Origin of the sequence: Mycolicibacterium vaccae NBRC 14118 = CIP 105934 (genome assembly GCF_001552715.1) — a bacterium.
Taxonomy (GTDB): Bacteria; Actinomycetota; Actinomycetes; order Mycobacteriales; family Mycobacteriaceae; genus Mycobacterium; species Mycobacterium vaccae.
Map to the genome: position 1 here is coordinate 1 of NZ_BCRS01000020.1, position 50,794 is coordinate 50,794.

Genomic DNA, 50,794 nt, shown 5'->3' on the forward strand with positions numbered 1-50,794 from the left:
GGCCGAGTGGCTGCAGTCGCCCGCCGGCTCCGCGGTGAGCCTGGCCGACGTCGCGGCCACACTGAACCACCGGCGCGCCCAGCACACCAGGTTCGCGACCGTCGCCGCGGCAGACCGCGACCAGGCCGTCGCCGGGCTGCGGGCACTGGCCGAGGGCTACCCGGCCCCCGGTGTGGTGCCGGCCCACGACGGCGCGTGCGGTTCGGGCACGGTGTTCCTGTACTCCGGGCAGGGTTCGCAGTGGGCGGGCATGGGCCGCCGGCTGCTGGCCGACGAGCCGGCGTTCGCCGCCGCCGTCGACGAGCTCGAGCCCGACTTCGTCGCTCAGGCCGGTTTCTCGCTGCGCGACGTGCTGACCTCCGGCGAGACCGTGGTCGGCATCGACCGCATCCAGCCGGTGCTGGTCGGCGTGCAGCTGGCGCTGACCAAGCTGTGGCAGTCCTACGGCGTGCAGCCGGACGCGGTGATCGGCCACTCGATGGGCGAGGTGACCGCCGCGGTCGTCTCCGGTGCGCTCAGCCCGGCCGACGGCCTGAAGGTGATCGCGACCCGGTCACGGCTGATGAAGCGGCTGTCCGGCCAGGGCGCGATGGGCCTGCTGGAGCTCGACGCCGAGGCCGCCGAGAAGCTGATCGCCGGCTACTCCGGTCTCACGGTGGCGGTGTACGCGTCGCCGCACCAGACGGTGATCGCCGGCCCGCCGGACCAGGTGGACGCCGCGATCGCCGAGGTCGACAAGCTCGACAAGCTGGCCCGCCGGGTGGACGTCGACGTCGCGTCGCACCATCCGATCATCGACCCGATCCTCGACGACCTGCGCGCGGAGCTGGCCGATCTGCAGCCGCGCCGGCCCGCCATCCCGCTGATCGTCACCACCGACGGCCGACCGACCGACGGTTCCTGCGTGTTCGACGCCGACCACTGGGTGGCCAACCTGCGCAACCCGGTGCGCTTCGCCCGCGCGGTCGCCACCGCCGGGGCGGACAAGGCGATCTTCGTCGAGGTCAGCCCGCACCCGCTGCTCAGTCACGCGGTCAAGGACACGCTGTCGACCCCCGCCGGGGACGGGAGTTCGGCCCGGCATTTCCACAGCATCGCCACGCTGCACCGCGACGCGAACGACACGGTCAGCTTCCACACCAACCTCAACGCCACGCACACGGTGCGCCCGCCGAAGACGCCGCAGCGCGGCACCCGGGTGCAGCTGCCCATCACGCCGTGGCATCACGCCCACCACTGGCTCGACACCGCTGCTACGCAGACCAGCTCAAAACGCGTGCCGCACAACGGGACCGATGTGGCGGTCGCCGAAGGCGAGATACACGAGTGGTTCCACCGGCTGAGCTGGCCGGTGCGCGAGCTGCCCGCTGGGACCGCTGCCGACGTGCCGTGGCTGGTGCTGGCCGACGAGGCGGGCGCAGACCTGGCCGAGCTGCTCGGTGCGGGCTCGCGCGCGCTGCCGCTGTCGGTGCTCGACGACGACGCCGGCGCCGACACGGTGCGCTCCGCGCTGCCCGGTGTCGCGCACGTCGTCTACGTCCCGGAGGTCTCCGCGCGGCGCTTCGACGCCGCACCCAGCTATGCGGCGTTCCACCAGCTGCGTCGGCTGGTGGTCGCACTGGCCGGAAGTGGCGATGCACCAAGGCTTTTCATCGTCACCCGGAATGCGCAGGCCGTTGCCGACGGGGAGCGGGCCAACCCGGCGCACGCAGTGCTGTGGGGTCAGGGCCGCACGCTGGCCCTGGAGCACCCGGAGTTCTGGGGCGGCCTCGTCGACGTCGACGAGACGCTGCCCCCGGAACTGCTGGCGCAGTACCTGCACGCCGAGGTTTCCTCGTTGACCGGGACCGACACCGGCCGCGACGACCAGGCCGTCTACCGCGGCGCCGAGCGTCGCGTCCCGCGGCTGGTCCCGCACCCGCTTCCGGCTGTGCCGCTGACCCGATTCGACGCAGGCACAAGCCATCTGGTGATCGGCGCGACCGGTAACGTCGGGCCGTACCTGATCCGCCAGCTCGCCGACATGGGCGCAGGCACGGTGGTCGCGGTGTCACGCCGCGGCGGCGCGCAACTGGCCGAGCTGGCCGAGGAACTGTCGGGCCGCGGCACCACGCTGGTCGAGGTCGCCGCCGACGCGGCCGACGAGACCGCGATGGCGGCGGTGTTCGCCCGCTTCGGCGCCGACCTGCCGCCGCTGGACGGGATCTACCTGGCGTCGCTGGCCGGCGGCGAGGCGCTCCTTACCGACATGACCGAGGACGACCTGGCCCCGATGTTCCGGGCGAAGGTCGACGCCACCACGGTGCTGCACAAGCTGTCGCTGCGCACCCCGGTGCGCCGCTTCGTGCTGTTCTCGTCGATCACCGGGCTGCTGGGTTCCCGCGCCGTCGCCCACTACACGGCGGCCAACGCGTTCGCCGACGCGTTCGCCCACGCGCGGCGCGCGCTCGGCCTGCCCGCGACGGTCGTCGACTGGGGTCTGTGGAAGTCGTGGGCCGACGCCCAGCCGCAGATGAAGGCCGCAGGCCTGGAACCGATGCCCAACGACGTCGCGATCAGGATGCTGCCCGCGGTGCTCAGCCCGGACGCCGCGGTGCAGACCGTGGTGGCCGGGGCCGACTGGGCCCGGCTGGCCGACGCGTACCGGATGCGCGCGTCGGTGAAGGTTCTCGACCACCTGGTCTCCGGCTTCGGCGACGATGCCGATCTGGCCGCCGTGCCCGCCCCCGCCTGGGGCACGGTGCTCGGCGCGCCGGTCGACGGCACCGCGCACGACCGCGTGTGGCGCGCCCGCGTGCTGCCCGGCGAGCGTTCCTACCCGGTCGCGCACCGGGTCCGCGGTGTCGAGGTGGTGCCGGTTTCGGTGCTGCTGCAGACACTGTCGTCGGCAGCTGCGCAGCTCCCGGGCGACGGCGGGTCACCCGCCACCGTCGGCGACGTGCGGTTCGAGTACCCGATCGTGGCCGACCAGCCCAAAGTCGTGCACGTGGTGGCCGACGGTGACGCGTTGACCGTGTGGTCCAGTGCGTCACCGGACAGCCCCGAACAACGCTGGACCCGGCATGCGAGCGCGCAGCTGGCCGCCGCCCCCGGCGGCAGGCCCGACGGCGACCAGAGCACCGGTGGCCGCGTCTTCGACGGTGCGGCGATCTCTGAGATGCAGCGTGCACTCGGTGTCGAGGGCCAGCCGTTCGAGTGGACGGTCACCGACTGCACGACCACGGCCGCCGGCGCTCGCGCCGGCGTCGCGGTACCCACCTCGGCGGAGTCACCCGGCGCCGCACTGGTGGATGCCGCGGTGCACGTGGCCCGGCTCGCCGACGCCGACAACGCGCAGCTGCTGCTGCCCGCGGGCGCCGAGAGCCTGACGGTCGCCGCGGCCGCGGGCGCCGACGGTGTCGTCGAGGCCTACCGGCGGGCCGGCGAGGGCGACAACCTGGTCGTCGACGTCCTGGTCACCGGCGCCGACGGCTCGGTGTGGGTCGACATCCGCGGACTCACCTACGCCCCGGTGGAGTCCGCACCCGCCCCCGTCGCCGACGAAAGCGCGGCCGCGGCAACCGAGTTCGTCGACTGGTCGACGATGACCCGGGCGGAGACGGTGGCCGAACTGCGTAACCGGCTGCGGACCATCCTGGCCCGCGAGCTCGGAATGCCGGACAGCGCCGTCGATTTCGACATGCCGTTCCCGGAGCTCGGCCTGGACTCGATGATGGCGATGAACCTCCTGCGCGACGCCAAGGCGCTGGTGCGCGTCGACCTTTCGGCCACGATGCTGTGGAACCATCCGTCGATCTCGCAGATGTCGGATTTCGTCGCCGACCTGCTGGCGCCGCAACAGAATGCGGTCGACGAGCCCGAACCCGAATCAACCGAGGATGACTCAGACTCCTTCAGCGTGCTGGACGAGCTGTTCTCTTCCGTCGAGTCGGCGAACGCCGGCAGTGAAGGATCCATCTGATGAAGACCACCTTCGACCGGATCTCGGCCATGTCGGCCGAGCAACGCGGCAAGCTGGCCGAGCAGTTCGAGAAGGCCTCCCGGGTCGCAGGCGCCGAGCCCATCGCGGTGGTCGGCATCGGCTGCCGGTTCCCCGGCGGGGTGACCGGCCCGGACAGCTACTGGCACCTGCTGGAGAACGGGGTCGACGCGGTCACCGAGGTGCCCGCCGACCGCTGGGACGGCGACGCGTTCTACGACCCTGACCCGATGGCGCCCGGGCGCATGCCCACCAAGTGGGGCGCCTACCTCGACGACGTCGCCGGCTTCGACGCCGACTTCTTCGGCATCACCCCACGCGAGGCCACCGCGATGGACCCGCAGCAGCGGGTGCTGCTCGAAGTCGCCTGGGAGGCACTGGAGAACGCCGGCCTGGCGCCGGACAACCTCGGCGAGACGCGCACCGCGGTGATGATGGGTGTGTACTACACCGAGTACCAGAACGCGTCCGCGGGCAACCCCGACACCATCGACGCGTACTCGGCGACGGGCAACGCGCACAGCGTGACCGTCGGCCGGATCGCCTACCTGCTCGGGCTCAAGGGCCCGGCCGTCGCGGTCGACACCGCGTGCTCGTCGTCGCTGGTGTCGATCCACCTGGCCTGCCAGAGCCTGCGGATGCGCGAGAGCGACCTCGCGCTGGCCGGCGGGGTCAGCCTCAACCTGCGCCCGGAAACCCAGCTGGCGCTGGCCAAGTGGGGCATGCTGTCGCCGCACGGCAAGTGCCACGCGTTCGACTCGCGCGCCGACGGCTTCGTCCGCGGCGAAGGTGCGGGCGTGGTCGTGCTCAAGCGCCTCACCGACGCGGTGCGCGACGGCGACCGCGTCGTCGGCGTGGTGCGCGGCTCGGCGGTCAACCAGGACGGCCGCTCCAACGGGCTGACCGCGCCCAACGCGCCGTCGCAGCGCGACGTGATCACCCGGGCGCTGCGCTCGGCCGACGTCGCCGCGTCCACGGTCAACTACATCGAAACCCACGGCACCGGAACAGGTCTGGGCGATCCGATCGAGTTCGACGCGCTCGCCGCGGTCTACGGCAAGGGCGACGTGCCGTGCGCGCTCGGCGCGGTCAAGACCAACATGGGCCACCTTGAGGCCGCGGCCGGCGTCGCCGGCTTCATCAAGACCGTGCTGACGCTGCAGCGCGGCAAGATCGCGCCGAACCTGAACTTCGAGAAGTGGAACCCGCAGATCGACCCGAAGCCGACGCGGCTGTTCGTGCCGACGGCGGCGGGGGAGTGGCCCAAGAGCGAGCATCCGCGCCGCGGCGCGGTGTCGTCGTTCGGCATGGGCGGCACCAACGCCCACATCGTGCTGGAGCAGGGCCCCGAGCCCGTGCCCGCGGCGGCCGACACCGGCGGGGTCGTCACCCTCGTGGTGTCGGGCAGGACGCCGGCCCGGCTGGCCGCCTCGGCCGCCTCGCTGGCCGACTGGCTGGAGGGCGACGGCGCGGCCGCGCCGCTGGCCGACGTCGCCTACACCGTCAACCACCACCGCAGCCGCCACCAGACCATCGCCACGGTGTGCGCCCGCACCCACGCCGAGGCTGTCACGGGCCTGCGGGCCCTGGCCGACGGCCGTCCCGCGCCGGGTGTGGCGGGTGCCCGCGACGCGAAGGTCGGACCCGGGACGGTGTTCCTGTACTCCGGTCAGGGCGCGCAGTGGGCGGGTATGGGCAAGGCGCTGCTGGCCGAGGAGCCCGCGTTCGCCGCGGCCGTCGACGAGCTCGAACCCGCGTTCCTCGACAAGGTCGGGTTCTCGCTGCGCCAGACACTGGAGGCCGGCGAACCCGTCGTCGGCATCGACCGCATCCAGCCGGTGCTGGTCGGCATGCAGCTGGCGCTGACCGAGCTGTGGCGCTCCTACGGCGTGGAGCCCGACGCGGTGATCGGTCACTCGATGGGCGAGACGACCGCCGCGGTGGTCGCCGGCGTGCTGACCCCGGCGGAGGGCCTGGACGTCATCGCCACCCGGACCCGGCTGATGAAACGGCTGTCCGGGCAGGGCGCGATGGCGCTGCTGGAGCTCGACGCCCAGGCCACCGAGAAGCTGATCGCCGACCGGCCCGACGTCACGGTCGCGGTGTACGCGTCGCCGAAGCAGTCGGTGATCGCCGGCCCGCCGGATCAGGTCGACGAACTCGTCGCCATGGTCGACGCGCAGGGCAAGCTGGCCCGCCGCGTCGAGGTGGACGTCGCGTCGCACCACCCGACCATCGACCCGGTGCTGCCCGAGCTGCGGGAGGCACTGGCCTATCTGGCCCCGGCCGCGCCGAAGATCCCGCTGATCTCGACGGTCGCCTACGCCGGTGACGCCCCGATGTACTCGGCCGACTACTGGGCGGCGAATCTGCGCAACCCGGTGCGGTTCTCGCAGGCGGTGCACGAGGCGGGCGCCGAGCACAGCAACTTCATCGAGATCAGCCCGCATCCGCTGCTGGCGCATGCGATCTCGGACACGCTGGCCGCGCAGTCCACCAACCGCAGGTACCACGTGGGCGCGACGGTGAACCGGGACCAGCCGGAGACGCTGGCGTTCCACGCGCAGCTGTCCGCGGTGCGTCCGCCCGCGGTCAAGGAGCCCGAGGACGCGTCGGGCCGGCTCGTGTCCGCGCCGCCCACGGCGTGGCAGCACGCATCCTTCTGGATGGCGGATCGATCTGCGGCCCAGGGCTTCTCGGGTGCGCACCCGTTGCTGGGCCTGCATGTGGAGCTGCCGTCGGGCAACGGCCACGTGTGGCAGTCCGACGTGGGTCTGCAGGCCCATCCGTGGCTGGCCGACCACATCGTGCACGGCCTGCCGGTGATGCCGGGCGCCGGTTTCGCCGAGATCGCGCTGGCCGCCGGAGCCGAGGCACTCGGCCTGCCCGCCACGGGCGTCGAGGTCAGTGTCGAGGTCGAGCAGATGCTCCCGCTCGACGAGCACACCAAGCTGACCACCCAGCTGACCCGCGACGAGGACGGCACGCTGCGCGTCGAGATCCACTCCCGCTCCGATGCGGGCAGCTGGACCCGGCACGCGACGGGCACCGTGCGCGCCGCCGAGGACACCGCGGCACCGGCCAAGGTGGTGCCCACCGCCGACGGGACGCCGGTGTCCCCGTCGGAGTTCTACACCGCACTGCGCCGCACCGGCGCTCACCACGCGCACGCGTTCGCGGCGCTGACCCGCATCGTGCGGTCGTCCGGCACGGCCGACACCGAGATCGTGCTGCCCGACGAGGCGACCCCGCACCGCGGCATCACGCTGCACCCGGTGCTGCTGGACGCCGCCCTGCAGGGTCTGGCCGCGGCGATGACCGACGAGACGCTCGCCGATTCCACCGATGTCACCTATCTGCCGGTCGGGTTCGGCTCGCTGCGGGTCTTCGGCGCCCCCGGCCGGCGGGCCAAGTGCCGCGCCGAGCTGGTCAGCGTCGTCGAGGACAGCGGCGACGCGGTCGGCCGGGTCACCCTGACCGACGACACCGGCGCCGTGCTGGCCCGGGTCGACGACGTGCACCTCAAGCGCATCCAGCGCCGGACCGTGCCGCTTCCGTTGTCGCAGAAGATCTTCGACTCGCGCTGGGTCGAGTCCGCGGTACCGGCCGGCGGCCCGGCCACCGGCAGTTGGCTGGCGTTGGCCGACGGTGCGGACGGCCTGGCCCGCGCGCAGGAGTTCGCGACGCGGTTCGGCGGCGACACCCGCCGGGTGGTCACCGCCGACCTCGCCGACGAGGCGGCCGTGCGCGAGGCGTTCGCCACCGCGACCGCCGATCCCGACCTGCCGCCCGCAGGCGTGGTCGTGTTCGTGAGCAACCCGGACTTCGACGGCACCGACGCCGCGAACGGTCTGGAGCACGCCCGCGACGTGATCTGGCGGGTGGCGGGCACCGTGCGCGCGATCGTCGGCAGCTGGCACGGCAGAGCACCGCGGCTGTGGCTGGTCACCGAAAGTGGTCTGGTCGTCAAACCTGAGGACGCTCATGGGAACCCGGGCGCCAACAGCCTCAAGGGCCTGGCGCGGGTGCTCGCCTACGAGCACCCGGACCTGAAGACCACGCTGCTCGACGCCGGCACCGGCGACCCGGCCGCAGCGCTGATCGCCGAGATCGAAGCCGCAGGCGACGACGACGTCATCGCGTGGCGCGACGGCACCCGGTTCGTCGAGCGGCTGTCCCGCGCCACCCTGCCCGCGACGCCGGGTCAGCTCGTGGTGCGCAAGGACGGGTCCTACGTCGTCACCGGTGCGCTCGGCGGTGTCGGCATGTCGGTGGTCCGCTGGCTGGTCGACAACGGCGCAGGCCGGCTCGTGCTCAACGGCCGCAGCGGCCCCTCCGACGAGGTGCAGTCGGTGCTCGACGAACTGTCGGCCCGCGCCGAGATCTCCGTCGTCACCGGCGATGTCGCGCAGCCCGGGGTGGCCGAGCGACTGGTCGCGGCCGCAGAGGAGACCGGCAAGCCGCTGCGCGGCCTGATCCATTCGGCCGCCGTGCTCGAAGACGAGATCTTCGTCGGCCTGACCCGCGAGAGCCTGGACAAGATCTGGGCGCCGAAGGCCGCGGGCGCGCTGCGCCTGCACGAGGTCACCGCTGCCAAGGACCTGGACTGGTGGGTCGGCTTCTCGTCGATCGTGTCGCTGCTGGGTTCGCCCGGCCAGGCCGCCTACGCCTGCGCGAACGCGTGGCTGGACGGGCTGGTCGCCTGGCGTCGTGCCGCGGGACTGCCCGCGATCGCGATCAACTGGGGCCAGTGGGCCGAGGTGGGTCTGGCCAGCACACTGCGCTTCTCGGTGCTGGACCCGATCACCCCGGCCGAGGGCGTGGACGCGCTCGGCGGCGTGCTGGCCGCCGGCTTCTCCCGGGTCGGCATCGCCCGGCTGCGGCTGGACCGCGCCGCGGCGGCGTTCCCGGAGATCCACCAGATCGGCTTCTTCGCCGACCTGGTCGGTGAGCTGGAGACCGACGACGTCGACGAAGACTGGGGCGGTGCCGAGGCGCTCAAGACCATGGACGCCGCGGAGGTCAACCGGGTCGTGGTGGCGCGGCTGCGCCGCCGCATCTCGGCGATCATGGGTTACTCCGACGACAGCGCGGTCGACATCGCCCAGCCGCTGACCGAGCTGGGCCTGGATTCGCTGATGGCGGTGCGGATGCGCAACACCATCCGCGGTGACTTCGGGGTGGAGCCTCCGGTGGCACTGCTTCTGCAGGGCGCTACGCTGTCCGATCTCGCGCTCGATCTGATCCGTCAGCTCGGGCTCGAGGAGCAGGAGTCCGCCGAGCGCCCGAACGCGCTGCGCGAGCGGGCACAGCAACGTGCCGCAGCGCGTCAACGAGCCGCATCGCGGCGGAAAGTGGGACCACGATCGTGACGAGCGGTGCCTTGAACAACGCCGACGAACTTCCCGACAACGCCATCGCCGTCATCGGCATGGCAGGCAAATTCCCGGGTGCGGGGTCGGTGTCCGAGTTCTGGCGCAACCTGCGCGGCGGCGTCGAGTCGATCGTCGACCTGTCCGAGGAGGACCTGCTCGCCAACGGTGTCACCGAGAAGGCGCTGGCCCACCGCGGCTACGTGCGCCGGGCCGGGCTGATGCCGGGCATCGAGGAGTTCGACGCGGACTTCTTCGGCTTCACCCCGTACGCGGCCCGCATGCTCGACCCGCAGCACCGGTTGTTCCTGCAGGCGGTGTTCCATGCCCTGGAGGACGCCGGCTACGACCCGAAGGGGCTGGAGTCCACCGTCGGCGTGTTCGGCACCAGCAGCTCGAGCGGCTACCTGCTGCACAACCTGATGTCGAACTTCGACCCGATGATGGTGATCGGGCAGGGCGCCAGCTTCGAGATGGTCAACCTGTCGCTGCAGAACGACAAGGACCACCTGGCCACCCGGGTGGCCCACCAGTTCGACTTCCGCGGGCCCGCACTGTCGGTGGCGACGGCCTGCTCGTCGTCGCTGGTCGCGGTGCATCTGGCCTGCCAGTCGATCCTCAACGGGGAGTGCGACATCGCACTGGCCGGCGGCTCGTCGCTGCGCATCCCGCACCACGTCGGCTACTGGTACGAGCAGGGCGCGATGGTCTCGCCCACCGGCCGGTGCCGCCCGTTCGACGTGCGCTCCGACGGCACGATCTTCGCCAGCGGCGTCGGCGTCATCGCGCTCAAGGCGCTGGCCGACGCCGTCGAGGACGGCGACCACATCCACGCGGTGATCCGCGGCTCGGCGCTGAACAACGACGGCGCCACCAAGATGACCTACGCCGCGCCGAACGCGCTGGGCCAGGCCGAGGTGATCGCCGAGGCGCACGCGATCGCCGGGGTGGACGCGTCGTCGATCACCTACGTCGAGACCCACGGCACCGGCACCCCGCTCGGCGACCCGATCGAGATCGAGGGGCTGCGCCAGGCATTCGAGCTGGCCGAGGAAACCCGCAGTGCGCCCTGCTATCTCGGGTCGGTCAAGTCCAACATCGGCCACCTGGAGACCGCTGCGGGCATCGCCGGGCTGATCAAGGCCATCCTGTGCCTGGAGCACAAGGCCATCCCGGCCACGCTGCACTACACCAGCCCGAACCCCGAGCTGCACATCGACCGCGGGCCGTTCCGCATCCGCGGCCAGGACGGGCCGTGGGAATCCGACGGCATCCGCCGTGCAGGCGTCAGCTCCTTCGGCGTGGGCGGCACCAACGCCCACATCGTGCTGGAGGAGGCGCCGGCGGTGGCCGCCGCGCCGGCGTCGTCACCGGCCCGGCCGCAGGTTCTCGTGCTGTCTGCGAGAACCGAAGAGGCGCTTGGCCAGTCGCGGGCGGCGCTGGCCAACGAGCTGGCTGAGGCGGACGAGATCAGCCTGCCCGACGCCGCGTACACGCTGACCCGGCGCCGCAAGGAGCCGGTCCGGCTGGCCGCGGTCGTGCACGACCAGGCCAACGCCGCGACCGTGCTCTCAGCCGCTCAGATCGACGGGGCGACCGACAACGTGTTCGTCGGACAGGCCGTCCCCGGTCTGACGGACTCGGCCGAGCGGGTCGCATTCCTGTTCCCGGGCCAGGGCGCCCAGCACGTCGGCATGGCCCGCGGCCTGTACGACAGCGAGCCGGTGTTCGCCCGGCACTTCGACGAGTGTGTCGCGGCATTCAACGACGAGATGGGTTACGACCTGCGCGCCGAGATCTTCGACGGCGTGGGACGCAACCTGGAGCACACCGACCGGGCCCAGCCGGCACTGTTCACCGTCGAGTACGCGCTGGCCAGACTGGTCCAGTCCTACGGCGTCGAACCGGCGATCATGGCCGGGCACAGCATCGGGGAGTACCCCGCGGCGACCATCGCCGGCGTCTTCGACCTCGATACCGCGGTCAAGGTGGTGTCCAAGCGCGCCAAGCTGATGCACGCCGCCCCGCGCGGCGTGATGGTCGCGGTGCCGTTGAGCCCCGCGGCGATCGCCGAACACCTGACCCCGGACGTCGACGTCGCGACGATCAACGACCCGGGCAGCTGCGTGGTGGCCGGCAGCGAGGACGCGATCCGCACCTTCCAGGCCGCGTTGGCCGAGAAGGGCGTCGCGGCCAGGCGGGTGCGCACCTCGCACGCGTTCCACTCCCGGCTGATGGACCCGGTGGTCGCCGAGTTCGGCGCGTTCCTGTCCGGTGTGACGCTGCGGGAACCGCAGATCCCGTTGCTGTCCAACATCACCGGGACCACGATGACCGCGGCCGAGGCCACCAACCCGGCGACGTGGGCCCGGCAGATCCGGGCCACCGTCCGCTTCGCCGACGAACTCGACGCGCTGCTGGCCGCACCGGACCGGGTGTTGGTCGAGGTGGGTCCCGGCGGCACGCTGACCTCGTCGGCGGGCAGGCACCCGAAATGGGCCGAACGGCACCGCGCGGTGCGGCTGATGCGGCACCAGGCGCAGAACCGCAACGACCACGACACGTTCCTGCTGGCGCTGGGCCAGCTGTGGGCCGCCGACGTCGAGGTGGACTTCGACCAGGGCGCCGAGCAGCAGCACACGCTGGTCACGCTGCCCGGCTATCCGTTCGCCAAGCAGCGGCACTGGGTCGAGCACAACGCCAACGCCGCCTGGCTGGCCGGCGGCGCGGGCACCAACGGCATGACGGCGGCGACCGACTCCGCCGGGGCCGCGCCCGCCGCGGCCGGGGGCGCCTCCACGGTGGAGGCCAAGCTGCAGCGCATCTGGTGCCAGTGCCTCGGCCTGTCGAACATCGACCGCAACGCCAACTTCTTCGAGATCGGCGGTGACTCGCTGATCGCGATCAGCGTGGCGATGACCGCGGGGCACGAAGGTCTGGACCTGACCCCGCAGGACCTGTACGAGAACCAGACCGTGGCCTCGCTGGCCAAGGTGCTGTCGGCGCGCTACGCCGAAGGCGGCCTGGCCCGTCAGACACTCGACGACGCGGTCCATCCGCCGGTTCCGCCGAACGTGGCGTACTTCCTCGAGCACGGACTGCGCGACATCGGTCGCTGGCGCATCCCGGTGATCCTGGGGCTGCGTCCCGACGTCGGCGAGGACGACGTGCGGGCGGTGCTGACCGCGGTGACCGACGCGCACGACGCACTGCGCGTGCACCTGGTGGAACGGGCGGGCACCTGGGATCAACGGATCGCCGAGCCGGGGGAGTTCACCGAGCTGGTGACCCGGCAGCTGCCCGACGGGCTGGCCGCGGGCAGCCCGCAGGAACGCGCGGCGGTGCTGGAGTTCCTCGACGAGCAGGTCCGCGAGCATCAGATGGTGGTGCCGCTGACCGCGACGTTCATCCGCGGCGCGGCCGGCGGCCCGTCGCACCTGGCGCTGAGCCTGCACGGCATCATCGGCGGCTCGGGTGAGGACGGGGTGTCGCGTGATGTGCTGCTCACCGACATCTTCACCGCGTTCAGCCAGCGGATGGCCGGCGAGGAGATCGCACTGGCGCCGGTCCCGGCGTCGTGGCGGGAATGGTCGCAGCGGTGCGCGGGGCTGGCCAGTCACCCGGCCGTGCTCGACAGCCGGGACCACTGGTTCGAGACGGCGCAGCGGTCCACGCTGAGCGTCGCCGGCCCGGACCCCAGCGAGCGTCCCGGCGCCGACGAAGTGGTCCGGTTGTCGACCGCGCTGTCGGCCGCCGAAACCGGTGAGATCGACGACGCCCGGCGACGGCTGCGCCTGCCGGTCGAGGAGATCCTGCTGGCCGCGCTGGCCCGTGCCGTGGCCGCCACGGCAGGCGAGGGTGCGGTGGCCGTCGACCTGGCCGGCCGCGGCCGCTCGGTGCTCAAGCCCGACGTCGACCTGCAACGCACCGTGGGCTGGTTCAGCACCATCCACCCGGTGGTGCTGACCGCGAGCGGACAGGGTTCGGCCCGGCAGTCCCTCGAAGAGGTGCGCGACACGCTCAAAGCGGTCCCGCACTACGGCATCGGATATGGGCTGCTGCGCTACCTGTACGCGCCGACCGCGCGCGTGCTCGGTGCGACGCGGCCCGCCGACATCCTGTTCTCCCACGTCGGCACCATCCCCGAGGTGCCCGCCGAGCAGCCCGAGGACGCGCCGGTGCGGTTCGACGCCGACACGGCCATGCCGATCCGCGATGCGCTGCCCGGCCTCGGGCACGCGATCGAGCTGCGGGTTTACCGCACCGGAGGGGTGCTGCACCTGGACTGGTGGTACGACACCCGCCGGCTCGGGCCCACCGATGTGGAATCCTTTGCCCGGCAGTACTCGACGGCGCTCCTGGACATCACCCGGGACGCGCTGGCCGAGGAGGACAGCGACGCCGGCGACGAGCTGGCGCTGGTCGATCTGTCGTGAGCGGTTAGAGGAGAGCGAATGACCAGGTCCGACAAGGCGGTGGTCGTCGCCGGCATCAAGAAGTCCTTCGGCTCCGTCGAGGCGCTGCGCGACGTGAGTTTCGAGGTCGAGCGCGGCGAGGTGCTCGGTCTGCTCGGCCCCAACGGGGCCGGCAAGACCACCACCGTGAATATCCTGTCCACGCTGATCAAGCCGGACAGCGGCCGCGCCCTGATCGCCGGGCACGACGTCGTCAGCGATCCCGCCGGGGTGCGCCGGGCGCTGATGCTGACGGGTCAGCACGCGGCGCTCGACGATCTGCTCACCGGCCGCGAGAACCTGCTGATGTTCGGACGGCTGCAGGGGCTGACCAAGAAGGTCGCCAAGCAGCGGGCCCAGGAACTGCTGGAGCAGTTCGATCTGGTGCAGGCGGGCGACCGCGCGGTGGGCAATTACTCCGGTGGCATGAAGCGCCGCATCGACATCGCCTGCGGTCTGGTGGTGCGCCCCGAGGTGGTGTTCCTCGACGAACCGACCACCGGACTGGATCCCCGGAGCCGCCAGGCGATCTGGGAACTGGTCACCGACTTCAAAGAGGCGGGCATCGCCACGCTGCTGACCACGCAGTACCTGGAGGAGGCCGACCTCCTCAGCGACCGGATCATCGTCATCGACAAGGGCACGGTGATCGCCGAAGGTACCGCCGACCAACTCAAGGAACGCACCGGCGGCACCTACTGCGAGATCGTGCCCCGCCATATCGCCGACATCCCCGCGGTGGTGCGCATCCTCGGTCCGCTGCTGCCCGAGGCCAACCGCGCCGTGGTCGACGACGCGTCGGACCGGATCTCGATGCCGGCGCCGGACGGAGCCAACACCCTGATGCAGGCGCTGCACCTGCTCAGCGAGCACCGCATCGAGCTGATGGACATCGCGCTGCGCCGGCCGTCCCTCGACGAGGTGTTCCTCGCGCTGACCGGGGACAGCACCCGGGGCAGGGGCGACCAGTCCGACGACCTCGTGGCTGCGGACTCGTACGCGTGATCACCCAGTCCGCCATCCCGACAGCCGCCCGGCCGCCGGTCTCCGCGGTTCAGCAGTGGTGGGTGCTCACCGTCCGGATGATCACCCCGACCCTGCGTAACGGGGAGCTGGCCACCCAGATCGTCGGGTCGATCGTGTTCACCATCGGCTACTACCTGCCGCTCAAGCAGATGATGGGCGCGGTCCAGCCGTTGAGCAGCTACGCCCAGTACCTGACGCCGTTGATCGTGCTGCAGGCCATCTGGTTCGCCGCCATCTCGGCGGCGTTCCGGTCGGCGACCGACTCCGTGCAGGGCATCAACCGCCGGTTCCGCGCGATGCCGATCCCGGTGCTGACCCCGCTGGCGTCGCGGATGACCGCCAGCATGTACCGCTGCTGCATCGCGCTGGCCGTGTCGGTGGCCTGCGGGCACGTGATCGGGTTCCGGTTCCACAACGGTGTCCTCAGCGTCATCGGGTTCGTCGCGCTGGTGCTGCTGATCGGCGCCGCGCTGGCCCTGATCGGCGACCTGATCGGCATCGCGACCCAGAATCCGGAGGCGACCGCGCCGATGATGCTCATCCCGCAGCTGACGCTGGGCCTGGCGTCGGTGGGGCTGCAGCCGGTGGAACGCTTCCCGGAGTGGATTCAGGGCTTCGTGCGCAACCAGCCGCTGTCGCAGTGGGTGTATGCCCTGCAGGCGCTCGCCGGTGACAGCTCCGGCGCCGCGCCGGAGACGACCTGGGCGGTGATGTTCCCCGCGGTGGCGTGGGCGGTCGGCAGCATCGTGGTGGCGCTGGCCCTGCACGCGTGGGTGACGCGGAAGCGACGGTCGGAATGACCCTGGAGCACTCTGAGCCCGTGGTGGGCGCGCCGTACCGGCCCGGGGGCAGGCACCGCCGCGAGAAGATCTGGGAGAACTCGCCCAAGCGGCTGCTGCCGCAGGTGGGGGTGCTGACCTGGCGCATCCTGCGGCGCTGGAGCCGCGACCCGGCGACGCTGGTGCAGTCGTTCGTGATGCCGGCGGCCTTCCTGGTGGCACTCGACATCGTGCTGGGCGACGTCCTCCAGGAGGTCACCGGACACAGCGGTCTCTACGGACAGGTGCCGCTGGTCGCACTGGTCGGCGGGATGACCGGCGCGATCATCGGCGCGGTCGGGATCATGCGGGAACGCGAAACGGGGCTGCTGGCCCGGTTCTGGGTGGTGCCCGTGCACCGCGCCGCGGGCCTGCTGTCCCGGCTGGCCGCCGACTTCGTCCGCATCGTGGTGATCACGCTGGTGGTGATGTGTGTCGGGCTCGCCCTCGGGTTCCGGTTCGAGCAGGGCATTCTCGCGGCCGTCCTGTGGGTGTTCATGCCCGCGCTGTTCGGCGTCGCGTTGTCGGCCGCGGTGCTGACGCTGGCGTTGTTCTCGTCCAACACGATCGTGCCGCAGGCCACCGAGATCGTCATCGCGATGCTGATGTTCTTCTCCATCGGCTTCGTGCCGCTGGACCAGTACCCGGAATGGCTGCAACCGATCGTCGAGCACCAACCGGTCAGCTATACGATCGAGGCCATGCGGGGGCTGTCCCTCGAGGGCCCCATCGCCGAGCCCGTGATGTTCTCGGTGTTGTGGGCGGTCGGGATCGCCGCGGTGTGCGCGGTCCCGCTGGCGATCGGATACCGCAAGGCCAGCAAGCGTGGGTGACGGGACCGCCCGAACCACCGACACCTCTACCGAGACACCGGGAGTCTGACACTGATGTTTCCTTCATCGGGCATCCGCAAGCTCGCGCGCAGCGAAGAGATGTTCGCCGAGACGCACAACTTCATCGGCCTGGCCGCGCATGTCGAGGGCCCGATGGACGCCGACGCGCTGTCGGACGCGTTCGACCTGCTGCTGCAGGCACATCCGGTGCTCGGCGGACACCTGGAGCAGCTGCCGGACGGCAAGTGGGAGATCGTGCTCGACGACCTGATGCACCCCGGTATCGAGGTGGTGGAACTGGCCGGGGACGCGCCCGCCCCGCCGCTGATCTTCGACCAGACCCAGTCGCTGGTGCACCTGCGACTTACCGTCCGGGACGGCGTCGCGCAGCCCACGCTGTACATCCATCACAGCCTGGCCGACGGGCACCACCAGTTCAGCCTGGTCGAGGAGCTGTTCTCCACCTACACCGACCTGGTGACCACCGGCACCACCAAACCGGTTCAGGTGCACCCGGCGCCCGAACCGCTGGAGGTGATCCTGTCGGATCGGGGCGTGGAGAAGCGGACCCGTTCGGGCCTGGAGCGGCTGCTCGCGGCGATGTTCGCCTACGACCTGCCGCCGTCGCGGCGCGCCCCGGCGGAGGTCAACCCCGTTCTGCCGCAGCTCGTCCCGATGGCGTACTGCACGCTGTCGGAACAGGACACCGAGAAGATCATCGCGTTCTGCCGGGCCAACAAGCTCGGCCTGAACAGTCTGCTGTCGGCGGCGGTGCTGATGGCCGAGTGGACTGTGCGCAACACCCCGAACATCCCGGTGCCTTACGTGTATCCCGTGGATCTGCGGTATCTGCTGTCCCCACCGGTGTCGGCCACCGAGAGCACCAATCCCGTCGGCATCGCCACCTACCTGGCCGAGATCGAGTCGGGCACCGACATCGCCGAGCTGGCCCGCGACATCAACGACACGTACAAGAAGGACATCGCCGAAGGCGTGATCCAGCAGAGCTTCCTGCACTTCAGCCCGCAGTACGTGGGCAACCCGCCCGGCCTGCCCGACGTGGTGATGTTCACCGACAACGGCATCGTGCCGCCGCTGCGTACGCCGCCGGACATGCAGGTGGCCGCCAGCCACGGCGAGTTCTACTTCGCAGTGGGCGCGGGCATCGAGATCTACACCAGCAAGATCTTCAACGGTCAGCTGATGATCGAGTACCACTCGCACGGGCCGGACCGCGAGAAGTCCGTCGCGGCGATCGAGGACCAGCTCCGCCGCGTCGTGGCCAAGCAGTCCGGTGTCGGCTGACCGCTCAGCGTTGCGCGGCGGGGGAACCGAACGCGAAGCGGTGGTACTGCAGCGCCTTGCGCAGCGGCGGCACCAGCCGCACCGCGCGCTTGAGCGCCTGCATGGCCGGGCCCGTCCCGGCATACGTGCTCGCATCGAAAAACGTTGTCGCGGCGAGCAATCGGATGTCGGGCAGTTTGTCGAGGATCTGCTGCGGATCGTTGACCGCCCAGTACAGCACCGAGCCGGAGGTACGCACCAGCGACTGCGTCTTCTGGGACTTGATCGCCAGCCAGTTGAAGAAGTCGATCTGCAGCTCCCCGACGCCGAAGCGGTCGACGAAGCGGCGCAGCAGCGCGATGCCCTCTTCCTCGGTGAGGTACATGCTGATGCCCTCGGCGATCAGCAGTGTGGGCCGGTCGGCGGGGATCTCGTCGAGCCAGTTCGGCTCGGTGGCCGGGGTGGCGATGAGCTGATAGTTGCTGCGGGACGGGTAGATCTGCTCGCGCAGCGCAATGACCTCGGGGAAATCCACGTCGTACCAACGGACGTCGGGTCCGGGATCGACCCGGAACACGCGGCAGTCCAGGCCGCAACCCAGGTGCACGACGGTGCACTCGGGGTTGGCGGCGATGAACTCGCGGACCCAGCCGTCGTAGAGCGCGGTGCGAACGGTGAACAGCGGCGCCCACTTCGGCGTGATCTCGAGTTCGCGCCAGTCGAAGTCGAGCTTGTCGATCGCGGCCTTGGCGAACCGGTCGCCGAGGATCGGTCGGTCGAAGTCAGCGTCGAGGGCCTTCAGGTACAGAGTCGACAGCATGGTCTTCGCCGGGCCAGTGAGGTCGACCGGAACTTTGTTGCTCACGTGTGTGAGGCTATTCGCAAAGGGCCCGGCGTGGCACGTCGGGTCGACGATGACGAGAGGATGTGCCGACCGTGACTCCATCGGGTCCGCCGCGCGTGCTGTTGCTCTACTACAGCTACACCGGACAGGCGAAGAAGGTTCTCGACGCCGCGGGGGAGGTGTTCAGGTCCCGCGGATACGACGTGACGGAGGCGCCGATCGAGTTCACCGATCCGCGGTATGCGGAGCGGTTCTCCCGCTTCCCGATGCGCCGGGTGTGGCCGGAGTTCCTCGGGATGTTGCCGGCGCAGACGCTGCAGCGCACCGGCGACATCCGCACCCCCGACGCGGTCCGCACCGGCGACTACGACCTGATCTGCATCGGGTCACCCACCTGGTGGGACACCGTGTCGATGCCGCTGCGCACCTTCCTGACCTCGCACGAGGCGCGGAATCTGCTCGACGGCAAGCGGTTTGCGGTCTTCGTGGTGTGCCGGCGCAAGTGGCGCAAGAACCTCGCCGGAGTGCGCAAGCTCGCCGAGAAGAAGGGCGGGCGTTACGTCGACGGCATCCACTTCACCTACCCGGGCGGCGAACTGTCCTCGATGCTGTCGCTGACCAGCTATCTGGGGTCGGGGGAGTACAAGGAGCGCTCGCTCGGGATCAAACTGCCACCCACGAACATCAGTGACGAGCAGTGCGAGGAGTCGCGGCGCTTCGCGGCCCGCGTCGCCGACAAGGTGTTCGGCAAGCAACCGCGGGGGAACTGAGGCCGTGCCACGCTCTTTCGACGTGACGACCGAGGCGCCGGCCGGGGTCGCCGAGGTACTGGCGGCGTTCGGCCTGCGTGAGTACTGGCTGGACCGGCTCGCTGCGTACGGCGGTGACTCGATGCGGCTGGATTCGCTGGATGTCGCCACGGACGACACGGTGGTGGTGCGCACCACCCAGGATCTGCGTGCGGACATGCTGCCCGGGGCGATTGCCCGGCTGCTGCCCGGGGACACCAAGATCGTCCGGACCGAGACGTGGCGGCCGGCGGTCGACGGGCGGGCACGCGGCGACTTCAGCATCGCCGCGCACGGAGTGCCCAGTTCCGGTTCGGGCACGATGCTGCTCACCGCGGCCGGGTCCGGTTCCAGCCTGCGGGTCAACGGGAGCCTCGAGGTCCGTATCCCGGTGGTAGGAGGGCGGATCGAACGCTATGTCGCCGACCTCATCGGCAAGGAGGTGCCGCAGATGCAGCGGTTCACCGCCGAGTGGATCGACGGGAGGGCCTGAACGTGCCGGAACCGATACCCACCGCCGCCGAAGCGCTGGCCAGGCTGGACATGCCGCTGGTCGAGGCGATGATGACGCAGCGGGCGATCCGCCGGGTGCTGCCCGATCCGGTCGACGACGAGATCGTGCTCAAGTGCATCGAGCTCGCGCTGCGGGCGCCGACCGGCGCCAACGGGCAGAACTGGGAGTTCGTCGTCGTCAAGGACCCCAAGATCAAGCGCAAGCTGCAGCGGCGTTACCGGCTGGCGTGGCGGGTGTTCCACCGCACCACGATCCGCGACGTCGCGTCCTACGACGATGAGATGGCGAAAAGCGTCAAGGCCATCGAGTGGCAGCTCGAGCACTTCCACGAGATCCCGGTGTTGGTCATCGCGTGCCTGCGGTTGTCGGCCCGCGAGGGCAAGGTGCCGTTCGTGCCGATGCCGCACGCGGCGGCGTCCGCGTTCTTCGGATCGATTTACCCGAGTGTGCAGAATTTGTTGCTGGCAGCGCGCTCGATGGGATTGGGCGCGTCGCTGATCACGTTGCCGTTGTGGAATCTGACGTCCGCGCGGCGGGTTCTGAATTTGCCCACCGAGGTGACCCCGTGCTGCGTGGTTCCCCTCGGTTGGCCGCGTGGCCGATACGGCTCGACCACGCGCAGACCTGTTGACGAGGTAGTCCATTTGGATCAGTACGGGAACCGGGCCTGGTTCGGGCCGAAGGATCTGGATTCGGCCTGATCGGGTTGACGACCCCGTCAGACTTCGCTGTTCGACACGCGTTCTTTTCACTTTGCTAGACAACGCGGTTGATGTTCGGTTACGTTCCTTGCTGTTGGGGGACAGCAAATTCACAGGAACATACGAAGGGGGCGTCATGCCTGGTGCCGTAAAGCCTTATGTCACGGCAGGCGTGGCGCTGGTGGGGGCCAGCGTCATTTCCATAACTCCGATCGCGCCGCAGGTGATCGCCGAGCGCGCGACCGACCGGTACGTCGCGCTGACCGCGGCGGCGAGCAACCTCTGCGAGACCGAGCCGACGTCGGCTCTGTGCACCGACACCGGTTCGGCCGATGTGGCGGTGACCAACCGTGCCGTGTTCGGCGACTCGTCGTTGCTCTACATTCCCGGCAACCTCTTCAACGCGCTGCTGAGCCTGCCGGCCTGGGAGATCCAGGCGATGGACCGGCTCGCCGACGCGATGATCGGCACCGGCAGCTGGCAGGTGTGGGGGCCGACGAACGTGTTCGGTTTCGACGAATGGGATCCGCCGAAGCTCAAGGCGTTCATCGATGTGCTGATGCCGTTCAAGCCGTTCTCGTCGGTGCTCGGCGAGCAGATGAGCGTGTGGGCACAGGCCAACCTGCCGATGAACTCGGGCTGCGCCGGCACGCCGGGTGCCTGCCCGGACATGAGCATGCTGCTGGCCAGCATGTTCAAGGTCCCGGTCTCGCAGCTGTACGAGGGCTACACGTTCCCCGGCGCCGGTGAGCAGGGGTCGACGAACCCGTTCGACGGCACACCCGTGTCCTGGGCCGGCACCACCGTGAAGCTCGAGCCCTGGGGGCCGTTCAAGAACACCTGGGAGTGGCTGACGACCCCGCCCAAGCCGGTGGCCAGCGTGCCGCTGGCGGACTTCATCCGGGTGCCGCTCAAGCTCGCCAAGTCACTGTTCGACGCATTCAACCCGTTCGTCCAGAACAGCAGCATCTTCAACCCGCGCAACGGGCTGATCGCCGTGGTGGCCAAGGCGCTGGCGCCGCTGTTCTGCAAGAACTGCAACTTCGACAACCTGTACGACAACCCGTGGCTCTACGACAATTACGACCCACATCCGCCGGTCGAGGCCGCCGGAACCGACGACGCGCAGGAGTCGGAGTCGGGCGGGTCCGGCACGACCGAGGGTGGAGCCCTGTCCGGGGACGCAACCGGGGTGGAGACCGGGGAGGAGACCGAGGCCGCGTCGACCGGTACCGAAGATGCCGCGATCAGCAGCCTGCGGAGCAAGTTCCAGGCCGCCGAGACCGAGGACGAGGGCGCCGACGAGGACACCACGCCCTCGCCCGAACAGGAGCCGACGGAGCCGGCCGAGGAGCCGACCGGTCCGGTCGACGACGTCGAGGACGATGCGGATATCGACGAGGCCACCGACGAGGACGCCGAGGACGGCGAGGACAGCAGCGGCAAGCACCGCCTCGACGACGGCGACGACGACAACTCGGTGACGTCGATCCGGGACAAGGTCGAAGCCGAGAACGACAAGAAGGAAACCGCCACCGAGAAGGGCGCCGACAAGAACGACGGCGGCTCGGACTCGGGTTCGGATTCCGGGAGCGACTAGCGGCGCCTCGCCGCGGCCAGCCGCAGCGCGGGAAGCAGCAGTGCGCGCGGGGTGAAGCGCCCGCCGAGTCCGGTCAGCTTCGGCACCAGACCGGGCACGACGAGGCGCTTGCCCGCGCGCATCGCCGTGATTCCGGCTTCGGCGACCTCCTCGACCGAGACCTGCACCTTCCCGCCCGGCGGCTGCTCTCCGGCGATCTCCCACCATTCGGTGGGGACGGGCCCGGGGCACAGCGCGGTGCAGGACACGCCGCTGCCGCGCAGGCCTTCGTGCACGGCCTCCGAGAACGTCTGCACGTAGGCCTTGGTCGCCGAGTAGACGGCGGCGCCGGGCAACGGCTGGAACCCGGCGATCGAACCGATGTTGAGCACCGCGCCGGTGCCACGGGCCACCATCTGGGGCAGCACGGCGTGGGTCAGTTCGGTCAGCGCGAGGACGTTGACGATGACCTGGTCGCGCTCACGGTCCGGTGGCAGGTCCTGCAACAGCCCGTTGGTGCCGAACCCCGCGCTGTTCACCAGGCCGGCCACCGCAGTACCACGCAGGCGCTCGACAGCCTCGGTGCGGCCGGATTCGGCGTTGAGATCCAGGGGCACCACGTCCACCGAAATTGAACGGCCACTGAGCAATTCGTCGGACAGTGCGGCGAGGCGATCGCGCCGGCGGGCGATCAGCATGAGGTTGTAGCCACGCCGGGCCAGCCCGCGGGCGATGTGTTCGCCGATGCCCGACGAGGCGCCGGTGATCACGACGGTGGTGCCGGGGTTGGGTCTGGCAAGGCTCATGGGCCGCGATAGTACCTACGGCGCCGTATACGCTGTGCGCGATGCTGGAGGTAATCGACAAGGGATCGGTCACTGAATCCCACCCTGTCCCATTGTTGTTCGTGCACGGCGCCTGGCATGCGGCGTGGTGCTGGGACGAGCACTTCCTGGAGTTCTTCGCCGGACGCGGCTACCGCGCGGTGGCGGTGAGCCTGCGCGGCCACGGCGGCAGCCCCGCCGACAAGAAGCTGAAGGACCTGACGTTCGACGACTTCGTCGCCGACATCACCACCGCCGCCGATGCGCTGCCCACCCGCCCGGTGATCGTCGGGCACTCGATGGGCGGGGTGCTGGTGCAGCGGTACCTGGAGAACCGGGACGCCCCGGCAGGAGTGCTGATGGCGTCGATGCCGCCGCAGGGCTCGTTGCGGTCGGGACTGCGGTGGATCAGGAGCCACCCGTGGCACTTCGCGAAGCTCACGGTGACCGGGCGATCGCTGCCCTATGTGAGCACCCCGGAACTGGCCCGGGAGCGTTTCTTCTCGTCGGCCACCCCGGAGGCTGTCGTGCGCCGCTACGCCGGACGCCTGCAGGAGGAGAGCGCCCGGATGGGTCTCGACGGGCTGGTCAAGCGACCCCGCCCGGAGCGTGTCCGGGCGCCGATGCTGGTCCTCGGCGGCACCGAGGACGGCGCGGTGACCCAGGACGAGGTGCGGGCGTCGGCCCTCGCCTACGGCACGGAAGCGCACTTCTTTGCGGGCATGGGGCACAACATGATGCTGGAGGCCGGCTGGGAGAGCGTGGCCGACCGGATCGACGTCTGGTTGCGCGACCGCGGCCTGTGACCGTTGCCGACCGGCGTCGCCGGGGCGTCCCAACCGACCGGACCGGTGATTGCCACGCGCATCTGACGTCCGCGTCAGCAAATGGTCCGTACGAGGTGGCCCGGCGGTGCCTCCCCTCGGGTCGACGGGTCCTCGGCGGCCGCTGCGACTACGGCGGGGGCGCCCGCCCAGGGCCGCGGGCGGCCCGCAACCGGCGGTCCCGCCCGGTCTGAGCCGACGATCCCGGCGGTGTGCGCCGGGCGGGTTCGCGACAGCGCGCGGGTCGGCGCACCGGGCGGCGCCGGCCTCAACGGTCGGGGCTCGCACGGCCGAACGGTCGCAAGGCGTTGTCCGTCAACGCTTTTACCATGCCGCGCGGCGTCGCAGTGGCGTAGCTGCAAGTTAGCTGTGAACGGTCGGCGGGCGGCGCCTCGACGGCGCGTCACCGGCGCGTCGCACCCGGCGGCCCGGTCCGTGGGTGGCTGTGTCCCGGCCTGGACACTCAGGTCCGCAGCGCGGCACAGCGAGGCAGGCCACCGCGCGCCTTCCCGGTTTTCCCATGTGAAACGGGTCAAGGTAGGTCTGCGCCGCGCGCCGGTGCAGGCGGCCGGGCCGGGTACCTCGCAGCGCAACGGAGACGACCTCTGTCAGGCGTTTGCTGATTGGTCTTCCCAAAACCCGCCCGTGGGGTATTCTCCCTTCGTCAGGGATCGCGCCTACCGGGCAGCTTTGACGAATCGACACCACGCAGGGCCTTCACGTGCGACGCATGTCGTTGGTGGATGCCCAGGTGGAGCCGGGTCGTCGAGGTCGGGGGGCTCGTCGTTCGGTGCGGCCCGGCATATTGACAACGGCGCGATCCCGCTCGTGATGAGCGGGATCGTCTGCACCTCCAGGAAAGGGACGTTTGTGAATCGAGCGACGAAGACGGCGCTGACGGCGGCACTGCCGTTCATGATGCTGCCGCTCACCGTTGCCGGGCCGCTCCCCACGGCAAGCGCTGCCGCCGTGGAGCTTCCCCCGGGCCCCGCGACCGTCCTTCACACCGGCCCCACTCCGTGGTCGACGCCGAACAACCTCGGCGGCATCATCTGCGAGCTGGAGCGCGAGTGCCGCGAGGTCTACTACCAGTGGGTGCTGCCGTTCGGCACGTTCGAGCCGGGACTGGCCGAGAACCTCAAGACGATGAACTTCGCGCTGAACAACACCGCCGGCGACAAGGTCGCCTACGGGTTCAGTGGCGGCGCGCGGGTGGTCTCGAAGTGGCTCGAGGACAACGCGGACTCCACCGCGATCTCACCCGAGGAACTGTCGGTGGTGCTGCTGGGTAACGGCGGCCGCAAGTACGGCGGACTCAACGGCTGGTACTACGGCGACTCGCTGATGACGCCCACCGACACCCAGTTCTCGGTGCTCGACGTCGCCCGTCAGTACGACCCGATCGCCGACTTCCCGGACAACCCGTTCAACCTTCTCGCGCTGGCCAACGCGATCTCGGCGTTCGGCAACGTGCACATGAAGTACTCCGAGGCCGACCTCAACGCTCCGGGCAACTATGTCTGGAAAGAGGGCAACACCACTTACGTCTACATCCCCACCGCGCAGCTGCCGCTGCTGGCCGGGTTGCGCACGTGGGGCATGGGCGCGCTGGCCGACCAGCTGGAGGCGCCGCTGCGGGAGATCATCGACAAGGCCTACAAGCGGGATTACCTGGCGGGCGCCGACATCATCGGCGAGCCTGCCGGCGACGATTCCGACACGTCCGGAACGACCGGCACATCCGGCACGTCCGGCACTCCGGTGCGGCCCGTCGCCGCGGCGATCCCGACCGGCCCTGGTGAGGCCTGCTCCGGATACAACACCGACGGATGTGACATCCACAAGGATCAGAACTACACCCCGATCACCGCGCCGAACCTCGACAACCCGGCGTGGCAGAACGTGCTGCCGAACCTGTTCAACGCACTGATCAGCGTCCCGCGGGCATACCTCGACGGTCTCAACGACCTGTCGCACGCGCTCGAGGTCACCGGCAGCTGGTGGGTCTACACGCCGACCAACGTGCTGGGCTACGACCCCGCCGATCCGCCGAAGATCACCTCGATCACCAACCTGCTGATCCCGTTCAAGCCGCTGTCCAACGCGCTCGGCGAGCACGTGTCGTGGTGGGCCAAGGCCAACCTGCCGATGGATGCCGGCTGCACCGGCACCGCGCCGCCGACCTGCAAGGACGCCAACAGCATCCTGAGCAAGATGTTCCTGGCACCGATCTGGGATCTCATCGCCGGCTACAAGTTCCCCGAGCTGAACAACCCGGTCAGCGGCGAGGAAGGCCAGGTCGGTGACGAGATCCCCGGCCAGACCGGCGACCCGGTCCCGTGGTCCGGCAAACCCGTGCAGCTGAACCCGTGGGATCCGGTGTACAGCACGCTGAACTACCTGTTCGCGCCGCCGGAGCAGAACCGGCCGAAGGCGATCACGCTGACCGAGGTGGTCCAGTCGGTGGTTCGCTTCACCAAGGCGGTGTGGCTGGACTTCAACCCGTTCGTGCCGGGCAGCTTCCTGTGGAAGGGCTTCCCGTACACGCTGGTGACGCCGTTCATCAAGCCGTTCGTGAAGTTCCTGTGCCCGACCTGCGACCCGGACAACCCCGGCGATCCGACGCCGTTCGGTGAGGACCCGGAGACCACCGGGGGCACCGAGGGCACCACGCTGCTGGCCTCCTCGACCAAGACCACCGAAGCGGCGTCCGACGAGGGCACCGAGGGTGAGGAAGCCAAGGGCGACAGTGTCGTCTCCGACGCGGTCAACGATCTGCTGAAGAAGTTCAAGCTGGCTCCGCAGGACGAGACCCCGGTCGACGAGAAGGCCGGTGACGAGGTCACCGACGAGACGCCCACCGAGGAGACCCCCGCCGAGGAGACCCCGGTCGAGCAGACCCCGGTCGACGACGAGGGCAAGACCGAGACCGGCGCTCCGGGCGAGACCAAGCCCGAGACCGGCGTCGACGAGGGCAAGCCGGGCGACACCGACGAGGCCGAGGACACCGACAAGGACGCCACCGACGAGGCTGACGACAAGGACGCCGACAAGGACAAGGCTGACGACAAGGACGCCGAGAAGGACGCGGACAAGGACAAGGACAAGGCCGACAAGGCCGAGGACTCCGAGAAGCCGGCGACCGGCGGCAAGCACCGCAAGGCCGACAAGGAGACCGACGGCTCGGAGGGCAAGTCCGACACCGGCGCCAAGAAGGAAAGCGCGGGCGCGAAGAGCGGCGGCGCCGACTCCGGCGAATAGGAAAGCCCGGACCTTTGACCGTAATATCGCCCGGGTGAGTACGGAGCAGCTCGATGCCGTCATCGTCGGAGCAGGGTTCGGTGGGATGGGTGCGGCGATCCAGCTCAATGAGCTGGGTTACCGCAACATCGCAATCCTCGACCGCGAGGACGACTTAGGTGGAACGTGGCACGTCAACCGTTATCCAGGCTTGACGGTTGACGTCCCATCCACCACCTACTCGTACTGGTTCGAACCGAACCCGTACTGGTCGCGGCTCTATGCGCCGGGCTCGGAGCTCAAGACCTACGCCGAGCACGTCGCCGACAAGTACGACCTGCGCCGCTACATGCGGTTCAACACTGTGGTCGAGGGCGCCCGGTGGGACGAGGACACCCAGCAGTGGCTGATCTCGCTGGCCGGCGGCCAGACGCTGCAGTCGCAGTTCCTGGTGCTGGCCACGGGGTATCTGTGCCAGCCGAAGAAGCCGGACATCCCGGGCATCGACACCTTCGCCGGGACCGTGCTGCATGCGCAGGAGTGGGACGACGACTATTCACTGCGCGGTAAACGCGCGGCGATCATCGGCACCGGGTCCACCGGTGTGCAGCTGATCCCGAAGCTCGCCGAGGACGTCTCCGAGCTGACGGTCTACCAGCGCACGCCGATCTGGGTGATGCCGAAGTTCGACCTCTCGTTCGGCCCGAGGACGCAGCGGATCTTCGCGAAATTCCCTGCCACGCAACGGGTTATGCGGCTCTCCAGCGACATGTTCATGGATGTCATGACCACGCTGGCGATGTGGAAGTTCCGTCAGCTGCGCCCGATCAACACCGCGGCCGCCAAGATCGGGACGCTGCACCGGTTCCTGGCCATCCGCGACAAGGAACTGCGCCGCAAGCTGACGCCGGACTACGACTTCGGCTGCAAACGGCCCACGCTGTCCAACGTCTACTACCGGACCTTCACCAAGCCGCACGTGAAGTTGGAGACCGCCGGCATCGAGCGGATCGAACCGGACGGCATCGTCGGCAAGGACGGCACCAAGCGCGTCATCGACACCCTGGTGCTGGCCACCGGCTTCGACGTGTGGGAGTCGAACCTGCCCGCCATCGAGGTGATCGGCCGGGAGGGCCGTGATCTCGGAAAGTGGTGGCGGGAGAACCGTTTTCAGGCTTACGAGGGCATGACGGTGCCGATGTTCCCGAACCTGGTGACCCAGGCCAGCCCGTACGCGTGGGTGGGGATGTCGTGGTTCGACACCGTCGAGTACCAGATGCGGCACATGAAGCGGTTGTTCGGTGAGTTGCAGCGCCGCGGTGGACGGACTTTCGAGGTCACCGACGAGGCCAACGACAAGTTCCTCGAGCGGATGCTGACCCTGCTCGACGACTCGGTGTTCCGGCTGGGTGACTGCGCGAGCTCACGCTCGTACTGGTTCAACAGTTCCGGCGAGGCGCCGCTGTTCCGGCCGACGTCCATCCGTCAGGCGGTCAAGGAGCAGGAGAGATTCCCGCTCAGCGACTACGCGATAGCCTGATAGTTCACTAGCTCACCAGAGGCAAGGGGTGACGACATGGCAACGGCCACCACCGATCCAGTGCGGCTCCCGCCGGGGCCGAGGATCCCGAAGCTCATTCAGGGCGCAGCCGTCCTGACGCAGCGCTACGGCGCGATCGCCGCGCTGGGCCGCAAGTACGGTTCCACGTTCACGCTGAACATCCCGGTGTTCGGCGAGACCGTGGTGATCAGCGACCCGGTGCTGGTCAAGGATCTGTTCAGCACCCACCGTGATCTCGTGGGCCGGCCGCAGAACAACCTGGGCGGCGACGTCCTCGGACCCGGATCGATCTTCAACCTCGAAGGCGACGAGCTTCAGGCACGTCGCAAGCTGCTGCTGCCGCCGTTCAACGGCAAGAGCATGCGCGGCTACGCGAGCATCACCGAGGAGGAGGCCGTCCGCGAGATCCGGACCTGGCCCGAAGGTGTGGAGTTCGAGACCCTCGAACCGATGATGCGGATCACCCTGAACACGATCCTGCGGGCCGTGTTCGGCGCGGAGGGGGCGCAGCTCGACGAGTTGCGCGAACTGATGCCCAAGGCGGTGGAGTTCGGTTCCAAGATCGCGCTGATGCCGTCGATCGTGCGCCGCGACTTCGGGCCGTGGAGCCCGGGCGGCAAGTTCGCCGCATACCGCAAACGGATGGACGAGCTGCTCAACTCGCTGCTCGACGACGCGCGCAACGATCCCAACTTCACCGAGCGCAACGACGTGCTGTCGCTGCTGCTGCAGGCCCGCTACGACGACGGCTCGCCGATGCCGGACTCCTACATCCTCGACGAGCTGCTGACGATGCTGGTGGCCGGGCACGAGACGACCTCGACGCAGCTGGCGTGGACCGTCGAGCGGATCCGCCGCCACCCCGAGCTGCTGGTTCGCCTCACAGAGGAGGTCGACGCCGGCGGCAACGAACTACTGCTCGCGACGATCGCCGAGTCGCAACGCACCCGCCCCGTGCTGACCGCCGCGCTGCGCCGGGCCCGGACACGAATTCAGTTGGGGGAGTGGGTGATTCCCGAGGGTGACACGATCCTGGCCAGCACCCAGCTGGCGATGGCCGCCGAGTCGAGTTTCCCCGACGCCGAGAAGTTCGATCCCGACCGCTTCGTCGGTAAGGCACCGAACCCGTTCGCGTGGATCCCGTTCGGTGGCGGCATGATGCGGTGCATCGGTGCGTCGTTCGCGACCATGGAGATGGAGGTGACGTTGCGGGCGATGCTGCGTGAGTTCACGATCGAACCCACCACCGAACCCGACGAGAAGCCGCACAGCCGCGGCGTCACCGTCACACCCGCCCGCAACGGCCGCCTCGTGGTGCACAGGCGCCGCGATACCGCGGCACGCGACGCCGACTCGCTGTCGGTCGCGGAAAGCACCTAGACGCGGCGAGCTCCTAGAAGCGGTACTGCAGGATTCGCGCCTTGCGCGCGATCGCCGGTACCCGGTGCGACAGCCGGCCCGCCAGACGCAGGCCGGGGGGAAACTGCGCGGCCTCGGGGCGTTGCATGACGCTGGCCTCCTCCAGCAGCGTGAGGCGCGGGTTCCATGCCTCGGGCTGTCGAGCGTCCTTGAAGCCGGCGAAGTTCCACTGGCTGTGCGGCGAGTTCGTCTTGCCCGCGGTGCTCACCTTGCCGACCAGACGGTTGAGCGTGCTCACCGGTCCGTAGTCGTTGAAAGCGATGACGCCCGAACCGAAATGGTCGGTGACCATGCGCAGGACGGCAATCACGTCCGTCTCGTGGAGGAACGCGACCAGCCCGTCGGCGAAGACGAGCGTCGGCCGGTCACCCGGTATCGGGTCGGCCCAATGCGGTTCGAGTACCGAGGCCGGCACGGCGTGGTCGCGTTCGTGGGCGGGCAGAAGCGCCTGGCGCACCGCGACGACGGCGGGCAGGTCGACGCTGTACCAGTCGACGGTGGACGGCGGGTCGACGCGCAGCACCGCGCTGCTGAAGCCTGCGCCGAGGTCGACGACGACGGCGTCGGGGTGCTCGCCGATGAAGTCCCTGATGCGCTCGTCGAGCATCTTGGCCCGTAACGCCACCAGCGGCACCACGCTGGGCGTCGCGGCCAGTGTGCTGAAGTCGTAGTCGATTTCACCGACAGTCAGCTCGGCCTGGCGATCACCGAGGATGGGGCGGGGCGCTCGGCTGTCGAGGGCCCGGCAGTACTCCGTGAGCAACGCCGTCTGTTCGATGGGGGTGAGGCCGCTGACATCCATCCTGCCAGCCAAGCACATCCACGGGATCGGCCGGCAACCGGCGACTACTCGTCGCCGCCCGCCTCGCCGCCCGATGACGAGTTGTCTGTGCTGTCGTCGGCATCCGACCGCTTCTCGGTGGCGTCAGTCTCCGGCTCGCCGGCCTGCTCGGCCTCCTGCTCTGTCACCTCGTCGAAGGCTTCGTCGGCTCCCTCGTCGGCTCCCTCGTCGGACTCCTCGAGGTCGTCGGTGAGATCTTCCGTGAGGCCTGTGTCGAGGAGGTCTGCATCGAGGCCTTCGGTGAGGTCGTCCCCGACATCCTCTGTGGGGTCTTCCCGGACGTCCTCCACGCCGGTCGACACGAACTCGACCGTGCGCGCCGAATCCGCTACGTCACCATCGCCCTCGGGCGCCGGATCAGTCGGCGGCGCTTCGGGGTCCGGGGTCGGCTCGGGGTCCGGGGTCGGCTCGGGCGCGGCGGGTAGGCCCGGCTTGGCGGGCAGGTAGGACCGGTCGTAGGCCGACTCGACCATCTCGCGGAGAGGGCCGTCGAGCGCGTCCGCGAGGGCCGCCAGACCGATCCAGCGCAACGGCTCGAGCAGTGGGAGTCTGTCGTTCGGCACGAAGACGTAGGTTGTCTTGCCCTCGGTCCACACGTAATTGGCCGGATCGTAGAGGTCGATCTCTTCGTAGTCGGTGTGGGTGACCGCGAAGCCGGCGAAGACGTTGAGCAGCGCCAGAAGGTTCATCGGGTTGTCGGGGAAGTCGGACGCCAGATCGTACTGGCGGGCGACGTCGAGCACTGCGTAGTCGCTGTCCGGCACCGCCTGGCCCCAGCCGACATGCGCTCCGCCGTGTTTGCGGCCCGGATTCCCGATGAGGACGAAACTCAGGTTCTCCGGACCGGGTGCGCCCTCGGTCCCGCCGTACTTCGCGATCCAGTCCGCCGCCACCCGTGCGCCCTGGCTGTATCCGTAGACGATCTGCTGTGTTTGTCCGGGGTCCGGAGAGGGTTGCCGGAGAGCCTTGTCGAGCAGGTCCATCCCTTGCGCCCGCAGCAGGTAGGGGTAGGGCACGGACGAACATTGGCGCTGGGCGGCGCACACCTCGCCCTGAAGGTCGTCGTCGTTGCCGCCCGGCAGCAGGCTCAGGGTCAACACCCTGGCTTTCTCAGGAAGAAAGGAGAATTCGGCAGCCGCGGGCGGCGCCGATCCGACCGCGGGGAGCACCATGAGCGGAGTGGCCGCCGCGGCCACAGCCGCGATCCACTTGGCCCGCCGGTTGTTCTTCGTCCCTGCCACCATGTCCGTCGGCCCCCCAGCGTTCATGTCCCAAAGGTTTGCTGATCAGATCAGCGTACGCGCCCCACGGCATGACCACGCACACTTTCGCGGCAGCTTCTCATTATTGCGACACCACTTCGTGATGGTGTGCACCGGCCGTTCGGCTGGGCAGGGGTAACCCGCAATCGCATCCGGTAAACCCGAACTTCGTTTGCTGGATAGTGCTGAGCCGCCGGCTACCGGACGCGGCCGGCGACGAAGTTCGCGGCTTCCTCCACCATGCCGTTGTCGGCGTAGGCGAAGTGGGCCGGCAGGTTGAAGCCGGGCGAGCAGAACGGATCGTCGAGCGCACACAGATCGATCGACTTCGGCCCGTAGGTGCCGCTCATCTGCGGCAGCGGACCGCCACCACGGATGTCGCGCAACGGATTTCCGAAGACCACAACGGCGGCCACGTGGTCGGCGACGCGGGGCGGCATCGGGGTGGGGGTGAACCGGCCCAGCGGTCGCGGATCGACGGTGATCAGGTCGATGACGCCGGCGCCCTGCGACATGCCGCCCAGGACAAGCTTGGTGTCCGGGCAGTTGTCGGCCATCCACTGCACCCGCCCCGATGCGTCGGCCGCGCCCATGGGCGCCGATTTGTCGAAGTCGAATCCTGCCGGGTAGTTCACCGCGTAGGTGCCCACCGACTGCTCACCGACCTTGGGCCGCAGCGCGTTGACGAACGCATCACCGACCCACCCGAGGCCGGGTTCCGCACCGGTCCCGCGCGCGAAGATCACCTCGATGTCCGGACACGGATCCGCTGAGGCGGTCGGTATCGAGACCCCCGTCTGCCATAACGCGGCCGAAACCGCGACTGCTGCACCGACACTGCCCAGAACACGCCGCACCTGCATGTATCCATGCTGTCACACCGCAGGGAACGTACTGGTCAGGCCGGTGCTGGCCAGCAGTTCAGGCGAAGGAGTAGTCGGTGAACGGGAAGTTGTCGTTCTCGCGGTTGGTCTGGTTGGTCGAGGCCGGACGCACCAGCGTCTCGCCGCTCGGGCTGAAGTAGTAGGACCGCGAGCGTGCGCAGTCACCCCGACGGAACACGGTCTTACCCAACAGCTTCGACATCCGCTCACTGAAGCGGTCGGTGGCGTCCTCGGTCACCTCGAAGGTGGTCGCGTCGCGCCGTTGCAGCTCGCCGAAGAGCCGATCCATGTGGCGCATCTGGTATTCCATCGTGTTGAAGTACGACAGCCCGCTGGTGGCGTACGGTCCGGCCAGGCTCAGAAGATTCGGGAAGGCCGGGATCGTCACGCCCTGGTAGGCCTTGAAGCCGTTGTCCCGCCACCACTTTCCGAGGTTACGGGCGTCACGGCCGATCACCTCGATCGCCGGGATGTTGGCTTCCCAGATGTCGAAGCCCGTGCACAGCACCAGGGTGTCGATCTTGGTCTTGGTGCCGTCGCAGGCCACGATGCCGTCGGCTTCCACCCGCTCGATACCCGAGGCCTGCAGATGCACGTGCGGTTTGGCCAGCGTGCGGTAGTAGGAGTTCGAGTACGTCGGCCGCTTACAACCGAAGTCGTAGTCCGGCGTCAGCTGCTTGCGCAGACGCCGGTCCCGGATCGAGACGAACCGCAACGCCTGGGACAGATAGGAAGCGCCGACGTTGAGCTGCCGGAAATACTTGTAGTTCAGCACCGACAGGATCATCATCACTTCGAGGTTCGCGTCGGTGGTGAACCGGAACGCGCGTTGCAGCAGCGGGATCCGGGCGAACAGTCGACGCAGCAGCGGCGGGATCGCGAAGTCGAACTTCGGCACCACGTGGATCGGGGTGCGCTGGTACACCGTGAGCTCTGCGGCGGTCTTGGCGAGCTCCGGGATCAACTGCACCGCCGTGGCGCCGGTACCGATCAGCCCGATGCGCTCGCCGGCGGGGGAGTACTCGTCATCCCAGTCCATGCTGTGCACGATCCGACCGGCGAAATCCTCGATACCCGGGATGTCGGGCGTGCGCGGCTGTGACAGGTAGCCGGTGGCGGTGATCAGGAACCGCGAGGTCAGCGTCTCGCCGCTGGACAGCGTCACCTGCCACTGCCTGGCGTCCTCGTCCCAGCGCGCGCCGTCGACCGGGCTGTTGAACCGCATGTGCCTGCGGACGTCGTACTTGTCGGCAACGTGCTCGGCGTAGGCCTTGAGTTCATGGCCCGGGGCGTAGAGCCGCGACCACTTCGGGTTGGGTTCGAACCAGTAGGAGTAGGTCGACGACGGGATGTCGACTGCCAGGCCGGGGTAGTGATTGACGTGCCACGTCCCGCCCAGATCGTCCTCGCGGTCGACGATCAGGATGTTGTCATAGCCCATTTTCCTGAGCTGGATCGCGGCACCCATGCCGCCGAAGCCGGCTCCTACGACGATCGCGTCGTATTGCACATCCATGGCGATCAACGCTACCTCACAGCAAATCGGGGCCCCGCCCACTGGATCTTAGGCCGTACAGGCTGGCTGCGCTCGCTGGTGACGGCCCCCGCGCATCACCGGGCGGACACACCGCGGAGCCCCGGCGGAAGGGCCGGGGCTCCGGGCTGGGTGTCCGAGACTTCGGCAGCCTCGAGCTCGGGGAGGGCTACTCCGAGGAGCCGGAGTCGGACGACCCGGATCCGTCAGACGACGATTCGGCCGACGAGCCCGAATCATCGGAGTCCGAGGAATCCTCGGCTCCGCTGGCGTCGTCCTCGTCCTTGGTGGCCTCGTCCGAGTCGCCGGCCTCGGCGTCCTCGTTCGCTTCGGCCTCGTCGTCGCTGCCCGATCCCGTGTCGGTGTCCTCGTCGACCACGTCGAGATCCTCGTCGTCGACGACACCGCTGGTGTCCTCGGCGCCGTCACGGTCGACCACCTCGACAGGCTCGGGGGCTTCCTTCTCGGCATCCTCGACCTTGTCGACGCCGTCGACATCGTCGACGTCGGCCACGGGAGCCGGTTCAGGAGCCGGGTCCTCGGTGACCGACGCCGGGGAGGCCAGCGTGCGCGCCGCGGGGGTCTGCACGACGTCGTTGCGGCTGTATCCCTTGTCGATCTTCTCGCGGAGCTCGGCCTCACGCGGCGCGAGGAATGGGAGCAGCTGGACCAGCGGCAGTTTGGCCGTCGGGATGAGGTAGTTGGTGACCTTGCCGCCTGCCTCGTTGTACTCGACGCTGGTGATGTACTCGTCCTTCAGATCGGCGAACATCATCGGCACGTGCACGAAGATGCCGCCGGCCATCGCGTTGGCCACCGCGAGGAAGTTCCACCACCGGTCGGGGAAGTCGGCCAGGCCGTCGTACTCGCCGAGCACGACCTTGACCTCGTACTGCGAGGCCGGCGGCGGCTGGTAGGTGTAGTCGTACTTGCTGTTGTAGCGGGCCTTGTTGATCAGCTTCTGGCGGCTGGAGTCGGCGACCACGATGAACGTGAGTTCGTCGGCCTTCGGCGCGTTGGGATCCTGGGCCAGTTGGCGGAGCACCTCGGTGACCACCAGCGAGCCGGCCGACAACCCGACGATCTTGACCTGTTCGTTGGCCAGGAGGTTGCCGTCGGCATCTCGGACGAGCTTGCCGACGGCGGTGCCGATCGCGGTGTTGAGGTTGGTGATCCCGATGTTGATCGACTGACCGAGGGTGTAGGTCCGCCCCGTGTACGGCGCGGCCTCCGCCGGCCATCCGATGCTGACCCGATCCATCCCGTGCAGCTCGTCCTTGAGGACCTGCGCCATCACCAAATCGTGCATGGATGGCGTTGCCAGACCGCCGACGACGAGCCCGGTGGGACTGCTGATCCCCGGCGCCGCGGTGGACAGTGCCAGTGCAGCCGAGGCAACTGCGGCGCCACACACAACCCGTGCCTTACGAAAGCTCCTACGCATGTGATCTCCCCGATATGTAGCGATGACGTGATCCGCCAACTGCGGTGCGCCGAATCATATTGCTCGTGCGTCAACTTCGTACAGCAAATTCGAGCAAATACCGAACCATCGATTTATGGCAAATTACGTATATATTGCTGTTATGCGATGTTTATGGAATCTCTACATCAGTAGAGAATTTGCAGGGCGTCCTTCGGGAAAAGACACGGCACACTGTGCCGCTCTTCCAAAAAGTGGCTTTCAACGCGTCTTATGTGGACAGTTCAGCGCAGGACACCGCGATCACAGCCAAAATTACAGAGCTGTCACTTTAATTTCAGGAATGCGTCAATAATGGCGAGCTCTTGATAGCTGGCTGGTCGTCGGCTAAAAATTTCTCATGGTCCGAACCATCGGGGGCAGCACATCCTCGTGAACATTGGACTCCTTGCTGATTAACGCCACCCGGCGCAGTCGCCTTGTCCGGTCCGTGATATGCGCGCCGGCTGGCGCGGCCCCGGCCGGATGCTGAGGGCGTGCCGAGGGCAACGGCGCGCGTCCGCGAAGTCCCGGAGCGCACCCCAGGGCGACCCGGATACGGCTCTGGCATGCCGTGTATCCGGCGAACCACCAGTTCAGCGCCCTGATAGCACGGCTAACGGACCCGCTCGGCCGCGGTCGACGGGCCACCCCGGTGAAATCCCAGTTTTTGGGTTTGCTGGAGTGTTCGCTGACGGCTCTGCCCTGCGGTATCGTGCACTTCGGTCCGGCGGCGGACAGGCGGGCACGCGCGCGCCGTCGAGCGCGCAGCCGACGTCAACGCACACGGGCGGCCACGCGGCCCGGGAGAAGGGACACTCTGTGAATCGAGCGACGAAGGCCGCAATGACCGCTGCTGCGGTGCCGTTTGCTGCACTGCCGCTGGCGTTCGGCGGATCAGTTGCCACGGCCGCCCAGCTCCTCCCCACCGGCGCCGCCACCGTGCTGCACCACGGCCCGACGCCCTGGGCCATGGACGACAACCTCGGCGGAGCGCTGTGCGATGAGCCCAAGGTCTGCCGCGAGGTCTCCTACCAGTGGATTGTCGCGCTCGGCACCGTCGAGATCGGCCTCACACCGAACGTGCGCGCCCTCGATTTCGCGATCAAGAACCTGCCGTCGGAACCCGACGCTCCAGAGGACAAGATCGTGTACGCGTTCAGCGGCGGCGCCCGGGTGGCGTCGGTGTGGCTGCGCGACCACAGCAGCGATCACGAGAACAGCAGTGCCACACCGCCGCCCGAGGACCTCACGTTCGTCCTGTTGGGGAACGGCGGCCGCAAGTACGGCGGGCTCAACGGTTGGTGGTACGGCGACAAGCTGCTGACACCCACCGACACCGACTACGCCGTCATCGACGTCGCCCGCGAATACGACCCGATCGCCGATTTCCCGGTCAACCCGTTCAACCTGCTTGCCCTGGCCAACGCCGTCGCGGCCTTCACCTACGTGCACATGAGCTACGACGAGGTCGACCTCGACGATCCGGCCAACATCGTGTGGACCGAGGGCAACACCACCTACGTGCACGTCCCGACCAAGAATCTGCCGCTGCTGCAGGGCTTCCGCGACTTCGGTCTGGGCTGGCTGGTCGACGGCTGGGAAGAACCGCTGCGCGCGATCATCGACCAGGCCTATGACCGCACGTGGCTGGATGGCAAGCTCCCGCAGGGCGAGGCAGGGGACGAGACGCTGCAGACCCTGCTCGACGAGCAGCAGGAGACACCGCGCACCGTCGCGCGTACGCAGGCCGCCGGCCACCACGTCGACGGCGAGGTCGGCGACGAGGTGGCCGACGAGGTGGCCAACGAGGTGGCCGACGAGCAGGCCCCGGACCCGGCGACCGGTGGGGAAGACACCACCGACGTAGACAACACCGACGAAGACACCCCCGACGAAGAGACCAGCGACGAAGAGACCGAGGACCGGGACTCCGCCGAACCCGTGACCGACGACGAAGACATCGACGCGCCGGCCGACGAGGACACCGGGACTGCCGACGAGCCGTCCCCCGAGGCCGATTCCGATGCCGAGTCCGGTGCCGACAAGGCCGCGGACTCCGCCGACGGAGGCAGCGAGGCCTGAGGGCCCGAGGACCCGGCCGCTATCCTTCCCGGGTGGCATCCAGAGACGCAGCGCAACTGATCGGCAAGGTCGCCTTCATCACCGGTGGCGCATCAGGGATCGGCGCCGCGCTCAGCGCCGAACTCGCCGCGGCGGGCGCAGCGGTGTGGATTGCCGACCGCCAGTTCGAAGCGGCCGACCGGCTCGCGCAGCAGCTGCGTGGATCGGGCGCCCAGGTGCACGCGGTCGAACTCGACGTGCGCGACGCAGCGGCCTTCACTGCGGCGATCAACGCGACGGTCGACACCGCGGGACGCATCGACTACCTGTTCAACAACGCCGGCATCGGGATCGGCGGCGAGGTCGACACACTGAGCCTCGACGACTGGACCGACATCATCGACGTGAACCTGCGCGGCGTCATCCACGGCGTCCAAGCCGCGTACCCGGTGATGATCAGGCAGGGCAGCGGCCACATCGTGAACACGGCTTCGATGGCAGGGCTGGTGACCACCGCTGCGCAGGCCGGCTATTCGGCGACCAAGCACGCGGTGGTGGCGCTGTCGAAGACCATGCGGGTCGAGGCCGCCACCCACGGTGTACGGGTCTCGGTGCTGTGCCCCGGTGTGGTGCGCACGCCGATCCTGTCCGGGGGCGCCTACGGCCGCAACACGAGCGTCAGCAAGGAGAACCTGGTCAAGCTCGGGGAGGCGCTGCGCCCGATGGATCCCGGCGCCTTCGCCGACAAAGCTCTGCGCGCTGTCCTGGCCGATCAGGCGATCATCGTCGTGCCGCGGTGGTGGAAAGCGCTGTGGCTGCTCGAGCGACTGTCACCGGCGCTGTCGATGCGCACCGCCGCGGTGGCGCTCAAACGCACCCGCGAGGTGCAGTCAGCCGTACCGCCGCAGTAGGGCCTGTTCCCGCCGGGGACTCAGCGCGGCCAACCGGACGTCGCCGCCGTAGTGGGCCAGCACCCGACGGTCCATCACCCGCCGCCACAGCGGCGGCAGCATCGCCAGCAGCACCATCGTGGCGTACCCCGACGGCAATTGAGGGGCCTCCTCGGCATGGCACAACGCCTGGTAGCGCCGGTGCGGATTGGCGTGGTGGTCCGAGTGGCGCTGCAGGTGGAACAGAAGCACGTTGGAGATCACCGAATTGCTGTTCCAGCTGTGCGCCGGACGCACCTGTTCGTAGGCGCCGTCGCTGCGGCGCTGCCGCCGAAGGCCGTAGTGCTCCAGATAGTTGATCGATTCGAGCAGGCAGATGCCGACCACCGCCTGGCCGAGCAGCCACGGCAGCACCGGCACCCCGAACGCCGCGACCAGCACGGTGAACAGGACCGCGGTCATCGCCCAGGAGTGCAGCGCGTCGTTGCGCGGCGTCCACGGTGACTTGCCCTGCCGGGCCAACCGGCGACGCTCGATCGTCCACGCCGAACGCAGACTGCCGAACACGGACCGGAACAGGAACGTGTAGAGGCTCTCCCCGAGACGGGAACTCGCCGGGTCCTCGGGGGTGGCGACGCGCGCGTGATGCCCCCGGTTGTGCTCGACGAAGAAATGGCCGTACCCGGTCTGGGCCAGCGCGACCTTGCTCAGCCAGCGCTCCGAGCGCACCCGCTGGTGCCCGAGCTCGTGGGCGATGTTGATCGCCACCCCGCCGATGCCCCCGACGGTGAGCATGAGCCCCACCTTGTCCACCGGGCTCAGCGTCACACCACTGCCGCCGGTCCACACCCAGCAGGCCAGCGCCAGGGACAGGTACTGGGCGGGCAGATACAGATAGGTGGCCCACCGGTAGAAGCGGTCGGTCTCCAGCCGGGCCAGTGCGCTGTCCGGGGGATTGTCGGCGTCCAGGCCGACGAGGTAGTCCAGCACCGGGATCACCACCAGCATCAACGCCGGGCCCGACCACCAGAACACCCCCCAGCCGGTGACCGTCACCGCAACCCAGGACGCCAGAACAAGGGTGGGTATCACCAAACCGAGCAGCCAGACATACCGCTTACGGTCCCGCCAGGCCGGAGCAACTTCAATCGAGACGCCTGTGCGTGCCTGTGCGCGCTGCTGAATCGGCATCTTCCGAAGATTCCCCCTCTTAGCCGAGCCGTCCCTTGATCCTCGTCGCGCGAGACGACGATTGGGTAACGTCGTCATACCATTGCGGCTCGCGACAGGGCAATCGCGAGAGCGAAGCTAACCTCAGCGAGCCGGATCAGGCCCCAGAGTACCGGTTGCTGGTCGCCCGTTCAGTCCCACGCCACCGGCGTTTCGGGCGGCCCCGCCCACGCCGGGGGCAGCAAAGTTCCCCGACGGCGCGGTCTCAGCGTCGCAGCCCCAGACTCACCAGCGGGTCCACCGCCTCGCCGGCAACGTTCGCCGTACGACGCCGGCCAGGCCGGCGGTGGCGTCGATGGCTTCCAGACCTGCCCGGGAAGTGTTTCCGCGGTGAAGAAGTTGGGATCCAGCAGCGGATTGGTGAGAGCCTGGGAAAGGCGTCGACCGCGACCATGGTGGCCATCAGCGGGGGCAGCGTGGCCCCGGGCCTGATGTCCTCGGCGAACAGGCCGGGAAAGAACTCGGTCTGGCCGTACAGCTGCTCAGGTCGAGGTTGTGGGTGGAGGTGCCCGGCGGGCCGGGCGAACAGCCCGGTCACCTGTTCGACAGGCCCCTTCCCGTCCCGGACCAGCCCGGGGTCAGCCCGCAGGTGCCTGCGACTCCACGTGCGGTCGCGCAGCGATCCCCACGACGTGTAGTCGCCCATCGTGCTCAATGCGCCCGGCCGGGTCCTCATCGTGTACACGGCGCCGTTGATCAGCCGCCGGTTGACCGCCGAGTTCACCTTCGGTGTGCGCCGCAGCGCGCGCCAGATCCGTTCCCCCGTGCGTCGTCACGGCGATGCGCATACCGTTCTTGACGCCGAATCGGCGCCAGAACCCCCCGGGTCACAAACGCGAATGTACGTCCGTGGGGCCGTGATGTCGCCGGGTCGCGAATTCGGTCAGGACAGCATCGCCGAGACGGCAGCGGCGAGTTCGGGGGAGTCCGACGAACCGAGGTTCTGATAGCTGCCGCCGGTGATCTCCGCGACCGACTCCCAGGTGGGCCGGTCGGCGTCGTCACCGAAGTCGATGATATTCACCGCAACCGGGCGCTCCGGGTCGAACGCGCCCCGGACGTAGTCCTGCAGTCCGGTAGCGCCCAGCGACCGGTCGGTGTGCGGCCCCGCGGTGAGGACCAGCACCGAGTTCTTCTGCCCCTCACGGTATTTCGCTGTGGCGTCGGTGTAGACCAGCCGCAGGGTGGTGAACGACACCGCCCCGCCCGAGGACGGGCTCTGAGCGTCCAGTGCCGCGGTCAACGTGTCCGAGCGGGACGCGCCGTCGACCTGATCCGACAGCGGTCCGACGCTGACCTCGGACTGTCCCTGCACACCGTCGAAGGTCCACAGTCCGACCGCGGAGTCGGGCGGCAGCACCGCGAGGCGGGCCTTGAGCGCGTCGACGACATTGCGCAGCCGTGATGCGCCGCCCTCGTCGGTGGGCATCGACTGATCGAGCATCACGGTGACCGTCGGACTCTGCACCGGACTGCTCAGCGTCTCGGCGATGGTGGTCCGCAGTTCGTCGTCACCGATCTCCAGCGGGGCCGCCACCGGCGCGAAGTCGACGACGTCGCTGCCCGGCGACTCGGTGCCCTCGACGCGGAATCCCGCGCCGGCCAGGTCGGCGAGCTGCTCGGGTTTGCGCATGAACCGCGCGAACTCGCTGGCCGCGGTGACCTGCTCCTGGGACAGCCAGTCACCGGCGAGCAGAACGGTGGGGAAGTCGGCGATCGCCGTCGGGCCCGACGGCATCCATGCGGCGAGCTTGTCCTTGGCCTCGGGCAGCGCCGCGGCCCGCTGGAACACCCGCTGTTCGGTGGTCGCGACGGCGTGCACCGGCGCGGTGGCCGGATCCGATGCGTCGACGAGCGCGTCCAGTGCGGTGCCGGCGTCGCGGTCGGCCAGCTCGGGCGCACGTGACATCACGGTGCTGACCGCGCCGAGGCCGGAGGTCGGCGGTGCTCCGGCCGGCGCCGCCGCGGCGGCCACCGCCTCGGCAGCCAGGTAGGAGGCATCGCTGTCGTCGCCGATCGGCAGGGCCAGCCGCAGACCGCCCCAGCCCCGCAGGCCGAGTCCGTCGAGTGCGGCCGGGTCGGTCTGCAACCGCGGCAGGGCGCCCCAACTCTGGTCGCCGAGGGCGTCCCGGAGCTGCGGAGCCACGGCGAGCACGACGGGCGAGGTGACCAGGGAACGGCTGTCGCTGACCGTCTGCGCGCCGGTGGCGGCTTCCAGCCGGGCGGCCGACACCGAGCTGCCCGGAATCCACAACGCGGGGCGTTCACCCAGCTCGGCGGGCCACTGTTCGGCGAAACCGTCGACCACGCGGTCGGCGTCGGCGCTCTGCACGCCGACCTTGACGCAGCGGTCACCGACCGGGGCTGCGGTCTCGTTGTAGCGCTCGGCGAGTGCGCCCACCGACTCGGCGATCGCCGGATCGGCGACCACGGCCACCGCGAGGTCACCCTCGACACACCGGGCCGCCGCGGCGTCGGAGCGCCCGGACAGCGCGTCCCCGACGAACCGCCAGAGAATCACGACGGCGACCACGACGACCACTGCGACGAGCGCCACGATCACGCTGACGCTCACGCCGCGTCGGCCGGGTGTCACCGCGCGGTGACTGCCCGTCCACTCGCCGCCTTCCCAGTCGCCGGTGTGCTGCGCGCCCGATCTCGGCGACGCACCGTCACCGGCGCCGTCGGCATCGAAACCCCCTGGGGGAGTGCCGGTCTGGTCGCGGGACTCTTCTGGATCCGGGAGGCTATGCCGGCCCATGCCTGCCTTCGCTGCACACGCTGGTTACGTCCTTAGTTCGGTCTTAGTTCGGTCGACCCGGGGATGGTGCCTGTTCTGCGTCAGCCAACGTTACTAGCCGCCTTGTACTCCCGGCGCCGGCGATGCAGGATCGGCTCGGTGTAGCCGTTGGGCTGGTCGGCGCCGGCCAGGATGAGTTCCTGGGCGGCCTGGAAGGCGATGCTGTTGTCGGGATCTGTTGCCATGGGCCGGAAGTCGGGGTCCGCGGCGTTCTGTTCGTCGACCACCGCGGCCATCCTGCGCAGGCTGGCCTTGACGTCCTCTTCGGTGATCACGCCGTGGCGCAGCCAGTTGGCCAGCAGCTGGCTGGAGATGCGCAGCGTGGCCCGGTCCTCCATCAGCGCGACGTCGTGGATGTCGGGGACCTTCGAACAGCCCACACCCGCGTCGATCCAGCGCACCACGTAGCCCAGGATCGACTGGCAGTTGTTGTCGACCTCTTCGCGGATCTCGTCGGAGGCCCACGCCAGTTCCTGGGCCAGCGGGATCCGCAGCAACTGGTCGACCGTGCCGCGTCGCTGACCGGCGAGTTCTTTCTGCACGGCGAACACGTCGACCTGGTGGTAGTGCATCGCGTGCAGGGTCGCCGCGGTCGGCGACGGCACCCACGCGGTCGTCGCGCCGGCCTTGGGCTGACCGATCTTCTGCTCGACCATGTCGGCCATCAGGTCGGTCATCGCCCACATGCCCTTGCCGATCTGGGCCCGGCCGGAGAACCCGGTCTCCAGCCCGATGTCGACGTTCTGGTCCTCGTAGGCCTTGATCCAGTCGGTGGACTTCATCGCGCCCTTGCGGATCATCGGCCCGGCGTCCATCGACGTGTGGATCTCGTCGCCGGTGCGGTCCAGGAAACCGGTGTTGATGAACGCGACCCGGTCGGCGGCGGCCTTGATGCACGCCTTCAGGTTCAGCGTGGTGCGCCGTTCCTCGTCCATGATGCCCACCTTGATGGTGTTGGGCGGCAGCCCGAGGACGTCCTCCACGCGGCTGAACAGCTCGCAGGTGAAGGCCACCTCGTCGGGGCCGTGCATCTTGGGCTTGACGATGTAGATGGAGCCGGTCCGGCTGTTGACCAGCGGTCCGCTGTCGCCGGTCCGGAGCCCGTGGATGCCGATCAGGCTGGTGAACAGCGCATCCTGGATCCCCTCGGGGATCTCTGTGCCTTGGGCGTCGGTGATCGCGTCGTTGGTCATCAGGTGCCCGACGTTGCGCACGAACAGCAGGCTGCGGCCGGGCACGGTCACCTCGGTCTCGCCGTCCGGGCCGGTGTAGGTGCGGTCCTCGTTGAGCACGCGGGTGAAGGTCTTGCCGCCCTTGCTGACCTCTTCGGCCAGGTCACCCCGGTTGAGGCCGAGCCAGTTGCGGTAGCCCAACACCTTGTCCGCGGCGTCGACGGCGGCCACGGAGTCCTCGAAGTCCATGATCGTGGTGACCGCGGACTCCAGCACGACGTCCTTGATGCCGGCTTTGTCGGTCGAGCCGATGGGGGAGTCGGCGTCGACCAGGATCTCGACGTGCAGACCGTTGTTGACCAGCAGCACCGCGGTCGGGGCCGCGGCCTCGCCGAGGTATCCGACGAACTGCGCCGGGTCGCTCAGGGCCACGGACTCGTCGCCCACGGCCACCGTCAGCGCGCCGTCCTCGACGCTGAGGCCGGTGATGTCCGACCACGAACCGGACGCCAGCGGCACCGCCTGGTCGAGGAACCGGCGGGCGTAGGCGATCACCTTGTCACCGCGCACCGGGTTGTAGGACGTGCCGGGCTCGGCGCCGTCCTCCTCGGAGATGACGTCGGTGCCGTACAGCGCGTCGTACAGCGAGCCCCAGCGGGCGTTGGCGGCGTTGAGCGCGAAACGCGCGTTGAGGATCGGCACCACCAGTTGCGGACCGGCGGTGGTGGTGATCTCGTCGTCGACACCCGCGGTGGTGATCGTGAAGTCTCCCGGCTCGGGCTCCAGGTAGCCGATGTCGGTGAGGAACTGCTTGTACTCCGCGGGTTCGAAACCGCCGATCACCCGGGCGCGGTGCCACCGGTCGATCTGCGCCTGCAGATCGTCGCGGCGCGCCAGCAGCTCCTGGTTGCGCGGCGTCAGGTCGGCGACGACCTTGTCCACACCGGACCAGAACGTGTCGGGATCGATGTCGGTGCCGGGCAGCGCCTCGTTGTTGATGAAGTCGTACAACTCGGGGGCGACGCGCAGGCTACCCACCGTCACGCGATCGGTCATGATTCCTCCCTCGGGTGCACGCGCGTCCGCGCCATGCCTCTTGCACTGTCGTCGGTCCAGCTTACCCACCGGTAACAGGGCCTATGCCCGGGTGGCGCTCTGCTGCAGCACCACGACGCATTCGAGCAGCCGGGACCGCAGCGGCGCGGCACGTCCCGCGATCGCTTCTTGTTCACGCACGTATTCAGCTCTGCCGCTGGGGGTTTCGACCGCAATCGGCTCGAAATCGTAGGCGCGTAGGTCGTATGGGCTGGCCCGCATGTCGAGCACCCGGGCGTCAAGGGCGAGCTGCAGGCAGTCCAGCACGAGGCCGGACTCGATCAGCGGCCCCAGCTTCAGTGCCCACTTGTAGAGATCCATCCCGGCATGCACGCAGCCGGGCTGTTCGGCGGCGATCTGGGTGTCCCGGGTCAGGCGGGTGGCGTTGCGTTCGGCGGCGGGCTCGGTGAAGAACCGGTAGGCGTCGAAGTGGCTGCACCGCAACGGCATCGACTCGACGACCGCGTCGGTGCCTGCGGGGCCCAGGCGCAGCGGCACGCGGTCGTGGCGCACCGAGGACGCCTGGTAGACCATCGCCCATTCGTGCATGCCGAAACAGTTGAACCGGGCCGGCCGCGACGCGGTGGCCTGCAGCAGGTCGGCGATGAACGTCACAGTGCCGAGCCGACTGTTCAGATGATCGCGCCCGACGGCCACGCCGCCCCGGAGGCGCTCATACCCGGCCCGCTGCAGGTAGCGCTCCGCCGCGGCCCCTTCGAGTACCACGCCGTAGCCGGGGTGCCAGACCCGCAGCCGGCCCGGACGCACGTTGTAGTAGGTGAACAGGAAGTCGTAGACGGGATGGGGCTGTCCCGCGCGGCGTCGGCGCAGATGCGGGGCCAGGATGTCGTCGGCCCGCCGGACGTACCCGGCCGCGCGGTCGAGCCAGTCGGCCTCGGGCAGTCGGATCTCAGATGCGGTGCGTGCTGTCACGGACGGTTCCCACCAGGTCCTCGACCAGATCCTCCAGCGCCACCATCGCGGTGGCGGCGCCGTCGGGGGCGGTGACCAGCGCGAGATGGCTGTTGGTGCGGCGCAGCCGGGTCAGCGCGTCGGGCAGCGGCAGCGTGGCCGGCACCTTCGGCAGGGGGCGCACCATCGACGCGTCCACGACGGCCGCGCTGCCGGCGGCGCCGTTGAGCAGCGGCAACACGTCCTTGATGTGCAGGTAGCCGATGAACGCACCGCCGGCATCGGTCACCGGGAAGCGCGAGTAACCCGTCTCCTTCAACGCCTCTTCCAGCACCCCGACGGTCGGGCCCGCGCCCTCGTGCGCCACCGGGACGGCACGGATCTCGTCCAGCGCCATCGCGACGTCGTCGACCACCCGGTTACGGATCTGCAGGGCCCGCGTCAGCCGGGTGTGTTCCTCGGGATCGAGCAACCCCTCCGACAGCGACTCGGCGATCATCTCGGACAGTTCGACCGTCGAGACCGTGACGTCCAGTTCGTCCTTGGGTTCGACGCCGAACAGCCGCAGCGTCGAGTTCGCGCACCAGTTGTAGAACGCGATGAACGGCCGCGCCAACCGCATGTACACCAGATAGACCGGGATCAGCAGCATCGCGGTGGACTCCGGCCCGGCGATGGCGATGTTCTTCGGCACCATCTCGCCCAGCAGCACGTGCAGCGTCACGACGATGGACAGCGCCACCAGGAACGACACGCTGTGCAGCACCGCGTCGGGGATGCCCAGCAGCCCGAACGGTTTCTCCAGCAGGTGCGCCACCGCGGGTTCGGCGACCCGGCCCAGCAGGATGGAACACACCGTGATCCCGAGCTGCGAGCCGGCCAGCATCAGCGACAGGTGCTCACCGGCCCGGATGACGGTGACCGCGCTGTGCTTGCCCTGCTCGGCCAGCGCTTCGAGCCGGTCCCGCCGTGCGGAGATCAGCGAGAACTCCGACGCGACGAAGAACGCATTGGCGGCCAGCAACACGAAGGTCAGCAGGACGCCGAAGATGTCACCCACCGCCGGCCCCCTCACGACCCAGTTCGGTCAGCCGCAGCTGGTCGATCCGGCGGCCGTCCATCTTCACGACGGTGGCCAGCCAGCGCACCGGATGGTCCGGCGAAGTGTCCGGGTCGAAGGCGGTCAGCTCCACCGATTCACCCTCCGTCGGGATGTGCCCGAGCTTCTCCAGCACCAGCCCGCCGATCGTCTCGTAGTCGCCCTCGGGCGGGCGGAACGCGGTCCCCTCGGCGACCTCGTCGATCCGCAGCAGGGCCGACACCTGCCAGCCCCGGCCCGCCTGGACCACGTCCGGCGGCTCGTCGTCGTGTTCGTCGCGCACATCGCCGACGATCTCCTCGATCAGGTCCTCCACGGTCACCATGCCCGCGGTGCCGCCGTACTCGTCGACCACCAGCGCGGTCTGCAGACCGTTGGCGCGCACCTCCGACATCACCGAGTCACCGTCGAGAGTCGAGGGCACCTTCGTGACGGGCAGGGCCAGCACGGACAGCCGGGTGGTGGCGCGTGCCATGGCGGGCACCGCGAACACCTGCTTGACGTGCACCATGCCGATGGTCTCGTCGAGGTCGCCGCGGATGACGGGGAAGCGGGAGTGCCCGGTCCTGATCGCGGCCTCGCTGAGGTCGACGACGGTGTCGTCGGCGTCGAGGGTGTCGATCTTGGAGCGCGGCGTCATCAGCTCCTCGGCGGAGCGGTCGCCGAACTGCAGCGAGCGGTCCACCAGCACCGCGGTGACCGGGTCCAGCGACCCGCGCTGCGCCGACGAGCGCACCAGCGACACCAGCTCCTGCGGGGAACGGGCGGACCGCAGCTCCTCGGCCGGTTCGATACCGAGGCGGCGCAGAATCCAGTTCGCGGTCCCGTTGGTCAGCCGGATCAGCGGCTTGGCCAGGAACGAGAACATCAACTGCAGCGGCGCCGCCCAGCGCGCAGTCGGCACGGGCCGGGCCACCGCGAGGTTCTTCGGGACGAGCTCGCCGAACACCATCGAGATCGACGTGGCGATCAGGATGGCCAGCACCAGAGCCAGCCCGGTGACGAGCTGGTCGGGCACCCCGATGGCGCTCAGCGCGGGGTCGATGAGCCGCGCGACGACCGGTTCGGCCAGGAACCCGGTGGCCAGCGTGGTGATGGAGATGCCGACCTGCGCACCCGAGAGCTGCGTCGACAGTGTGCGGTGGGCCCGTTGCACCATCTGATCGCGGCGGTCGCCGGACCGCACGTTGGCTTCGACGGTGCTGCGCTCCAGCGCGGTCAGTGAGAACTCGGCGGCCACGAAGACCGCCGTGCCCGCGGTGAGCAGCGCGAACGCCAGCAGCGAGAGCAGTGTGGTCGCGAGGTTCATCGGGCTGCCCTCGAAAGACGCCAGCCGGGCCCGGAGCCCGGCCGACTAGAGGACGGCTCGGCCTCGCAGGGTTCGAGGTCGGGTCGTCCGGCGTACGTAGCCGGCTCGGATGGACCTCCATCCAGTGCCTGCGGCACCTGGTCCCTTTCGTCTGGAAATGGCGGATGCGCGGTGTCGTCTTGCGCGAAATCAGCTGATTGTCAACACATGCTAGCGGAATCTCGACAGTGGCCCACGCCCCTGTTGCCGGTTAGCCGGGCTCACTTCACGCCAATGGTACTTTCGACGCAAATAAAGGAAAGGCAAGCCTAATGTCGATTTCGTTCAGCCGGGTGGCCGGGGCACTGGGAGCGGTCGCGGCGATGCTCGCGTTCACCGCGTGCGGATCGGAGCCCCAGACCGACAGCGAGAACAAGATCGTCGTCTACTCCGGACGCAGCGAGGCGCTGATCGCCCCGCTGATCGAACAGTTCACCGCCGACACCGGCGTCGAGGTGGAGACCCGGTACGCGGGCTCGGGAGAGCTGGCCGCCCAGCTGATCACCGAAGGCGACAAGTCGCCGGCCGACGTGTTCCTGTCCCAGGACGCCGGCGCGCTCGGGGCGGTCTCCAAGGCCGGCCTGCTCGCCCCGGTCGACGCCGACACCCTCGCCGCAGTGCCCGCGCAGTACTCCGCCGCGGACGGCACGTGGGTCGGCGTGTCCGGGCGCGCCCGGGTGATCGTCTACAACCCCACGCTGGCGCCCAATCCGCCGGACACCATCGACGGTCTGCTGGCGCCGGAGTGGAAGGGCAAGATCGGCTTCGCCCCGAGCAACGCGTCCTGGCAGGCGTTCGTGACCGGCCTGCGCGTGGTGCGCGGCGACGACGGCGCCGAGCAGTGGCTGCGCGCGTTCAAGGCCCAGGAGCCGCAGGCGTTCGAGAACAACGTCGCCGTCCGTGACGCGGTGGATGCCGGTCAGGTGCCGCTCGGCCTGGTCAACCACTACTACCTCTACGAGCTGATCCAGTCCAAGGGTCCGGACGCGGTGGTCGCCGAGAACAAGTTCATGGCCCCCGGCGATCCCGGCGGTCTGGTCAACGTCGCCGGGGTCGGCGTGCTGAAGGCCGCCCCGAATCCTGAAGGCGCGCAACAGTTCGCCGCGTACCTGGTGGGGGAGTCCGCGCAGAAGTACTTCGCCGAGGAGACCTCGGAGTACCCGCTCATCGCGGCGGTGCAGCCGTCGGCGGACATGCCCGCGCTGGCCGACCTGCAGCCGCCTGCCGTTGATCTGTCGCAGCTCGACGACATCGAGGTCACGCAGGAGATGCTCGTCGACACCGGCCTGCTGACGAACTGACCCCGGTGGCGGTACTCGCCCGGCCGGCCCGCCGTCGCCCGCCGGCGCTGCTGCTGCTGCCCGCGGCACTGGTCGCGGCCTGCACCCTGGTGCCGCTGGTCTACCTGGGCGGCCGTGGACTGGAACGCGGCTGGGCATTCGTCCTCGACGAACTGTTCCAGCCGCGCACCGCCGCACTGATCGGGCGGTCGCTGCTGTTGGTCGCGGTCGTCACCGCCGCCTGCGTCGTGCTCGGGGTCGGGTTGGCGGTGCTCGTCACCCGGACCGACCTGCGCGGCCGGCGTGCGCTGGCGGTCGCGTTGACGCTGCCGCTGGCGATGCCGAGTTACCTGCTGGCCTACCTGTGGGTGTCGGCGCTGCCGTCGGTCAGCGGCTTCTGGGGTGCCGCGCTGGTGCTCACCCTGGTCAGCTACCCGCTCGTGCTGCTGACCACGATGGCCGCGCTGGGCCGGGTCGACCCTGCCCAGGAGGAGGTGGCGCGGTCGCTGGGACTGGGCGGTGTCGCGGTGCTGTTCCGGGTCACGCTGCGCCAGGCCCGGGCGGCGATCGCGGCAGGTGCGCTGCTGGTCGCGCTGTATGTGCTCAGTGATTTCGGCGCCGTCGCGGCGATGCGCTTCGAGGCGTTCACCTGGGTGATCTACGGCGCGTACCGCTCCGGGTTCAATCCGTCCCGGGCCGCGGTGCTGTCGCTGGTGCTGATGGTGTTCGCGGTGGCGCTGGTGATCGCCGAGCACCGGGCCCGTGGCCTCGCCGCGGCCTCGCGCGTCGGTGGCGGGGCGGCCCGGCCCGCTCCGCTGAACCGGCTCGGCCGGTGGAGTCCGGTGCTGCTGGTGGTGCCCG

At 69.3% G+C, this 50,794-nt stretch carries 33 protein-coding genes; 19 read left to right on the forward strand and 14 right to left on the reverse strand.

The window, feature by feature from the left end:
- The 7 genes from MVA01S_RS06275 to MVA01S_RS06305 all read left to right on the forward strand — a co-directional run.
- On the forward strand, positions 1-3,961 hold a 3,961-nt coding region (locus MVA01S_RS06275; protein WP_060941559.1), incomplete at its 5' end, for a type I polyketide synthase.
- A complete protein-coding gene (locus MVA01S_RS06280; protein ID WP_003932265.1) occupies positions 3,961-9,351 on the forward strand; it encodes a type I polyketide synthase in 5,391 nt (1,796 codons plus the stop codon). The genes MVA01S_RS06275 and MVA01S_RS06280, both read left to right, overlap by 1 nt.
- Complete coding sequence (locus tag MVA01S_RS06285) at positions 9,348-13,787, forward strand: type I polyketide synthase (protein ID WP_040542334.1); 4,440 nt, start codon at positions 9,348-9,350, stop codon at positions 13,785-13,787. The genes MVA01S_RS06280 and MVA01S_RS06285 overlap by 4 nt, the downstream gene beginning before the upstream one ends.
- 18 nt (positions 13,788-13,805) lie before the next feature.
- Entirely contained in the window at positions 13,806-14,810 is a 1,005-nt protein-coding gene (locus MVA01S_RS06290; RefSeq protein ID WP_003932267.1) for an efflux ABC transporter ATPase subunit, DrrA-related, read from the forward strand.
- Complete coding sequence (locus tag MVA01S_RS06295) at positions 14,807-15,631, forward strand: ABC transporter permease (RefSeq protein WP_003932268.1); 825 nt, start codon at positions 14,807-14,809, stop codon at positions 15,629-15,631. Before MVA01S_RS06290 ends, MVA01S_RS06295 begins: the two co-directional genes overlap by 4 nt.
- Positions 15,628-16,482, forward strand: a complete 855-nt coding sequence (locus MVA01S_RS06300) for an ABC transporter permease (RefSeq protein ID WP_040542507.1) — start codon at positions 15,628-15,630, stop codon at positions 16,480-16,482. Before MVA01S_RS06295 ends, MVA01S_RS06300 begins: the two co-directional genes overlap by 4 nt.
- Before the next feature lie 54 nt (positions 16,483-16,536).
- Entirely contained in the window at positions 16,537-17,787 is a 1,251-nt protein-coding gene (locus MVA01S_RS06305) for a phthiocerol/phthiodiolone dimycocerosyl transferase (RefSeq protein ID WP_003932270.1), read from the forward strand.
- A 4-nt stretch (positions 17,788-17,791) separates the two neighbouring features.
- Here MVA01S_RS06305 and MVA01S_RS06310 read toward each other — a convergent pair whose 3' ends face one another.
- Positions 17,792-18,631 (reverse strand): class I SAM-dependent methyltransferase, encoded by an 840-nt coding sequence (locus tag MVA01S_RS06310; protein ID WP_003932271.1) that lies wholly within the window; start codon positions 18,629-18,631, stop codon positions 17,792-17,794.
- Between the two features lie 62 nt (positions 18,632-18,693).
- On the opposite strand from MVA01S_RS06310, the gene MVA01S_RS06315 reads away from it, so the two are divergent.
- The 4 genes from MVA01S_RS06315 to MVA01S_RS06330 all read left to right on the forward strand — a co-directional run bounded on the left by MVA01S_RS06315 (position 18,694) and on the right by MVA01S_RS06330 (position 22,213).
- Positions 18,694-19,380 carry a flavodoxin family protein gene (locus MVA01S_RS06315; RefSeq protein ID WP_003932272.1) on the forward strand — a complete coding sequence of 229 codons (687 nt, stop codon included), beginning with the start codon at positions 18,694-18,696 and terminating at the stop codon, positions 19,378-19,380.
- 22 nt (positions 19,381-19,402) lie between these two features.
- Positions 19,403-19,891, forward strand: coding sequence for a DUF2505 domain-containing protein (locus tag MVA01S_RS06320; RefSeq protein WP_237024384.1), 489 nt, complete (start codon positions 19,403-19,405; stop codon positions 19,889-19,891).
- 50 nt (positions 19,892-19,941) lie between these two features.
- Complete coding sequence (locus MVA01S_RS06325) at positions 19,942-20,613, forward strand: nitroreductase family protein (RefSeq protein ID WP_390176160.1); 672 nt, start codon at positions 19,942-19,944, stop codon at positions 20,611-20,613.
- Positions 20,614-20,749: 136 nt separating this feature from the next.
- Positions 20,750-22,213: a hypothetical protein gene (locus MVA01S_RS06330; protein WP_051015342.1), complete on the forward strand. Its 1,464-nt coding sequence runs from the start codon at positions 20,750-20,752 to the stop codon at positions 22,211-22,213.
- Here MVA01S_RS06330 and MVA01S_RS06335 read toward each other — a convergent pair.
- Positions 22,210-22,998, reverse strand: a complete 789-nt coding sequence (locus MVA01S_RS06335) for an SDR family NAD(P)-dependent oxidoreductase (RefSeq protein WP_003932276.1) — start codon at positions 22,996-22,998, stop codon at positions 22,210-22,212. The genes MVA01S_RS06330 and MVA01S_RS06335 overlap by 4 nt on opposite strands.
- A 41-nt stretch (positions 22,999-23,039) precedes the next feature.
- Here MVA01S_RS06335 and MVA01S_RS06340 point away from each other — a divergent pair, with 41 nt between their 5' ends.
- The 4 genes from MVA01S_RS06340 (at position 23,040) to MVA01S_RS06355 (ending at position 30,021) form a co-directional block, all read left to right on the forward strand.
- Entirely contained in the window at positions 23,040-23,822 is a 783-nt protein-coding gene (locus MVA01S_RS06340) for an alpha/beta hydrolase (protein WP_003932277.1), read from the forward strand.
- A gap of 888 nt (positions 23,823-24,710) precedes the next feature.
- On the forward strand, positions 24,711-27,101 hold the full coding sequence (locus MVA01S_RS06345) for a PE-PPE domain-containing protein (protein WP_003932278.1): 2,391 nt from the start codon (positions 24,711-24,713) through the stop codon (positions 27,099-27,101).
- A 34-nt stretch (positions 27,102-27,135) separates the two neighbouring features.
- The gene (locus tag MVA01S_RS06350; RefSeq protein WP_040542337.1) at positions 27,136-28,620 is read left to right on the forward strand and encodes a flavin-containing monooxygenase; all 1,485 of its coding nucleotides are present in this window, start codon (positions 27,136-27,138) and stop codon (positions 28,618-28,620) included.
- A gap of 36 nt (positions 28,621-28,656) precedes the next feature.
- A complete protein-coding gene (locus MVA01S_RS06355; protein ID WP_003932280.1) occupies positions 28,657-30,021 on the forward strand; it encodes a cytochrome P450 in 1,365 nt (454 codons plus the stop codon).
- A 13-nt stretch (positions 30,022-30,034) separates the two neighbouring features.
- Here the strand turns inward: MVA01S_RS06355 and MVA01S_RS06360 are convergent, their stop codons facing one another.
- The 5 genes from MVA01S_RS06360 to MVA01S_RS06380 all read right to left on the reverse strand — a co-directional run bounded on the left by MVA01S_RS06360 (position 30,035) and on the right by MVA01S_RS06380 (position 35,875).
- Entirely contained in the window at positions 30,035-30,862 is an 828-nt protein-coding gene (locus MVA01S_RS06360; RefSeq protein ID WP_003932281.1) for a class I SAM-dependent methyltransferase, read from the reverse strand.
- Positions 30,863-30,906: 44 nt separating this feature from the next.
- Complete coding sequence (locus MVA01S_RS06365) at positions 30,907-32,169, reverse strand: PE-PPE domain-containing protein (protein ID WP_082762375.1); 1,263 nt, start codon at positions 32,167-32,169, stop codon at positions 30,907-30,909.
- A 191-nt stretch (positions 32,170-32,360) separates the two neighbouring features.
- Positions 32,361-33,026, reverse strand: coding sequence for a cutinase family protein (locus MVA01S_RS06370; protein ID WP_003932284.1), 666 nt, complete (start codon positions 33,024-33,026; stop codon positions 32,361-32,363).
- Positions 33,027-33,084: 58 nt separating this feature from the next.
- Positions 33,085-34,563, reverse strand: coding sequence for a flavin-containing monooxygenase (locus MVA01S_RS06375; protein ID WP_003932285.1), 1,479 nt, complete (start codon positions 34,561-34,563; stop codon positions 33,085-33,087).
- A gap of 187 nt (positions 34,564-34,750) precedes the next feature.
- Positions 34,751-35,875 carry a PE-PPE domain-containing protein gene (locus MVA01S_RS06380; protein ID WP_306307747.1) on the reverse strand — a complete coding sequence of 375 codons (1,125 nt, stop codon included), beginning with the start codon at positions 35,873-35,875 and terminating at the stop codon, positions 34,751-34,753.
- A 1,014-nt stretch (positions 35,876-36,889) separates the two neighbouring features.
- Between MVA01S_RS06380 and MVA01S_RS06385 the strand changes: the two genes are divergently transcribed.
- Positions 36,890-38,128, forward strand: coding sequence for a PE-PPE domain-containing protein (locus tag MVA01S_RS06385; protein WP_003932287.1), 1,239 nt, complete (start codon positions 36,890-36,892; stop codon positions 38,126-38,128).
- Between the two features lie 32 nt (positions 38,129-38,160).
- Entirely contained in the window at positions 38,161-39,018 is an 858-nt protein-coding gene (locus MVA01S_RS06390; RefSeq protein ID WP_003932288.1) for an SDR family NAD(P)-dependent oxidoreductase, read from the forward strand.
- Here the strand turns inward: MVA01S_RS06390 and MVA01S_RS06395 are convergent.
- From MVA01S_RS06395 to MVA01S_RS06425, 7 genes are all read right to left on the reverse strand, one after another.
- On the reverse strand, positions 38,998-40,188 hold the full coding sequence (locus tag MVA01S_RS06395) for an alkane 1-monooxygenase (protein ID WP_040542343.1): 1,191 nt from the start codon (positions 40,186-40,188) through the stop codon (positions 38,998-39,000). The genes MVA01S_RS06390 and MVA01S_RS06395 overlap by 21 nt on opposite strands.
- A 244-nt stretch (positions 40,189-40,432) precedes the next feature.
- The gene (locus MVA01S_RS31650; protein ID WP_003932290.1) at positions 40,433-40,951 is read right to left on the reverse strand and encodes a peroxidase family protein; all 519 of its coding nucleotides are present in this window, start codon (positions 40,949-40,951) and stop codon (positions 40,433-40,435) included.
- A gap of 159 nt (positions 40,952-41,110) precedes the next feature.
- Positions 41,111-42,988, reverse strand: a complete 1,878-nt coding sequence (locus MVA01S_RS06405) for a vWA domain-containing protein (protein WP_003932291.1) — start codon at positions 42,986-42,988, stop codon at positions 41,111-41,113.
- A gap of 80 nt (positions 42,989-43,068) precedes the next feature.
- Entirely contained in the window at positions 43,069-45,255 is a 2,187-nt protein-coding gene (locus MVA01S_RS06410) for a malate synthase G (RefSeq protein WP_003932292.1), read from the reverse strand.
- Positions 45,256-45,336: 81 nt separating this feature from the next.
- Positions 45,337-46,227 (reverse strand): hypothetical protein, encoded by an 891-nt coding sequence (locus MVA01S_RS06415; protein WP_003932293.1) that lies wholly within the window; start codon positions 46,225-46,227, stop codon positions 45,337-45,339.
- Positions 46,205-47,266 (reverse strand): hemolysin family protein, encoded by a 1,062-nt coding sequence (locus MVA01S_RS06420; RefSeq protein ID WP_003932294.1) that lies wholly within the window; start codon positions 47,264-47,266, stop codon positions 46,205-46,207. The genes MVA01S_RS06415 and MVA01S_RS06420 overlap by 23 nt, the downstream gene beginning before the upstream one ends.
- Entirely contained in the window at positions 47,259-48,614 is a 1,356-nt protein-coding gene (locus tag MVA01S_RS06425) for a hemolysin family protein (protein WP_003932295.1), read from the reverse strand. Before MVA01S_RS06425 ends, MVA01S_RS06420 begins: the two co-directional genes overlap by 8 nt.
- A 311-nt stretch (positions 48,615-48,925) precedes the next feature.
- Between MVA01S_RS06425 and MVA01S_RS06430 the strand changes: the two genes are divergently transcribed.
- Together MVA01S_RS06430 and MVA01S_RS06435 are read left to right on the forward strand one after the other, a co-directional pair.
- The gene (locus MVA01S_RS06430; protein ID WP_003932296.1) at positions 48,926-49,954 is read left to right on the forward strand and encodes an iron ABC transporter substrate-binding protein; all 1,029 of its coding nucleotides are present in this window, start codon (positions 48,926-48,928) and stop codon (positions 49,952-49,954) included.
- A 5-nt stretch (positions 49,955-49,959) separates the two neighbouring features.
- The coding region (locus MVA01S_RS06435) for an ABC transporter permease (protein WP_169801744.1) at positions 49,960-50,794 on the forward strand (835 nt) is incomplete at its 3' end.

Excerpts from the sequence above, each read along its gene's own strand:
- MVA01S_RS06375 (WP_003932285.1), bottom strand. The coding sequence starts at position 34,563 with ATGGATGTGCAATACGACGCGATCGTCGTAGGAGCCGGCTTCGGCGGC.
- MVA01S_RS06290 (WP_003932267.1), top strand. The coding sequence starts at position 13,806 with ATGACCAGGTCCGACAAGGCGGTGGTCGTCGCCGGCATCAAGAAGTCC.
- MVA01S_RS06360 (WP_003932281.1), bottom strand. The coding sequence starts at position 30,862 with ATGGATGTCAGCGGCCTCACCCCCATCGAACAGACGGCGTTGCTCACG.
- MVA01S_RS06425 (WP_003932295.1), bottom strand. The coding sequence starts at position 48,614 with ATGAACCTCGCGACCACACTGCTCTCGCTGCTGGCGTTCGCGCTGCTC.
- MVA01S_RS06280 (WP_003932265.1), top strand. The coding sequence starts at position 3,961 with ATGAAGACCACCTTCGACCGGATCTCGGCCATGTCGGCCGAGCAACGC.
- MVA01S_RS06340 (WP_003932277.1), top strand. The coding sequence starts at position 23,040 with ATGCTGGAGGTAATCGACAAGGGATCGGTCACTGAATCCCACCCTGTC.
- MVA01S_RS06385 (WP_003932287.1), top strand. The coding sequence starts at position 36,890 with ATGACCGCTGCTGCGGTGCCGTTTGCTGCACTGCCGCTGGCGTTCGGC.
- MVA01S_RS06305 (WP_003932270.1), top strand. The coding sequence starts at position 16,537 with ATGTTTCCTTCATCGGGCATCCGCAAGCTCGCGCGCAGCGAAGAGATG.
- MVA01S_RS06405 (WP_003932291.1), bottom strand. The coding sequence starts at position 42,988 with ATGGGCCGGCATAGCCTCCCGGATCCAGAAGAGTCCCGCGACCAGACC.
- MVA01S_RS06410 (WP_003932292.1), bottom strand. The coding sequence starts at position 45,255 with ATGACCGATCGCGTGACGGTGGGTAGCCTGCGCGTCGCCCCCGAGTTG.
- MVA01S_RS06300 (WP_040542507.1), top strand. The coding sequence starts at position 15,628 with ATGACCCTGGAGCACTCTGAGCCCGTGGTGGGCGCGCCGTACCGGCCC.
- MVA01S_RS06380 (WP_306307747.1), bottom strand. The coding sequence starts at position 35,875 with ATGGCGCAGGTCCTCAAGGACGAGCTGCACGGGATGGATCGGGTCAGC.
- MVA01S_RS06365 (WP_082762375.1), bottom strand. The coding sequence starts at position 32,169 with ATGAACGCTGGGGGGCCGACGGACATGGTGGCAGGGACGAAGAACAAC.
- MVA01S_RS06335 (WP_003932276.1), bottom strand. The coding sequence starts at position 22,998 with ATGAGCCTTGCCAGACCCAACCCCGGCACCACCGTCGTGATCACCGGC.
- MVA01S_RS06395 (WP_040542343.1), bottom strand. The coding sequence starts at position 40,188 with ATGCCGATTCAGCAGCGCGCACAGGCACGCACAGGCGTCTCGATTGAA.
- MVA01S_RS06325 (WP_390176160.1), top strand. The coding sequence starts at position 19,942 with ATGCCGCTGGTCGAGGCGATGATGACGCAGCGGGCGATCCGCCGGGTG.
- MVA01S_RS06355 (WP_003932280.1), top strand. The coding sequence starts at position 28,657 with ATGGCAACGGCCACCACCGATCCAGTGCGGCTCCCGCCGGGGCCGAGG.
- MVA01S_RS06370 (WP_003932284.1), bottom strand. The coding sequence starts at position 33,026 with ATGCAGGTGCGGCGTGTTCTGGGCAGTGTCGGTGCAGCAGTCGCGGTT.
- MVA01S_RS06430 (WP_003932296.1), top strand. The coding sequence starts at position 48,926 with ATGTCGATTTCGTTCAGCCGGGTGGCCGGGGCACTGGGAGCGGTCGCG.
- MVA01S_RS06330 (WP_051015342.1), top strand. The coding sequence starts at position 20,750 with ATGCCTGGTGCCGTAAAGCCTTATGTCACGGCAGGCGTGGCGCTGGTG.